Annotated in this window: 41 protein-coding genes, 8 pseudogenes and 1 riboswitch (2 of these 50 running past the window's edge); of the genes and pseudogenes, 38 read left to right on the forward strand and 11 right to left on the reverse strand. The window is 38.0% G+C overall.

Going from position 1 to position 57,671, the window contains the following annotated elements; translation table 11 throughout:
* The 6 genes and pseudogenes from NSU19_RS01165 to NSU19_RS01190 all read left to right on the forward strand — a co-directional run.
* Window positions 1-373 (forward strand): annotated as a pseudogene (locus tag NSU19_RS01165) (transposase) (its annotated part extends 83 nt beyond the left edge of the window); the annotation flags it as partial.
* 64 nt (window positions 374-437) lie between these two features.
* Window positions 438-725 (forward strand): polymorphic toxin type 35 domain-containing protein, encoded by a 288-nt coding sequence (locus NSU19_RS01170; protein WP_144598438.1) that lies wholly within the window; start codon window positions 438-440, stop codon window positions 723-725.
* 2 nt (window positions 726-727) lie between these two features.
* On the forward strand, window positions 728-1,162 hold the full coding sequence (locus tag NSU19_RS01175; RefSeq protein ID WP_339198336.1) for a hypothetical protein: 435 nt from the start codon (window positions 728-730) through the stop codon (window positions 1,160-1,162).
* Window positions 1,163-1,600: 438 nt separating this feature from the next.
* Window positions 1,601-1,762: pseudogene (locus NSU19_RS01180) on the forward strand (IS110 family transposase); the annotation flags it as partial.
* 520 nt (window positions 1,763-2,282) lie between these two features.
* On the forward strand, window positions 2,283-2,657 hold the full coding sequence (locus tag NSU19_RS01185; protein ID WP_063386469.1) for an immunity 22 family protein: 375 nt from the start codon (window positions 2,283-2,285) through the stop codon (window positions 2,655-2,657).
* Window positions 2,658-3,001: 344 nt separating this feature from the next.
* Window positions 3,002-3,145: riboswitch (cyclic di-AMP (ydaO/yuaA leader) on the forward strand.
* A gap of 144 nt (window positions 3,146-3,289) precedes the next feature.
* Window positions 3,290-5,125, forward strand: coding sequence for an APC family permease (locus NSU19_RS01190; protein WP_339198339.1), 1,836 nt, complete (start codon window positions 3,290-3,292; stop codon window positions 5,123-5,125).
* Between the two features lie 554 nt (window positions 5,126-5,679).
* On the opposite strand, the gene NSU19_RS01195 is transcribed toward NSU19_RS01190, so the two are convergent.
* From NSU19_RS01195 to NSU19_RS01205, 3 genes and pseudogenes are all read right to left on the reverse strand, one after another.
* Complete coding sequence (locus tag NSU19_RS01195) at window positions 5,680-5,808, reverse strand: hypothetical protein (RefSeq protein WP_268753447.1); 129 nt, start codon at window positions 5,806-5,808, stop codon at window positions 5,680-5,682.
* Window positions 5,809-6,000: 192 nt separating this feature from the next.
* A complete protein-coding gene (locus tag NSU19_RS01200; protein ID WP_339198343.1) occupies window positions 6,001-6,294 on the reverse strand; it encodes a hypothetical protein in 294 nt (97 codons plus the stop codon).
* Window positions 6,295-6,618: 324 nt separating this feature from the next.
* A pseudogene (locus tag NSU19_RS01205) lies at window positions 6,619-6,774 on the reverse strand (HPr kinase/phosphorylase); the annotation flags it as partial.
* Window positions 6,775-7,050: 276 nt separating this feature from the next.
* On the opposite strand from NSU19_RS01205, the gene NSU19_RS01210 reads away from it, so the two are divergent.
* The 6 genes from NSU19_RS01210 (at window position 7,051) to NSU19_RS01235 (ending at window position 13,221) form a co-directional block, all read left to right on the forward strand.
* Window positions 7,051-8,424, forward strand: a complete 1,374-nt coding sequence (locus tag NSU19_RS01210) for a PTS transporter subunit EIIC (protein ID WP_327847850.1) — start codon at window positions 7,051-7,053, stop codon at window positions 8,422-8,424.
* A 95-nt stretch (window positions 8,425-8,519) separates the two neighbouring features.
* Window positions 8,520-9,587, forward strand: a complete 1,068-nt coding sequence (locus NSU19_RS01215) for a MupG family TIM beta-alpha barrel fold protein (RefSeq protein WP_327847849.1) — start codon at window positions 8,520-8,522, stop codon at window positions 9,585-9,587.
* 2 nt (window positions 9,588-9,589) lie between these two features.
* Window positions 9,590-10,498 carry an N-acetylmuramic acid 6-phosphate etherase gene (gene murQ / locus NSU19_RS01220; RefSeq protein ID WP_339198345.1) on the forward strand — a complete coding sequence of 303 codons (909 nt, stop codon included), beginning with the start codon at window positions 9,590-9,592 and terminating at the stop codon, window positions 10,496-10,498.
* A 49-nt stretch (window positions 10,499-10,547) separates the two neighbouring features.
* Complete coding sequence (gene nagA / locus NSU19_RS01225) at window positions 10,548-11,735, forward strand: N-acetylglucosamine-6-phosphate deacetylase (RefSeq protein WP_339198348.1); 1,188 nt, start codon at window positions 10,548-10,550, stop codon at window positions 11,733-11,735.
* 5 nt (window positions 11,736-11,740) lie between these two features.
* Window positions 11,741-12,466 (forward strand): glucosamine-6-phosphate deaminase, encoded by a 726-nt coding sequence (gene nagB, locus NSU19_RS01230; RefSeq protein WP_311066756.1) that lies wholly within the window; start codon window positions 11,741-11,743, stop codon window positions 12,464-12,466.
* 23 nt (window positions 12,467-12,489) lie between these two features.
* Entirely contained in the window at window positions 12,490-13,221 is a 732-nt protein-coding gene (locus tag NSU19_RS01235) for a GntR family transcriptional regulator (RefSeq protein WP_311066757.1), read from the forward strand.
* 316 nt (window positions 13,222-13,537) lie between these two features.
* Here NSU19_RS01235 and NSU19_RS01240 read toward each other — a convergent pair.
* Window positions 13,538-14,011: pseudogene (locus NSU19_RS01240) on the reverse strand (transposase); the annotation flags it as partial.
* Window positions 14,012-14,783: 772 nt separating this feature from the next.
* On the opposite strand from NSU19_RS01240, the gene ltrA reads away from it, so the two are divergent.
* Window positions 14,784-16,043, forward strand: a complete 1,260-nt coding sequence (ltrA, locus tag NSU19_RS01245) for a group II intron reverse transcriptase/maturase (protein ID WP_339199937.1) — start codon at window positions 14,784-14,786, stop codon at window positions 16,041-16,043.
* Window positions 16,044-16,204: 161 nt separating this feature from the next.
* Here the strand turns inward: ltrA and NSU19_RS01250 are convergent.
* Window positions 16,205-17,042 (reverse strand): annotated as a pseudogene (locus NSU19_RS01250) (IS66 family transposase); the annotation flags it as partial.
* Between the two features lie 638 nt (window positions 17,043-17,680).
* On the opposite strand from NSU19_RS01250, the gene NSU19_RS01255 reads away from it, so the two are divergent.
* The 3 genes from NSU19_RS01255 (at window position 17,681) to NSU19_RS01265 (ending at window position 20,804) form a co-directional block, all read left to right on the forward strand.
* Window positions 17,681-18,106, forward strand: coding sequence for a MerR family transcriptional regulator (locus NSU19_RS01255; RefSeq protein WP_063386472.1), 426 nt, complete (start codon window positions 17,681-17,683; stop codon window positions 18,104-18,106).
* A gap of 106 nt (window positions 18,107-18,212) precedes the next feature.
* Window positions 18,213-19,538: a hemolysin family protein gene (locus tag NSU19_RS01260; RefSeq protein ID WP_063386473.1), complete on the forward strand. Its 1,326-nt coding sequence runs from the start codon at window positions 18,213-18,215 to the stop codon at window positions 19,536-19,538.
* A gap of 303 nt (window positions 19,539-19,841) precedes the next feature.
* Window positions 19,842-20,804 carry a sporulation protein gene (locus NSU19_RS01265; protein ID WP_339198350.1) on the forward strand — a complete coding sequence of 321 codons (963 nt, stop codon included), beginning with the start codon at window positions 19,842-19,844 and terminating at the stop codon, window positions 20,802-20,804.
* A gap of 180 nt (window positions 20,805-20,984) precedes the next feature.
* On the opposite strand, the gene NSU19_RS01270 is transcribed toward NSU19_RS01265, so the two are convergent.
* Complete coding sequence (locus NSU19_RS01270) at window positions 20,985-22,346, reverse strand: transposase (RefSeq protein ID WP_094245809.1); 1,362 nt, start codon at window positions 22,344-22,346, stop codon at window positions 20,985-20,987.
* A gap of 430 nt (window positions 22,347-22,776) precedes the next feature.
* On the opposite strand from NSU19_RS01270, the gene NSU19_RS01275 reads away from it, so the two are divergent.
* From NSU19_RS01275 to NSU19_RS01290, 4 genes and pseudogenes are all read left to right on the forward strand, one after another.
* Window positions 22,777-23,979 carry a transposase gene (locus NSU19_RS01275; protein WP_339192838.1) on the forward strand — a complete coding sequence of 401 codons (1,203 nt, stop codon included), beginning with the start codon at window positions 22,777-22,779 and terminating at the stop codon, window positions 23,977-23,979.
* Between the two features lie 1,445 nt (window positions 23,980-25,424).
* A complete protein-coding gene (locus tag NSU19_RS01280; RefSeq protein ID WP_311066759.1) occupies window positions 25,425-26,066 on the forward strand; it encodes a LysE family transporter in 642 nt (213 codons plus the stop codon).
* Window positions 26,067-26,966: 900 nt separating this feature from the next.
* The gene (gene ssuD / locus NSU19_RS01285) at window positions 26,967-28,091 is read left to right on the forward strand and encodes an FMNH2-dependent alkanesulfonate monooxygenase (protein WP_063386476.1); all 1,125 of its coding nucleotides are present in this window, start codon (window positions 26,967-26,969) and stop codon (window positions 28,089-28,091) included.
* A 402-nt stretch (window positions 28,092-28,493) separates the two neighbouring features.
* Window positions 28,494-28,826, forward strand: a pseudogene (locus tag NSU19_RS01290) (FAD-dependent oxidoreductase); the annotation flags it as partial.
* A 155-nt stretch (window positions 28,827-28,981) separates the two neighbouring features.
* Here NSU19_RS01290 and NSU19_RS01295 read toward each other — a convergent pair.
* The 3 genes and pseudogenes from NSU19_RS01295 to NSU19_RS01305 form a co-directional block, all read right to left on the reverse strand.
* Window positions 28,982-30,026 (reverse strand): annotated as a pseudogene (locus NSU19_RS01295) (IS21 family transposase); the annotation flags it as partial.
* Window positions 30,027-30,171: 145 nt separating this feature from the next.
* Window positions 30,172-30,696, reverse strand: a pseudogene (locus NSU19_RS01300) (IS21 family transposase); the annotation flags it as partial.
* A gap of 493 nt (window positions 30,697-31,189) precedes the next feature.
* Complete coding sequence (locus NSU19_RS01305; RefSeq protein WP_339198354.1) at window positions 31,190-32,137, reverse strand: PfkB family carbohydrate kinase; 948 nt, start codon at window positions 32,135-32,137, stop codon at window positions 31,190-31,192.
* A gap of 132 nt (window positions 32,138-32,269) precedes the next feature.
* On the opposite strand from NSU19_RS01305, the gene NSU19_RS01310 reads away from it, so the two are divergent.
* From NSU19_RS01310 to lacD, 6 genes are read left to right on the forward strand one after another with little or no spacing between them, the layout of a single operon-like run.
* Window positions 32,270-33,118 carry a DeoR/GlpR family DNA-binding transcription regulator gene (locus NSU19_RS01310; RefSeq protein ID WP_339198356.1) on the forward strand — a complete coding sequence of 283 codons (849 nt, stop codon included), beginning with the start codon at window positions 32,270-32,272 and terminating at the stop codon, window positions 33,116-33,118.
* Window positions 33,099-33,557: a PTS sugar transporter subunit IIA gene (locus NSU19_RS01315; protein ID WP_199757324.1), complete on the forward strand. Its 459-nt coding sequence runs from the start codon at window positions 33,099-33,101 to the stop codon at window positions 33,555-33,557. The genes NSU19_RS01310 and NSU19_RS01315 overlap by 20 nt, the downstream gene beginning before the upstream one ends.
* A gap of 23 nt (window positions 33,558-33,580) precedes the next feature.
* A complete protein-coding gene (gatB, locus tag NSU19_RS01320; protein ID WP_066250377.1) occupies window positions 33,581-33,859 on the forward strand; it encodes a PTS galactitol transporter subunit IIB in 279 nt (92 codons plus the stop codon).
* 25 nt (window positions 33,860-33,884) lie between these two features.
* Entirely contained in the window at window positions 33,885-35,231 is a 1,347-nt protein-coding gene (locus NSU19_RS01325; protein ID WP_066250380.1) for a PTS transporter subunit IIC, read from the forward strand.
* 34 nt (window positions 35,232-35,265) lie between these two features.
* Window positions 35,266-36,306, forward strand: coding sequence for a galactitol-1-phosphate 5-dehydrogenase (locus NSU19_RS01330; protein ID WP_066250383.1), 1,041 nt, complete (start codon window positions 35,266-35,268; stop codon window positions 36,304-36,306).
* Window positions 36,307-36,319: 13 nt separating this feature from the next.
* Window positions 36,320-37,315 carry a tagatose-bisphosphate aldolase gene (lacD, locus tag NSU19_RS01335; RefSeq protein WP_066250387.1) on the forward strand — a complete coding sequence of 332 codons (996 nt, stop codon included), beginning with the start codon at window positions 36,320-36,322 and terminating at the stop codon, window positions 37,313-37,315.
* 325 nt (window positions 37,316-37,640) lie between these two features.
* On the opposite strand, the gene NSU19_RS01340 is transcribed toward lacD, so the two are convergent.
* Together NSU19_RS01340 and NSU19_RS01345 are read right to left on the reverse strand one after the other, a co-directional pair.
* Window positions 37,641-39,017, reverse strand: coding sequence for an amino acid permease (locus tag NSU19_RS01340; protein ID WP_339198359.1), 1,377 nt, complete (start codon window positions 39,015-39,017; stop codon window positions 37,641-37,643).
* 1,466 nt (window positions 39,018-40,483) lie between these two features.
* Window positions 40,484-41,326 (reverse strand): LysR family transcriptional regulator, encoded by an 843-nt coding sequence (locus tag NSU19_RS01345; RefSeq protein ID WP_339198360.1) that lies wholly within the window; start codon window positions 41,324-41,326, stop codon window positions 40,484-40,486.
* 399 nt (window positions 41,327-41,725) lie between these two features.
* On the opposite strand from NSU19_RS01345, the gene NSU19_RS01350 reads away from it, so the two are divergent.
* The 12 genes from NSU19_RS01350 to NSU19_RS01405 form a co-directional block, all read left to right on the forward strand.
* A complete protein-coding gene (locus NSU19_RS01350; protein ID WP_063386490.1) occupies window positions 41,726-42,811 on the forward strand; it encodes a nitronate monooxygenase in 1,086 nt (361 codons plus the stop codon).
* Between the two features lie 1,078 nt (window positions 42,812-43,889).
* On the forward strand, window positions 43,890-45,161 hold the full coding sequence (locus tag NSU19_RS01355; RefSeq protein ID WP_339199939.1) for an FAD-binding oxidoreductase: 1,272 nt from the start codon (window positions 43,890-43,892) through the stop codon (window positions 45,159-45,161).
* A gap of 2 nt (window positions 45,162-45,163) precedes the next feature.
* Window positions 45,164-46,531 carry a (Fe-S)-binding protein gene (locus NSU19_RS01360; RefSeq protein WP_339198362.1) on the forward strand — a complete coding sequence of 456 codons (1,368 nt, stop codon included), beginning with the start codon at window positions 45,164-45,166 and terminating at the stop codon, window positions 46,529-46,531.
* Window positions 46,522-47,979, forward strand: coding sequence for an FAD-linked oxidase C-terminal domain-containing protein (locus NSU19_RS01365; protein WP_339198364.1), 1,458 nt, complete (start codon window positions 46,522-46,524; stop codon window positions 47,977-47,979). The genes NSU19_RS01360 and NSU19_RS01365 overlap by 10 nt, the downstream gene beginning before the upstream one ends.
* Window positions 47,980-48,103: 124 nt before the next feature.
* Entirely contained in the window at window positions 48,104-50,287 is a 2,184-nt protein-coding gene (locus NSU19_RS01370) for a malate synthase G (protein ID WP_339198366.1), read from the forward strand.
* Window positions 50,288-50,507: 220 nt separating this feature from the next.
* Window positions 50,508-50,924: an IS200/IS605 family transposase gene (gene tnpA, locus NSU19_RS01375; RefSeq protein ID WP_094246129.1), complete on the forward strand. Its 417-nt coding sequence runs from the start codon at window positions 50,508-50,510 to the stop codon at window positions 50,922-50,924.
* Window positions 50,925-52,205 (forward strand): RNA-guided endonuclease TnpB family protein, encoded by a 1,281-nt coding sequence (locus tag NSU19_RS01380; RefSeq protein WP_094246128.1) that lies wholly within the window; start codon window positions 50,925-50,927, stop codon window positions 52,203-52,205.
* Window positions 52,206-52,387: 182 nt separating this feature from the next.
* Window positions 52,388-53,161, forward strand: coding sequence for an IclR family transcriptional regulator (locus NSU19_RS01385; protein ID WP_339198368.1), 774 nt, complete (start codon window positions 52,388-52,390; stop codon window positions 53,159-53,161).
* Window positions 53,162-53,369: 208 nt separating this feature from the next.
* Window positions 53,370-55,157: an L-lactate permease gene (locus NSU19_RS01390; protein ID WP_339198370.1), complete on the forward strand. Its 1,788-nt coding sequence runs from the start codon at window positions 53,370-53,372 to the stop codon at window positions 55,155-55,157.
* Between the two features lie 417 nt (window positions 55,158-55,574).
* Window positions 55,575-55,868, forward strand: coding sequence for a metal-sensing transcriptional repressor (locus NSU19_RS01395; RefSeq protein ID WP_339198372.1), 294 nt, complete (start codon window positions 55,575-55,577; stop codon window positions 55,866-55,868).
* 17 nt (window positions 55,869-55,885) lie between these two features.
* On the forward strand, window positions 55,886-57,232 hold the full coding sequence (locus tag NSU19_RS01400) for an MATE family efflux transporter (RefSeq protein ID WP_339199940.1): 1,347 nt from the start codon (window positions 55,886-55,888) through the stop codon (window positions 57,230-57,232).
* Window positions 57,233-57,585: 353 nt separating this feature from the next.
* On the forward strand, window positions 57,586-57,671 hold the beginning of the coding sequence (locus tag NSU19_RS01405) for an amino acid ABC transporter substrate-binding protein (RefSeq protein WP_063386498.1). It continues 685 nt past the right edge of the window; 86 of the gene's 771 nt are visible here — the first part of the coding sequence; the start codon lies at window positions 57,586-57,588; the stop codon falls past the right edge of the window.

Consider the following 57,671-nt stretch of genomic DNA (forward strand, 5'->3'; position numbering starts at 1 on the left):
CGCCTTGGTTGCCGAGATTGGAGATATTCAGCGTTTTCCAAATGCCAATAAACTTGCTCGTTATGCGGGAATTGCGCCTGTGCATTTTGGCTCTGGAGGAAAAGGAAAAGACCACAAAAGCAAACAAGGCAATCGAACGTTACATGCGTTATTTTATCAATTAGCGATACAACAAATACAAGTGGCAAAAGAAAGTAAAAAGCCAAGAAATCCTATATTTTATGAATACTACCAACGCAAGCGAAAGGAAGGCAAAACAAAAGGACAAGCGTTGGTTTGTATCATGAGAATGCTGGTAAATATTATTTATGGCATGATGAAGAATAAAACCGCTTATCAATTGCCGAATATAACAGAGCGAAAGGTAATTTAATAGGTGGTCTTTTTTTATAATAGCTTTTAAGATTACTACATAGGGTACGGGTAAAGTTAAGCTATTGCCTTCTTCTAAAGTACATGATGCAATAGGGAAACTTAACAGTAATCAGATAAAGCATATTATAAATGGAAGTAAAAAATCTAATCATCAATGGGAAAAACTTGTGCCTGATAAGAATTGGGGGAAAATAAAAGAAATTATCATCGATGTAATACATAATGGTGCAGATATACCTTATAAATCTGTTTCTTCTAGAGTTAAAATGGTTAATGGACAATTGGTACAGGTGACATACAAAAAACTACCTGATGGAACAATAAGAATATCTGATGCGTGGGTGAAATAACTATGAAGGAAAAGATAAAGCAATTAATAACATCGGGTGATTTTCAAAAAGCAAAAGAATATATTGAGAATGAAGATAGAAATACTTTAGAGCAAGTTGTTCTTGAATTAGGATTTGATGAAGAGAGTATAAGTGCTTATTCATTTGTCTGTTATTTGATAAATAATAATGAGACTGCATATTATCATTACTTAGCTTCAGAGTTATTAAGTACTGCATTGTGCCATTTACCAGACGCTTACGCAAGTGCATTATACCATGCTAAAAGAGCAGTTGAATTAAGCCCTGAAGATGTTAGCTTGAAAGAACATTTGTTGTTATTCCATGACATTCCAGAAAAGTTAATTAGTAAAGAAGAAGCTAAAGCAATTGCTCAAGAAATATTAAAGATAATGCCAAATAGCGAAGCTGCAAAAAAAGTGTTACACAATGCATAAATTTAAAGACCTTGAAAGAGTATTATGACTCTTTCAAGGTCTTTTTTATAGGGTGTGTAGTGCCGAATAACTCCCTTTGTAGTACAACATATACAAATAACCCTTGAAACTCCTGCATGATAATTTTTAGAATTGCCTTGTACGCACAGGATGAGTTTGAAAAAGATGTCCAATTTTATAATTTTCATCAACAATAAACAGCTGAAAAATCATCAGTTACTACCGTTTTTATCTCCCAAAAGCTTACCTTCGCTTTCTCCTTGCCTTTTGAAATTTTTTTTCGCAACTTTTCCTCCCTTTATTCCGATTACTATAGCGAGAGCAGCTATGCCATGACCCAAAAGCATGACAGTTGGGATGCCCAATGTGTAGCGAATGTGTTAATCCGTCAATTCCCATATTTGCCTGATGTCATATATTTGTAAAGGCAGTAAAACTCCTCGAAATCCTGTGTTTTACGAGTATTATCAGAAAAAGCTAGCAGAAGGTAAAACCAAACAACAAGCGCTTATTTGCATTATGAGAGGACTTGTCAATATTATCTATGGTATGATGAAACACAAGACCGCTAATATCATGCCTGAACGGAAAGTCAGTTGATATAATGGGTGGTGGTTAGTGAAACTGCCATCCGTTTATAAAGTACATTTTTATAATTTCCTAAGGGTACTGTTAATCTTAATTCAGTTCCATCTGTAAAGAATGGTGAATTTAATAGATGGTTTAATTCACTAGCTCCTGATAAGTTTGATAAAGTATGGTCTGACCCTAGGTTAAGAAAAGCCATTGAAAGTAGACTTAGACATCCAGGTGGATTTCATGAGTGGCATTTAGTATCTCGAGCTCCTACTTTTAAACGGTGGGGTATAACAGCAGAACAAATTAAGGAATTAAGAACTGCTATAGAAGATGTGAAGTTTGTTAATCCAAAAGGAGTTCATGGCGGGAAGGGTTCTACGAAAGCTCATAATGAATTGTTAGAGATTATTGATTCTTCACCAGATTATGCAACATTTAAGAGACGACTCCAAAATTGGGCTAATTATAGACTAGAAGGTGGAGTGGAATCTTTACCGGAAAGTCTTAGACCGTAAAAAAGCTAAGGAGGAGTATGAAATATATGGAAAAGGAAGGGTTTGTATCATTATTTATTGGCAACTCTAAGTCATATAAGGATCTTCAAAACTATATTTTGAATAGTTATACAGAAGATGGAGATTTACTACCTTCCGAATTTGAAAAAGACTTTAACATTGATTACTATAATGAAGATTTTAGAGAAGTAGAATTCTATGATGAACCATCGAATGATTTACGTGTTCTACTTGAAGGTTTTTCTTATGATGAGGAGATAATTCCAAAATTTATAGAGCTTTGCGGTGAGCGTTTAAATCAAGAAGCGAACTCAGTTATTTTACTTTATAACTTTCAATATAATGGAAATGTCAATGAAAAAAATCAGTTTAGATTTTTAGGAACCGTACAATATAAGTAATTATAAACACCTTGAATGAGTGTGCGACACTCTTTCAAGGTTTCTTTTTTTATTTTATAAGAGGGGTGAGTGCCAAATAAACCACTATTGATACAGCCTATACTCATAACCTACGGAACTTGGAAAGAAGCATTGATGTTTTATTCAGTAAATTTAATCGAAATTTTTTACAAAACTAGATAATTTTGTACACGAATAATAAAACTGTTTAAAAATATATAATAATTGTTTAAAAATCAGGGCGATATAAAAGTTTTAACGCCTTACCCATTTACATGGCAACGATTATTTGTCTCTTTACAATTTTTCATAAACTGAGTAAGATAATTTCTGTAAAATTGAATATGATTAAATCGCTGAATCCTTTTAAGGAGCGGGGGAACCATTTTGTAACGTTTTGTTACTTGGGGTGAATCCTTGAAAAAGGAGGGGCTACTCTCATAGTCCTAATCCGACAGCTAACCTCGTAAGCGTTTTGGGAGGGATGTAAGTTGAATGATGTCTTTTTGGCCACTGAGTACATCCTCAGTGGTTTTTTATGTTTATGAAGATGCACATAAAAGTCCATACAGTTCATCAAGCTATAAGAGAGGAAAAAGCCTAATACTTTTAAGAAAGAAGGATTCTTGAAAATGGCTTATTTGAAACGGTTATTCATCGGTTCGCCAATGGAAACGAAACGATTGAAACATGAAAAATTACCAAAATGGAAAGAATTGGCAGTATTTTCTTCGGATGCATTGTCTTCCGTAGCGTATGCAACAGAAGAAATATTATTAGTATTGATGATATTAGGAACCAGCGTGTTTTTTTATTCCTTACCCATAGCTTTGGCGATTGTAGGGCTTTTAGTCATTGTGACTTTATCCTATAGACAAATCATTTATGCCTTCCCATCAGGAGGCGGAGCTTATGTAGTGGCAAGAGACCACATCAATACCACCACAAGCCTAGTAGCAGGCGCAGCATTAATGATTGATTATGTTCTTACGGTTGCGGTTAGTATTAGCTCAGCCGTTGCGGCTCTTACTTCTGCTTTTCCAGCCTTGCTTACTTGGAAGGTGGAAATAGCCATCGCTCTTGTATTATTGCTCATGATTTTAAATTTGCGGGGAATTACCGAATCAGCCACTGTATTTGCCTATCCAACCTATTTATTTATTATTTCAGTACTAGTTCTCATTATTGCAGGAGGATGGAAATTATATAATGAAGGATGGCATGGTTTTAATTATGCAAATCACGCTACACCTGAACATTTCTTCGCTAGTGGATACGGAGTGTTTATTTTATTAAGGGCTTTTTCATCCGGTTGTTCAGCAATGACAGGAGTGGAAGCCATTAGCAACGGTGTGCCATCGTTTAGACCTAACAGTTCCAAAAATGCTGCAATTACAATGGGATGGATGTCTTTACTGTTAGGCTTCATGTTTCTAGGTATTACAATTTTAAGTGCCGGCTTCGGAGTGACCCCAGCCGAACATAAGACTGTCATTTCTCAAATTGGAAGTCACGTCTTTGGCAATAGCATATTATTTTATATTTTTCAGATGATCACCATGTTAATTTTAGTATTAGCTGCGAATACAAGTTTTGCCGGATTTCCGCAGCTTGTTTCGATTATAGCTACTGACCGTTATTTGCCGAGAAGTTTAGCAGCGCGCGGAGATCGTTTGGTGTTTTCCAATGGAATTATTCTCTTGAGTATTTTAGCGATCATTTTAATTATCATATTCCATGGTAAAACACATTCTCTGATCCCGCTGTATGCAGTCGGAGTATTTCTTTCCTTTACGATCGGTCAATACGGTATGATTAAAAAAATATGGAAAGAAAAATCGAAAAGCAATATGGCCACATTGTCGATCATTATCACTGGAACAATTGCTACAGGATTAGTAACGATCATTACCGTTATAGCGAAATTTACACACGGTGCATGGTTAGTGATTGTAGCCATTCCATTGATCGTTGTCTTGTTTAACAAAATTCATGCTCATTATGAAACATTAGCTCAGCAATTAAAATTGGATAAAAGTGATCGGACTGAAACAAAAGAAATTGTGACTCCGAAGGTGATCATCCCGATTTCAGGCATTAGTAAAGTCGTTGATCAATCTGTACAATATGCAAAAAGTATTTCAGACGATATTACAGCCATTACAATTGTTTTTGCCGAAGAAGAAGAACAGAAAATACGCGACAAATGGTATAAGTTGTATCCAGATATCGAGCTGAAAATTATTTATTCACCTTATCGGACAATCCTTTCTCCATTATTGGATTACATTAATAAAGTAGAAAAAGAAACAAAAGGAGCAACCATAACTATTTTAATGCCGCAATTTATTGTGAAAAAATGGTGGCATACTTTACTTCATAACCAAACAGCGATCTTTTTAAGATTCTTTTTGATCCTGAAAAAAGACATCGTCATTGCAACGCTTCCGTACCATTTAAAAGAATAACATCTGGCTTTTGGCACTTGCTTAGGCGTTGTAAGTGTATATGAATCCGAGGATATATGTTCGAATTTCAAGAGCATATATCCTCTTTTTTTCATACGTACATCTATCCGAATCGATTCTGTATGCGGATATTAATAATGCGGCTCTTAATAACAGTTTTGATCATTAATTAAATGAAAACCATACGCACAGCGGTGTATGGTTTTCGGAAAGCTTTAAGCGAGGTATAAAAAAGCCCCTCCTAGTATTTTGGCTCGCCAACCAAATTTTATCTAGCTAGAAGGGAACTTTTTATGTCTTCTGACTTAAATAGTTAGTCACATACAAAATGTAATTGTAAGTAATCATATCATCTTTGCTGATGAGTTATAATAAATTGAAGAAGATAGAACAGCCAAAGCCGAAATCACAACTGAAACATGATGGAAAGCCCTTTTAAAAAGTTTAAGTTGGTGTATTTTTCGGATCCCAAAAATGCTGAACGATTAGCCCAAGAACCTTATCTTTCCATGACATGATCGTTAACCATATTTTCTTTTTCGATACAATAAAGTCTATTGATTCTCTTCGTTTCCGTAAAAGATAGGACTCTTTATTTCTTCTGCTTTTATCAAAGTCTGTAATTGTTCATCTGTAATTTTATTTTCGTCATTATTTTTTTCAATAAACCCCAATATATCCAAGTATCGGGTTCTCCAATTTACAAAGGTAATGAAGTGATGAAGCCAAAGAACATTGAAATAACCCATTAAAATTGGTTTTTAGTCCTGGGAAAGATATTTACATTTTGAAATATCAGCTCTATCAATCCCATATGTTTCTAATACCTCTCGAATATAATCGTCTGGATTCATGTTAAATAAAAAATCTAAGTTTCAACTACAATATGCTTGTGCTACATGACCTAATAAATTTTCGGTTAACGCTGCTATTTCACTATGTTCTATGTTTAATTCCTCTATATTTTTATTTGAAATAAATTGAACCTTTATATAGTTTTCTCTCGGCTCAAAAAATTGCTTATCTGTTTCACTAAGCCAAGAATAGTCCTTCAATGTACTTGGCCTCTTTTTATCTTCAATAATCAAAAAATTTGTACTTTCTATGTCGGGTATTTCAATTTTCCAAATTTCAAGTGAATTAGATTTTAGTTCTCTACTAATTATCATTTTTTTGATTCCACTCCTTTATATTATTTCATAGTAATTGTCAATCTAGTAAATTTTAAAAATATATATCCCGAAGATAAGTATAATTCATCACCACTTTTTGTGATTTTGGCAAAAAAGAAGAAAACACTTACGAAAACCTGGCAATAATGTTAGCTACCACACAAACATAAGGAGGTTTCGTAAGTGCTTTCTATATCACTAGAATTTCCAGAATTTGAAGTGATTAAACAACTTTCTTTCTCCAATCAATATTTTGTTCATGTTCAAAAAAAGTCATGAGGAATTGACAAGGGAAATTCGCTTATGGCTGCGAACTGCACCGACTCTCTCTGCTGGATAATAATCAAAATACCCGGCCATTTCAATTCCGGGGCGAGAAATATTACTCGTCGTGATCGGGCGGTTAATCACCTCTTCTCCGCTGATGAGCTCTAATTGAAACTTTTCAATTATGTCTCTCGTTCGTACCTTTGGCAACCTTTTAACCTCCTTTATCACAGCAATCCAATATATCATTTTTTATTTTAGCATTTTTCACTCTGAACCAAATTTTCATCAAAACACAGTGCCTTTTCGTTTTTACTGCTCATTGCGTTATATACAGTATCCAATTGTTAGAATGCTTTTTGCTCTAGTTTGATAGATAAATATTTTTGGAATGGTCTAGACAACTATACTAATAGCTGATAACATGAAATTGTAAACGGATTCATATTGTTTAAATGATTATCCTTACAATAAGGGGGAAAAGCTGTGCATAAAGAAGAGCGTTTGGCCAAAGAAATTATAGAACAGTTAGGTGGAACGGAAAATATTGCTGATCTTGCTTCCTGCATGACTCGTCTCCGAGTTAAACCTATTGATTACGAAAAGGTAAACCTCAATGGGTTAAAAAATGTTGATGGTGTCATGGGCGTAGTTGAAGCAGAAACATTACAAATTATTCTTGGACCCGGAATTGTCACTAAGGTTGCGAATGAGGTTTCAGACTTAACAGGTCAAAATATAAGGAACATTGACGATGAAAACAATAATCCCTTTGAAGGATTGGCAGCCAAAACAAAAGCTGAATTGAAAGAGAAAAACGCAACTCCTTTCAAGTTATTTTTACGAAGAATTGCCAGTATTTTTATTCCATTAATTCCTGCAATTGTTGCTTCTGGTCTTATTGCTGGAATAACAAATGTAATTGTCCGTTCAGGTGCAGATCCTGAATCAATCCTTATTCAGATACTAAACTTTATCGGATGGGGATTATTTAATTACCTCGGTGTCTTTGTGGGAATTAATACTGCAAAAGAATTTGGAGGATCTCCTGCTCTTGGCGGTGCGGCAGGTATTTTAATCATTAACCCTGGACTTGCCAACATTACATTATTCGGAGAAGAACTGGTGCCGGGAAGAGGCGGTTTAATTGGAGTCATGCTTGCAGCTGCATTTATCGCGTTTCTCGAAAAGCGGATCCGCAAATTTGTCCCTTCAGCGGTAGATATCATTGTCACGCCGACTCTAGCTTTACTCATTACCGGTATCGTAACACTGATCGTCCTGCAGCCTATCGGCGGCTTTATATCTGACTTGATTACAAAAGGGCTTTTAGGGCTTATTGATATGGGAGGAATAATTGCAGGGCTTATTCTCGCCGGAACATTCCTTCCTCTTGTTGTAACAGGTTTGCATCAGGGTCTAACTCCAGTTCATATGGAATTGATCAATACAATCGGAGATGACCCTCTACTCCCGATACTTGCCATGGGCGGAGCCGGCCAAGTTGGTGCCGCATTTGCAATTTACTTTAAAACGAAAAATGAACGTTTGAAAAAAGTAATTAAAGGGGGTCTTCCAGTTGGAATTCTTGGAATCGGCGAACCTTTAATTTTCGGTGTAACCCTGCCTCTCGGACGCCCATTCTTAACAGCTTGTCTCGGGGCAGCCGTCGGCGGGGCATTTCAGGCATTCTTTAAAATTGCCACCATCGCAATTGGAGTCTCGGGAATTCCGTTAGCTTTCCTTGTACACACGGATCAAATTATTCTTTATCTGTTAGGATTACTCGTTGCTTATTTCTTCGGATTTATTTTTACCTGGATATTTGGATTTAAAGAAGAAATGGCGAAAAATATCTAGCTGATAAACTTATTTTTTGAAGGAGGATACATAATTCCTCCTTCTTTCCGTATTGATTCATTTTCGTAAAATTCTGACTATAATGAGGTGATCATATGATCGGAATCTCCATTTATTTAAGTGAAGAACGGACAATACAGAACGTTCAATGGATTGAAAAAGCAGCATCTCTGGGATTGCGTTCTATTTTTACATCCCTTCATATTCCTGAGGATGATCCAAACACTTACCTATATCTTCTCAAAGATTTAGGAAGCTTGGCGAAAAAGTTTAACATGGAGCTTTTCGCAGACGTTTCCCCGAAATCTCTAGGCTATCTCGGCCTGGATTTTCAGTCGTTGGATGAATTGGTTCAATGGGGACTGACGGGAATCCGTGTTGATTATGGATTTACATCCGAGGAGATTGTTGAGCTTTCGAAAAAAATGAAAGTCGGTATTAATGCAAGCACCGTATCAGAGACGGAAATTGACATCTTGATAAACAAAGGGCTTATCGTTAAGAATGTCGAAGCGTGGCACAATTTTTACCCCCGTCCAGAAACTGGATTAGACACTAACTTTCTCATGAACAGAAACCGGTTTTTAAAATCGAAAGGTTTCACAACAGTAGCCTTTATCCCGGGAGATAAAGAGATGCGGGGACCTGTCTATGCCGGATTGCCGACATTGGAAAAGCACAGGACCGCATCACCTGTTACTGCTGCAGCTGAATTATTCCATTCATACGATACAGACAAGGTTCTAATTGGCGATCTTTCTGTTACAAATGATACTCTAAATCGCTTATCAATTATCGGAAACGGTATGATTCCATTAAGAATGAAGCCTATTAATGACCGAATCGAGAAGCAATTATTTAACCAGATCCATACAAATCGAATGGATCCAGCCAGGGATGTAATTCGTTCAGTTGAATCCCGTTCCTATGCTCAAAAAGGTACTGTACTTATTGCACCATCAAATCAGATGGAGCGGAAGAGAGGAACGATTACCATTGATAATCAATTATATGGACGCTATGCAGGAGAACTGCAAATTACCATTCATGATTTGCCAAAAGATGATCGTGTAAATGTAATTGGACATGTTATCGAAGAGGATCTCCCCCTTCTATCATTCATAAAAGCCGGAGGAAAATTTCAATTTATGGTGAGGGATTGAATATGAATATTTCAAAATTAAACACGGAACAACGTAATCCGAAAACAATGGATATTGACTTGATGTCTACCGAAGAAATCATTTCTGTAATTAACCAGGAAGACACACTTGTTCCAAATGCCATCGCAAGAGAAATTCCAGTCATTGCGAAAGTCGTTGATCTGATTATTGATTCCTTTAAAAAAGGAGGACGGTTAATTTATGTTGGGGCCGGAACCTCAGGTAGAATTGGAATCCTTGATGCATCTGAGTGCCCTCCTACTTATGGAACGGATCCGAATATGGTCATCGCAATGATTGCCGGAGGGAAAAAAGCAATAACCGAAGCCATCGAAGGAGCGGAAGATGATTTGGAGCAAGGTAGTAATGACTTAAGGAATTTACATTTAACTCAAAAAGATGTAGTTGTTGGAATTGCTGCAAGCGGCCGCACCCCATATACAATAGGAGCATTGCAATATGCAAATGAAGTAGGAGCCTTAACTGTTTCTGTTGTTTGTACAAGGGACTCAAAAATGGAAAAAATCTCAAAATTTACGATTGCCCCGATTGTTGGTCCTGAAGTCATAACAGGCTCTACAAGAATGAAAGCCGGAACAGCACAAAAACTTGTTCTTAATATGCTTTCAACAGCTTCTATGATTAAGATGGGAAAAGTATACAGTAATTTAATGGTTGATGTCCAAATGAAGAATGAAAAGTTGTTTAAAAGGGCTGAAAATATTGTTAAAATGGCTACCGGTGCGGATTCAGAGGAAGTTAAACAGGCTCTAGCTGAACAAAACTACAATACAAAAGCGGCTATTTTACAAATTGTAACTGGCTTAAAAGGAAACGATGTCATAAACCTATTAGAAAAGCATTCCGGTTATTTGCGGAATGCAATTGAGGGATTTTATTCTTTAAAATAAATTCATTACTAACCATCTATAGATCTGCAAAAGAATGGAGATGAAGTCTATGAACCGACTTCTTTTAAAAAACGGAAAAGTGGCACTAGAAAAAGAGATCATAAATAAAGGCTTTATCTATATAGAAGGTAACAAAATTATTGATATTGGTAATTTAGACAGCCTTCCCAGTCTGAGCAAAGATATACAGGTTATTGAATTGCCAGAAGAATACATTTCAGTTCCCGGTTTTATCGATCTTCATATTCACGGAGCGGGTGGAGCAGATACGATGGACGCAACGACAGAAGCATTATCAACGATGTCGGGCATTCTTCCGGCTGAAGGAACGACAAGCTTTTTAGCAACAACCATTACACAGGAAATAAAGAGCATTGAAGATGCCTTAAAAAACGTTGCAAATTACCGGAAACATCATAATGAAGCCGGAGAAGCTGAAATTCTCGGCATTCATCTTGAAGGGCCGTTTATCAATGAAAAACGGGCCGGAGCTCAGCCTGTCGAGCATATACTCGCGCCGGATATTGACCTTTTTAAACGATGGCAAGAGTTGGCTGAAAACGGGATAAAACTTGTAACGATGGCACCTGAACAAGAAAACGGCTTGGAGTTTGTCCGTTATCTGGATCAATCCGGAGTCGTTGCCTCAATCGGCCATTCGGATGCGACATACGAAGAAACAGTAAAGGCTGTGGATGCCGGCGCGAAACATGTCACCCATTTATTTAACGGAATGAGAGGACTGCATCATCGCGAGCCCGGAATCGCAGGAGCAGCTCTTCTACTGAAACAATTGATGGTCGAAATCATTGCAGACGGAATTCATGTCTGTCCTGAAATGATTCAACTTTCTTTGCAGACAAAAGGAACAGACCGAATGATTTTAATTACAGATTCTATGAGGGCGAAGTGTTTAAAAAATGGAACATATGACCTCGGAGGCAAGGATGTGACCGTAAAAGATGGGAAAGCACTGTTAGAAAACGGAACCCTCGCCGGAAGCATTTTAAAAATGAAAGATTCGATTCAAAATATGATACAATTCACAGGGATTTCACTTTTAGAAGCTATTCAGCTGGCAAGCGTAAACCCGGCGAAACAAATGGGTGTCTATGACCGTAAAGGAAGCTTGGCACCCGGAAAAGACGCTGATATCGTCATTCTTGATGAAAACAATGAAGTGTTTACGACTTTCTGCCGCGGAAAATTAGCATATAAAAAGGGAGGAGAGAACTGAGTAAAATGAATATTATAAAAGCTGAAAATTATGATGAAATGAGCCATATGGCTGCAAGAAAAATCATTGAAAAGGTAAGGATCAATCCAAAAATAACACTTGGACTTGCGACCGGGAGCACTCCTATAGGCGTTTATAAAAAATTAATTGAAGACCACAAAACGAACGGAACAACTTATAAACAAGTCACAACCGTCAATCTTGATGAATACAGCGGAATCGACCGAAACGATCCAAACAGCTATCATTATTTCATGTGTGAACAATTGTTCAACCATATTGATATCCCGCATGAACAGACTTACATTCCGGACGGGATGGCGAAAGATCTTCAACTCGAATGTTCACGATTTGAGAGCGTCGTTCAAAAACTTGGCGGTGTGGACGTTCAGCTTTTGGGAATCGGCCATAACGGTCACATCGGCTTCAATGAACCGGGAACTTCGTTTAAAAGCCGCACTCATGTCGTAGCACTAACTGAAAGTACACGAAAAGCAAATGCTCGATTTTTTCCTTCTATAGAAGACGTGCCTGCTCATGCGATCACAATGGGAATTGCAACGATCATGGAAAGCAAGGAAATTATTTTACTAGCATCAGGCACATCAAAAGCAGAAGCAATTGCAAGACTAGTAAATGGCGAAGTAAATGAAGATTTCCCGGCATCCTTACTAAAGCTTCATAACAATGTGACAATCATTGCGGACAAAGATGCATTGCAATTGGTTTAGCTTCACAACAAGGAGAGTTTTCAATGATTGATAAATCATCACCAATTCCGATATATTATCAGCTGGAAGAATTTATAAAAAAACAGATTGAAAATGGTGAACTGCAGCCGGATCAAGCAATTCCTTCAGAACGGGAATACGCGGAGCGCTATCAAATCAGCCGGATGACAGTCCGCCAGGCCATCAACAATCTTGTAAACGAAGGGTATTTGTACAGACAAAAAGGCCGTGGAACATTCGTTAGCAAACAAAAGGTGGAACAGCGGCTCCATGGTCTGACCAGTTTTACAGAAGATATGCTCGAACGTGGAATGAAACCAAGCAGCAAGTTATTATCCTTTGAAGTGATTCCGGCCGGCTTGGAAACAGCCAGCCATTTAAAGCTAAAGAAAAACGCTCCCGTATATGAAATCAAACGGGTCCGTCTTGCGGATGACGTTCCGATGGCCTTAGAAACTACTTATGTTCCGGCCAATCTAGTAAAAGGGCTTACGGAAGAAATTATCCATCAATCCCTTTACAGTTATATCGAAGAAAAATTAAACCTGGTGATCAGCGAGGCATTCCAGCAAATTGAAGCATCAATTGCCAAGGAGTCAGAGATAAAGCATTTGCAAATCGAAAAAGGATCGCCGATATTGTTAATATTACGAACCTCTTATCTTCATGACGGGACGCCATTCGAATTTGTAAAATCAGCATACCGGGCGGATCGGTATAAATTTGTGCATACTTTAAAAAGGCAAAGGTTTTAATATCAAAATCAAAATTTTCTCAATGATTAAGGGGCTGTCCAGAATGTCAAAATCCACTGAAAGAAACATCATAAGTATTGATATATCAGCGTTTCTAAAACATTAAAGGGGCGTCTATAAGCCGGAAAATCGACTTATTAGACACCCCCTTCTTACGATTAGTCAAGAGGTTTATCAATAGTTATTTGAGATAATGAATCTTTTTTTGGTGGAAGGGGTACCCCCTCCGCCAAAAAAAGATTTTCGCATACCAAATAGACCTAGCGATTTTTGCTTTTTTTCGCTAGGCCCATTATGTTATACTTTTCCTACACAATTACGAAGATACTGAAGCGATTTCGTAATTGTACGTTAAATTGTGTGTAATAAGGTGGAAGAGGCACTTCAATAACTTATTCACACATGCGATGGACGCAACTTTATGACATTTGTTATAGGGTTGCGTTTTTAATTTGTCGTAGTATTCTACAAAATGATTGTGTCCAAAGCGTCGCTTTTGGATCATATTTTGAATCGTAAAATAAAGGATTTTGCGCAGATGACTGTTGCCACGCTTATTGATTTTATCTTTGTAAAACAATGTGCCTGATTGAAAACGCCTTATATCAATTCCTGCATGGGCATTGAGTTGCTTATGATTTTCGAAGCTTGTCATGTCGCCTATTTCTTAAATCAAACGAACGGCTGTATTTTTCCCTATACCAGGAATACTGATTAATATTTGATATTCATTTCGTTCTTCTGAAAGAACAACCATCTGCTAAATCAGTTCCTCACGTTTTCTCAAAATAGCTAAAGTATGTAGAAGTCTTCACTTCACCTTATCGATTCCCTTTTCTTATACACGATCTCAAGGATCCAACATACTGAAACCGATTCTTATAAGGGCAGTGAAGTAGGCCAGTTTTTCACTACGAACTCAAGGTTCTGGGGCTGTCACGAACTATTCTCCACTTCTACTAAAAAAAAATAGTAGCACAGACCATGGTCGTGGTCTGTGCTACTAATCGTGCGCCCGGCATGTACATGAACTATAGGGTGTAAGTCCCGAACCCCGAAGACAGAAGTAGAGGTTAGCCAAGAGCAAGGGTGTCCGTGGTGACGCGGAATCTGAAGGAAGCTGGAGGCAAAACACCGGTCCGAGGAACACGAACCTCATATAAGGCTAGGTATGATTGAGTGAGTTTGCGAAACAAAACAAAGCTCTTTCTGTCGAAGGTCATATCGAGTAAATGAGGCGGATAGATGGTGTGAAAGTGCATGTACTTACCCGGGGAGATCTGGCTGGCACGCCAAGTAACCTTGGTAACCTATCTAGTGATAGATAACTGAACAGTCAGAAGTCAGCAGAAGTCATAGTACTCTTTTCGAGCTCGAGACGAAAGAGGAAGGACTGAACAATTAAGGAGAACGAATCGCTAGGCGTTCATCTTCTGTGTGGAAGCAGACAATCCGATAGGACTTACTTGAAGGAGGAAGTGGTGAATCCCACGGGGGACTTCAAGAGGGTGGAGCAGAAGATGGCACAAATAGAAGAATTCGTTCACGTGGAGAGGATATCAATGTTGATGGAAATGATTTTGTCACGGGAAAATCTCCTGGCGGCACTGAAACGAGTCGAACAGAATAAAGGAGGTCACGGAGTAGATGGCATGTCCGTAAAAGACCTACGAAGACACCTCTACGAAAATTGGGACTCCATTCGACAGTCGTTGAGAGAAGGAACCTACAAGCCCTTACCCGTCCGTCGAGTCGAAATCCCGAAACCGAACGGTGGAGTAAGACTTCTAGGGATCCCTACCGTGACGGATCGTTTCATCCAACAAGCGATTGCCCAAGTGTTGACGAAAATCTTTGATCCGACCTTCTCGAACCATAGCTATGGTTTCCGCCCAGGTAGAAGGGGACATGATGCGGTTAGGGAAGCAAAGGGTTATATCAAAGAAGGATATCGTTGGGTAGTCGATATAGACCTAGAGAAATTCTTTGACAAGGTGAATCACGACAAACTGATGGGGATCTTGGCGAAAACGATCAAAGATCGAATTCTACTGAAGGTAATCCGCCGGTATCTTCAATCAGGCGTGATGATCAATGGAGTGGTAATGGAAACGAACATGGGAACGCCTCAAGGCGGCCCGCTTAGTCCACTTTTATCAAACATCATGCTTCATGAATTGGATAAGGAGCTTGAGAAACGTGGACATAAGTTTGTTCGGTATGCGGATGACTGTAACATCTATGTGAAAACAAAGAAAGCAGGAATTCGTGTTATGAACTCCATTACGAACTTTATCGAGAAGGAGTTAAAGCTCAAGGTAAATAAAGAGAAATCGGCGGTAGACCGTCCTTGGAAACGGAAGTTTCTCGGTTTCAGCTTCACACTCAATAAGACTCCAAAGGTACGGATTGCGAACGAAAGTGTGAAACGTTTGAAGAACAAGATCCGTGAAATTACATCAAGGTCGAAACCGTATCCAATGGAGAAAAGGATTGAGAAACTGAATAAGTATTTAATGGGATGGTGCGGATATTTTGCCTTGGCAGAAACACCAAGTAAGTTCAAAGAATTTGATGAATGGATTAGACGAAGGCTTCGGATGTGTTTGTGGAAAGAATGGAAAACCCCGAAAACAAGAATTCGGAAACTCAGAGGATTAGGAGTTCCAAGCCATAAAGCATTCGAATGGGGCAATACACGCAAGAAATATTGGCGGATTGCCTGCAGTCCCATTCTACACAAAACCCTCGACAACTCCTATTGGAAGCGTCGAGGGTTAAGAAGTCTATTCGAAAGATATCAAGCACTACGTCATACTTAATTGAACCGCCGTATACCGAACGGTACGTACGGTGGTGTGAGAGGTCGGGGGTTAGTCACCCCCTCCTACTCGATTTAGTATGTTTCGTTTTAATTTCCCGCTTACCAATTCATGCGTAAAGTAATCCCCACCTGTATTCAGATGGGGATTTCATGTATGCTTTATTTAGATTTTTTAGGAACACGGCATTCCTGCGGAAGCGTCGGTGACCATGGCAGGAATTTAGCTAATTTTGTTTTATCTGTCGTATCTATATTGGTAAGCTCTTGAAACAGGTAGCAAGGTAGTTGAATGAATCCAACTCGCTCCAATTTTCCTTGGCTGTCTCCACAACACTATATAGATGATCGTACTGGACCTTGCTCCTTTTGACGTATTACTGAAGAGCCAGTTTTTGCGACCGATCACAAAAGGTTTAATTGACCGTTCCCCGCGATTATTATCGATCTCCAAACGGCCGTCCTCTAAAAATGCCTCCAACCGCTCCCATTGGTTACGACAATACTTGATCGCTTTGCCAAGTGCGCTTTTTGGCAGTACGCGCGGCATTTGCTCTTTAAGCCATGACAAAAAAGCCTCAAGCACGGGTTTGCTGTGCTCCAGCCGTGCTTGATAGCGCTCCTCTGGACTTGCATCTTTAAGCTTGCGCTCAATTTCAAAAAGTTTATTGCAATAGGCCAGACCTTCCTTTGCTTTGACGGTGGAAGTGCTCGCCGATTCAGGCAGTGCCTGCAGGGCTTCTGTGAATTTGCGGCGGGCATGGGCCCAGCACCCGACCAATTTCACATCGGGGAGGACGTTATAACCCGCATACCCGTCCACATGCAAATATCCCCGGAAGCCGTCAAAAAAAATGCGTGGGTGCTTGCCTGAACGGGTTTGCTGGTAATCGTATAAGACGATAGGTGTATCCCCGCGACCGGTACGATAAAGCTATATGTAGGAAGTCGACGTTGCTGGCCGATCCGGTTCAGACAGGACCTGCAAGGTTGTCTCATCCTCTGGAAAGGTGGGATATTTGATTGGAGAGAGATCATTATTAGAAAAAAGTTGGACAAAATGCCAAAAACAAAGGCATTTATTGAGGAAGTCGTTGAGTCTGCCCAAGATTTCCGCTTACGTAGGGTTAAGCAAATGCTAAATGAAATAAATGAGGTGGGAGAAGTAATCAAAGAGTGGAAAGTATTAAGGGAGTCTGGGGATTAAAAAACAATTTTATGGTGAGGTAAAGGATATAATCCAAAAATATAGGATCAATTAAATTTTTAATCTTGTTTTTCGCATCTTGTTCTATTTCATTTATGGAAGATCTTATTGCTAAGTCAGCATTTTCTTTTACTTCTGTTTTGGTTTGACCAAAAATCCAGTACAGGACTATTTAATTCTTCTAAGCAATAAAAGAGAAAACTAAAGATTAGATATTTCTTTCACTATTGAGAACAATGGATCAAGAATAAAAACAACAGAAAAGAGAATAGACGCTTTCCAGGGTACCTTCAAGAATTTTGTGTAATGTAAGTCTGATCAGAAGAATAATTGTGTAAAAATTTACAATTTTGTGAAGATAAAAGTATAACGTTTGACTGTACAGTTTGATTATAATATGATCTTATTAAAAGGGTTAAAAGGGGGTATAGATGGATGGGGTCGTCTATAAAATTGGTGAACTAGCAAGTATAGCAAATGTTTCTAAAAGAACAATCGATTATTATACAAAACTAGGCTTGCTTAAAGCAGAACGGTCCAAATCGAATTATCGATATTATGATTCATCTGCTCTTGAGGATTTAAAATTAATTGACCATTACAAAAAACTGAATTATTCATTAGACATGATAAAAGAGAGGCTAGAGTTGCATAGAAAAAAAACAGCAGCAGAGGAAGAACTTATTCTTAAACAAGCCAAAACAATTGCTGAACATATGAAATTATTGGAGGATGAAATTAAAGAAATTCATGATCTTTTAGGCAAATTGGATGATGAATGTAAGAAAAAGATTTCGAATCAATTGTCTCCACAGACGATGGCATTATTACAATCATTAATCATGTTTTTAGGATGATAAAGAGAGATCTATACAAGGGAATAGTGAAAAAAGCATAATTACTGTTGACATTTCGTTATTAGGAGGTGTAAGTCGTTCCTTTTTCTAGGGGAACGGCCGTAGTTTGGAAATATTTAATTTATTTATGGTTGCTGTATTAATTGGTTTCACAGCATTTTTCGTCGCTTCTGAATTCGCCATTGTAAAAGTCCGATCTTCAAGAATTGATCAGCTTATCTCGGAAGGAAATAAAAATGCTGTTGTAGCTAAAAAAATCATTTCCAATTTGGACGAATATTTATCAGCGTGCCAGCTTGGAATCACCATAACAGCATTAGGTTTAGGCTGGCTAGGAGAACCGACTGTTGAGCATCTTCTTCACCCCGTTTTTGAAAAAATGGATTTTTCCCCATATGTGTCTAATATACTGTCATTTGGAATTGCTTTCGCTGCGATTACATTTTTACATGTCGTTATTGGAGAATTGGCTCCGAAAACGGTAGCCATTCAAAAGGCAGAAGCTATTACATTATTAACAGCAAGACCCTTAGTTTTGTTTTATAAAATCATGTATCCATTTATTTGGGCATTAAACGGTTCTGCAAGGGGCATTATCCGTTTATTTGGCTTAAAACCAGCTTCCGAACATGAGCTTGCACACTCAGAGGAAGAGCTGCGGCTTATTTTATCTGAAAGCTACAAAAGCGGCGAGATTAACCAAACGGAATACAAATATGTGAATAACATCTTCACGTTTGATGACCGGATCGCAAAAGAAATCATGGTTCCCCGAACAGAAATTGTTGCACTTGATAAAAATAAAACCATTAAAGAAAACTTGGAAATCGTCAAAAAAGAAAAATTTACAAGATATCCGGTAATTGACGGAGATAAAGATCATGTTATTGGCCTTATCAACATCAAAGAGGTATTTACAGAAATCTCCTCTTACGATAGCTTAAATACCGAAAAATCCATAGATGATTTTGTCCGTCCAATTATTCAAGTCATTGAATCCATTCCAATCCATGATCTGTTGCTGAAAATGCAAAAAGAACGAATACACATGGCGATTTTATATGATGAATATGGCGGTACATCCGGTTTGGTCACAGTTGAAGATATTCTTGAAGAAATTGTCGGTGAGATTCAAGATGAATTTGATGAAGATAAAAAACCCATCATCCAACAAATAAATCATGATCGAGCTTTAGTTGATGGCCGCATCTTAATTAGCGAGATAAATGATTGGTTAGGGTTGAAAATTGAAGAAACGGATGTAGATACACTTGGCGGATGGATGTTAACCGAGCGTTATGATATTAAACAAGGGGAAAGTATTGAATTTGGACCGTACACCTTTCACGTAGTGGAAATGGCCGGGAACCATATTAAAACGATTGAGATTACTAAAATTGATAAAGGCTCGCCGGTTCTAGTAGAAGATTAATCATAATAAGACTTGGCGACAAGATCCCCCAGCTAGCAGAATACAAAAAAGTCTGCCAAAAAGTTTCGATATTTCAACCCACAGGGGATTACTGTAATCCCCAAAACGTCTTATAATTGCGGCGAAAATAAAAATCTGTCATCCGCCAAACTCTTTTAAACGAAGCTCTCTAAATTGAGTTCACTCCTTCTAATGGTCGCATATCTCAAGCGAATCAGTATCATTAAAATTTAAAATAAGTGGAATGGGATGTCGTATCTTAGAAAGAAAAATTTTCAAATAAATGGAGGGAGAATTTCAAAAATGCTTAAAAAATTTTTAGCGAAATTCGGTAAGGGAGCAGCGACAGTAGATTTACAATTCGAAAATCGTCCTTATCAGATTGGTGAAGTAGTGCAAGGAGAAGTTGTCATTAAGGGAGGCGAAGTAGATCAACAGATCAACCAGTTGGCAGTTCAATTCATGATGACTGTTAGAGCAAAGAATGGCCAGTCTGTTTCACGGGAGGTTGAGAGGATTCCTTTAAACGGATCATTTGTAATTTCAAAAAAAGAAGAAAAACGCATCCCATTTAATTATCGAATTCCGCAAGCCTTGCCTTTATCTAGAGGCCCTGTATCTTATTATTTTGATACCCATCTTGATATTGAGGGAGGCGTAGATCGGACAGATATTGATTATATCACCATTGGAGCATCGAAAGAGATCCAATCCATTTTTCATGCTCTTTCCCGTTTAGGCTTCCGAGAAAAATCTACTTCAGGAAAGCTTGATTCTTATGGCCAAGAATTTGAGTTTTTTCCGACACAGTTATTTGCAGACAAAGTTCATGAATTAGAAATTCGTTTTGCTTATGTAGAAGAAGGAGTCAAAGTTTGGATGGAAGTGGAATGCCGATCTGGCTATGGAAAAATCGAAGCGAAACGAGAATTTGTTTTGACTAAAGAAATAGTAGAGAACGAAGACAAGCTGGTGTCCTCGTTCGAAAAATATATTGCAGAAGCAGTCCAGCAACCGGAATTGTATAAACAACCTTTTACCTATCCTACCTATCAGCCTCATCATAAAGGCAGTATGGCAAGCGGCATTGGAAGCATGGTTGGAGGATTGGCGATGGGTGTTTTAGGTGGTATGGTATTAAATGAACTGATGGATAACCTCGGTGTAGATGAAATGTTAGAAGATGCGGCAGAGGCCATAGGTTTGGACGAAGAGAATTTTGATTTAGCTGGCATGGATTTTGGTGATTTTTTTGATGAAAACTAATAAAAAAGCGTATTAACGGTCAGAATAATGATTATTCTTTTAAAAAAAACAATTTTATGTTTGATGGAAGAATCCATTTGATCAAGCTTTTTTCCAAATGGATTCTTTTTTATTTACGGTTCAATATTTGTTTGATATTTATAAACAAACTTAATTTTCATTAAGAACATAAATAACAACTCAACTTTCGCAGCTCAATTTTGGTAAATAAGCCTTGATATAATTAGGCAAAACTACAATCCATTTACGTAATTGACTTTCGATGAATTTTTTAATCTTTTGATTTACATTTTGAAGTGCATCTTCAAGAATTTCAATGAGTAGTTGAAGTGCAAAGGCCCAATCTAGTTCATCGATTTCATCACAAAGTTCATAAAAAATGCCGCCTAATGTTCGATAATCTGTACTTACTCGGTTTTGCCAAGACAAAACAATGTACCTTGTAAACACAATAGTGGTATGGCTGATCATGGAATCATAAGATCTTCCTTGGAACTCTTTTTGGAGTTTCAATAAGGATTTGACTGTTTTGAAGAATACTTCAATATCCCAACGTATCCCATAAATACGAATGATTTCTTGATCCGATAAAGTACAGTCTGTACTCAAAATAGCTAGCCACTGTCTCTTTTTATTACGATTACGGACAAATACCACTTTAACAGGTACGCCATTTGCCATCGTTGTGTGAATAGAGCGCAAAATACCCTTTTGATGTTGTGATGGTTTAGCTGTTTGGTATAGTTTTTTTAGGCTCACCCATTCACCGTTCACTTGATATCTTTGTTTTGTATCCTTCACCATTCCAATAACATCCAACCCTTGATCCACAATGGACTTGATCAAAGGCTGTTGGGTAAACCATGTATCCATTAAAACGTATGAGGCATCGATTCCTTGAGAAAGTGCCCGTTTAATCATATTGGGAATAACTTCCGGCGCTTTTTGTAAAGCTTCGACACGCCGCTTATAACCGGATGTACGCTTATCGATTCGGTTATCAATCCCATTGATTTGGGAATTCGTAGAGCTTAATAAAGCAAAATCAATAGGCAAAAATGTAGCACCATCTGACCAGCCGAGTGTAAGCATACGAAATCCTTTGTAATAACGCATTTTTTGAGAAGAATGATCGAAACAGCGAGCAAGCAGTTCAACCTTTTTACTGCGATTTCGTTCATAAGATGAGTCGTCCACGATCAGCACTTTCGGACGGTCGTGTCTCGTTAAACTACTTACCTTCATAATGGTGAAAGTACTCAAAACAAGTAAAAACCTGCGCCAATTGTATTGAGGGTTATTTAAGAAGCGATAAATAGCGTTTTTTTCCGGCAAATCTTTAGCTTTTTTACTTTGAAGAAGTCGAAACAAATTTTTGCCTTCAAAAACTAAACTAAAAACTAGCTGGAATAAATAGGCGCAGGAATAACCGAAACCCTTGTTAATTCCCACTTTCCTTAAATATTTTAAGATTTCAAGTTCATCAAATATAGCTTTTACTTCTTTTGGTAGTTGATTGTTCAGTCTGTTATTCGTTATCATAATAAGAGACACCTCACCTGCTTTTGGTAATGTTTTTTCTGGACAATTAAACTATACCAAAAGTTGAGGTGTTTTTTTTTGCAAATTTTTATGTCAAGAAGTATTCGAAACAACCAACAAACCCATTAACCGTAAGGCTTAGAAATCCAATTTACTGTGAGAAAGTTGAGTAACAACATTAACATGAATTTTATTAGTATCTAAACTTTTGTTTAAAAAACATATGTCATGGAGTAAAATGGAAATAACTCTAAAAGACTGTGTTTTATTTTAATGAGATAATCATAGCAAAGCATGAAATGCGAGCATTTTGCATATTTTTTGACCCAAGAGCCATAAGGATTTCAAAGACATAAAAAAGGACTTCACCCCTAAAATGTAGAATTTTTGAAGTGACGAAACCACAAAAATTCAAAAGGAGGAAGTCACTTTGTATATTCTACAAGAAAGCCTATTTTCCTTTGAAGAACTGCAAAAATTAGAGTCAAAAGAGAAATTACCTATCTTTTTTAGCTCGCTTGATTTACGCCCTTATGCTAAACAGTTGAGAAGTTCTTCACCCCGAGGGGCTGACGGTCATTCCAGAGAAGGGATTCTAAGGGCTCTCATCGCTGCCCCACTCGAAGGCATCGACACCTTTACCGCCCTTCATCATCGATTGGATAAAGACCTTCGTTTCCGTTATCAATGCGGTTTATCGATTGATCGCCCCGCACCGTCTATCTCCACTCTCAGCCGGGTTTTTGCGGCACTTACCAAAAAAAAGCTGGCTGAAAAGATCTTCCTTGACTTGGTACAGTTAGCTCAGGAGGAAGGAATAATTGACGGCAGCCACCAGGCCATCGACAGTGCCGCCATTGATGCCTATGAAAAGAAACAGCCCAAAAAGCGTAGTGAACAAACGGGTAATGCCAATTGGGGCGCAAAATATGATTCCTTCGGCAATAAAATTACCTGGTTTGGCTATAAGATGCATCTTTCAGTCGATACCGCAAGCGAACTGCCAATAGCCATAAAAGTAACCCCTGCCCATGTGAACGATGGAGAAGTCGCACCAGAATTAATAGAGCAAGTGGCAGAGCGTACCAAATCCAAAATTGAATTTCTGATCATGGATGGCGGATATGACCAACTAAAAAACTATGAATCAGCCAAAAACATTGGAGCGCAAGCCATTATCCCGCTCAATTTGCGCAACGAAAAAGAGCCTCCTGAAGGGATTTCTTCCAATGGAACTCCGCGTTGTTCCATGGGTTATGAAATGACTTATTGGGGAGCTGATAAGGACCAGCTCAAGTTCAGATGTCCTCACGCAACCGGCAAAGTGGATTGCCCATTAGGAATGGCAGCCTGTTCATCTTCCAACTATGGAATGGTGGTAAAAGTCGACATCAAAAAGGATGTGCGCCGATATTCCAATCCGCACCGTGATACAAAACGTTGGAAAGAGCTTTACAACGAGAGGACAAGTGTAGAACGCTGTAATTCAAGAATGAAAAGCTACCTTACGGCGAACTCCCTACATGTATGGGGAATTGAAAAAGTAAAGACCCATATTTACCTGAACGCTATTGTATTACTTGTTTCAGCGCTAGCGATGGCAAAGGAAAATAAAGGGAAGAAAGCCGCTTAAAAAAATTCAATGTGAAAAATTCTGTAGGTATGCCCGAAAACAAGATTATTGTAATATTTTGTAAAATAACATGCTGGTAGCTATTTGTCGAGTGCTTTATTTTTTATACTTTTATCCAAAAAATCTAATTTTGCAAAATGCTCAATGCAAATAAAAATGATAAAAATTTAGGAAAGTTTTGAATAAACGTTATCAGTAAAACATCGAATGTTATACTCCCTTATAAAAATTACGAAACGATATGCTTCTTCTTCGAGGATACAATGGATTTTTACTAAGACATAGGTGCTGACGACAATTTATAGTTGAGCTCTATTGTTCAACTAGAACAAGGGGCATTAAACATTTTGTTTTTTAATTTTTAGGGGTTGATGCATTTAAGTATGTAATGGCTGCACTCTGTGGTTTAGGTCTTCTAATAGGGATGGCTGTTATATTTACTACTATTTTATTTATATTTACTTCTACAACTAGTATGATTTTATATGCTTTATTATGTCTTTCTGTTTTATATATTATGTCAAATATAATTTGGATTTTTATTACCTTTTCAACTAGTAATAAAAGCAAAAACACAATTCTTCAATAGGCCTTATTATGCAAATGAGAAGTACAGGAACGGTCCGATAAATTCTAAAATGAAGCCAGTAGAGAAAAATAGTTGTTTTTCTCCGCTGGCTTTTGTAATTTTTCGATTCTTGTCTGAGTTGAAAATGCGGACCCATATTTTCAGGATGCTGTGAACTATTGCCACAATTCCAAACTCGCCCTCCTGCAAGGATCATCTGCAGATCACCCTTGATGTGTCTGAACATTTTTTTACTTCGACTTTGAGTCGAATGTAAAAAAATCACATCTTTCTTCCTGCGTTTTAGGAACTGCTATTTCTTTCATTTTTCTTTGAACCAACTGGTCAAGTAAGTTCCAGAGAAAGGTGCAATCGTGGAACGACTTGAATATTATGGACTTTTCAAGCAGGGGTCGGAATGTGCATTATACGACCAATGCGATCGAAAGAAATTCGGAAATAGTTGAAATCGATGGGCATTTGAGCAGTTTAGAAATCGTGGGGAAAAGTTGTATATTTGATGATATAATACTTTCATGAAAAATGGGCAGAGCAAAAGTAGAGAGGAGTACCGAAGCAAAGGAAGTCTTTCAGCAAATGTTTGGTAAATGTTGCAATGAACCATTATTGCAAAAAGGCCATACAGGAGACTTAAAATTTAGCCGCATTGTGTGAAGAAAACAGCCCTCTATTCTAAATTTCCATCAGAGGTACTTTATTTATCTTGCATTATACAAAATTATTGACGTTACCGAGTCAGTATCATTACAATAAAAAGGTTAACTTTTCCATTTGTCCTGCCTGACATATTTATTTTTTAAAAACTGTTCCTTATAAACAAAAAATTATTTTCAAAATAAGTTAGGAGGCTATATAAATGGAAATATATTTGAAATACTTTTTAATGGGGTTAACGATTGCTTTACCGATAGGAACCATCACAATTGAAATGACTAAACAAGGGATTAAACATGGTTTTTTACATGGTTGGGCGGTGGGGTTAGGCGGGATGACAGTTGATTTTCTTTTAATTATTGCCATTTATTTAGGATTGGCTCCCCTATTATCGGCCCCTTTAATACAAATTCCATTATGGCTGCTAGGCGCTGTTTTTTTATTTTATTTAGCTTATGATTCGATAAAAAATGCAAATCACGATATGACAATGATTGGCGAACCAACTTATAAATCGATTGGAAAAACATATCGAAATGGTATATTTGTTGCAATCTCGCCAAGTAATTTAATTTTTTGGATATCAATTTTTGGTGTAGTGTTGACAGATTCATTTTCTCAAGCGAATACAGCTGATTTTTTTATTACTGCATTAGGAATCTTATCAGGAATATTGGTACATGACATTATACTTCTTACTATCATTTCGGTTACACGAAAAGCAATGAATAAAAAAGCAATAATGACTGTTTCGATTATTGCCGGAATTTTGTTGTTTGGTTTCGGTTGTACTTTTCTCTATAAATTTTTCATAACATTACAAGCGAACTATCCGTTTTGGTAGGTGCAAATAAATAATGACATTAGTGTAACAGGTTCGAATTGGATCGAAATTGAAAAAACTGCATCTTCAATTTTAGTCCTTCCTTCTATCACGGAACGATATTTTTATTTGAAAAATACGCTTTCCTCGTGGTAATGAAACGGTGAATCATAAAGGAATTTCAGTTTCATTCGATAAAACATCATTAACACTTGAATCTAAAAAATCGGTGATACGGCAATAGCTCTATTTCCCATTAGCTCAAGGAAGAGCAATAGAAACACAGGAGAATCTCCTGAAGCGATGAAAGGATCAAGTTGAACAATTGAGAAAGAGTCATAAGTGTTTAACTCTTTGAGTCTCATACATTGCTTCCGGCAAAACAAACTTTAATACGATTCGCCAAGTATTTTTGGAGAAGTGCATTTTCTCCCTTAAAAAACACGTATTGATTATTCGGCTTGTTGCGTTTTTGCTTGTGCAACATTAAAAAAACAAATATTGGTTATTGACAAAACAAAAATCCAAGCTATATAATATCTAGTAATCAACTAGGAATACTATGTTTCGGTTGCGTAATTTTCGGAAATACATTCAGACGTTCCGTTCCCTTTGAAATGGAATATCTCATTCATGTCGAACAGCGAATTTGCAAAGCTATCTGGATTTATTTGTTTATCAATTGGGCGATTCTTTAACCTTAGAGCATACCAGCAAAAGAAGCAAAATAATCACTGATTGGAAATCTGAGCATATCTTGCATGGATACATGATAAAGTCCAATAGCAAGCTGATGAAGTGATGACAATCATTAGTCCACCAGACCACTGGAGACTTCCTTTCATTTTTAAGGGAGTCTCCTTTTTTATTTTAAGCACCTCAAGACATATTTAATCGTCCATATTCAAGGAGGAATTATAAATGGAAATCTTTTGGTTTATTCCCACAAATGGCGACTTTCGTCAATTAAATCATCAAGAAGGTTCACGTCCTGCAACCTATAACTATTGCAGACAAATTGCACAGGCTGTCGATGATTTAGGCTATAGCGGCGTGTTAATTCCAACAGGAAAAACATGTGAAGAAGGCTTTATTGTCGCTTCAACGCTTGCACCCGTAACAAAAAATTTAAAGTATCTTGTAGCGGTGCGGCCAGGATTAATGTCACCGAGCTTTGCAGCACGCATGTCGGCGACATTGGATCGATTTTCTGACGGTCGGTTATTAATTAATGTGGTGGCTGGCGGAGATCCGGTCGAGCTTGCAGGAGAAGGTGTGTTTTTAGATCACGATGAACGATATGAGTTAACAGATGAATTTTTAACCATTTGGCGTCAATTATTTACAGAAGAAGAAGTTGATTTAGAAGGAGACTATTTACGAATTCGAGGTGGGCAATTGCCATACCCGACAGTTCAAAAACCATATCCGCCGCTATATTTTGGAGGATCTTCACCTGCTGCGATGAAGGTGGCGGCAAAGCATATCGATGTCTATTTAACATGGGGAGAACCACCGGCACAAGTGGAGAAAAAAATCAATAAAATGCGGGCGTACGCTGCTGCCCAAGGAAGAACAGTAAAATTCGGCATCCGGCTGCACGTCATTGTCCGTCCAACAGAAGAGGAAGCATGGGAAGCTGCCAATAAGCTCATTGAACATGTGGATGAGGAAACTATTGCGCAGGCGTTGAAAGTATTTAAGCGGATGGATTCGGAAGGCCAGCGCTTAATGACGAGTTTGCATGAAGGTGATCGTACAAGATTAGAAGTGAGTCCAAATCTTTGGGCCGGTGTTGGATTGGTACGGACCGGTGCAGGCACGGCGCTAGTAGGAGATCCTGATACGGTTGCTGCCCGTATGAAAGAATACGCTGATTTAGGCATTGAGACCTTTATTCTTTCAGGCTATCCGCATTTAGAAGAAGCCTATAGAACAGCGGAATTATTATTCCCGAAACTTCCAATTGATAAAAAGGATACTTCTCATCAGAAGACATTCCTTAGCCCATTCGGAGGAGATATCAAATCGGCTGTTGCGAAATAACAGGTTCATTAAACAATTTGAGGTGACAACAAGAGGATTGTGAAAATGCTTGATTTTAATTGGTGATAACCATCATGTCTCTTTATAGGATGATGCAGAAAGATTTTCATCTGTCACATAGAGGACAGCGGCTCTTTTTGGTTAAAACCAAAGTAAATAAATATGTTTAATTTGAAATAAGACGGTATGAAAGCGGGCAGCTCATCAGCAAGGAAAGGTTTGGCTTTACAGAAAACAGCAGCTCCAAAGTGGATCAATTAGTGAAAATTACGGGATTTAGTATGAGTTGACCAGACGACTGGAGACTTCCTTCATTTTATGGAAGTCTCTTTTCATTTTTTATGGGAATTTGAGTTTAAAAAAGTAAAAACGATTTTAAATGATGAAAAGGGGATGGATAAAATGGCATTCAATCATTCTGAAAAATTAATCAATCAAATATATGATGTAAGTTTTAAAGCAGATGTTCTTGTTATAGGTGGAGGGCCTGCCGGCGCTTGGGCTGCATTATCAGCCAAAAAAAACGGGGCAACGGTTATCTTGGTGGATAAAGGTTATTGCGGCACTAGCGGGGCGACGGCTCCTTCAGGCAATGGAGTATGGTATATACCGCCTGATAAAGAGAAAAGAGAAGAAGCGATGAGAAGCCGTGAAGCCTTAGGAGGGTTTCTTTCTGAACGGAAATGGATGAAAAGGGTACTACAACAAACATATGAAAGTGTCAATCAGCTTGCTGAGTTGTTTTTGCAAGCAAAAAATACAGATAATTGCAGTAAAATTTACAGAGGCTTGCAAGCTCATTTTCTATTATTTGGAATCTGATTTCTTCACAGAAGAAAGGGCGTTTCTTAAACGATAACTTTCTCCTGTGAAGGCGATAATATGGGCGTCATATACGGACGGAATTCTTGGAAAATTATTTCCCCATCGTTGGTAAAACAGATAAATCGGTCCCATTCTTTCTTCATCACTAAGGACTGCTTGATCCGGACTTTATGAATCACAAACTTTTCCCCATCGACCTTAATCTCACCGTATTTATTTACTTTGACTGTATCGATTGAAAAGATTGGAAGATCTTTTAATGGCAACACTTTTAGCTTCTTTTGATCGTCTTGCCATAATTCTTCGATGCTGACACCTTTTTCATAATGCAGGCGTTTCCGATCTTCGATCATCTTCTTTTTCAGCCACTCAGCTAGTTGTTTGAAGTCCTCCATGATAGGAGCCGTGACAAAAAAGTGATTCCGTACATAACTGACTTTTCTTTCTACGTTTCCTTTTTCATGTTCACTGGCCGGATTACACGGTTGAACTTTAAACCCATAATGCGCTTGGAACCGTAGAAAGGCATCCGTATACTCCCATTGGTCTCCTTTTCCTACCGTCACAATGGCGGCAGCTAGATTATCCATTCTCAAATACGTTGGAATTCCTCCTGCTTGGTGAAACAGTTGTTTTAGTCCTTCTAAAAAACACTCTGTATTTTCAAAGGAAGAGGATAAGCAAACGCTGCATTGCTGTATGAAAAGCTTAAAATCAACGTTTTCACGTCTTTATAAGCCCCGTCTTTCACAGTGGTCATGTTCCCAAAATCACCCTGTGTCTCACCCGGAGGGTACTCTAGACAGTTCGATACGAACCTTCGAACCCATATTCCTCTTTCAATTGCTCAAAAATCGCTAGATTTGTTCTCCGATCTTTTCGATTTAGTTTCATGTCCTCCTCTAACCAACAATCCACTATTTCTCCATACCCTTTTTCATACATTATTCCACGTTTTTTCTTCACAACTTCTTGTTCAGATAAATCACCATCCGCATATTTTTTCACGGTTCTCCAATTATGTCCTGTTTTTCTTGCAATTTCATTTATGGACAAGTCTTCGTTTTCTCTTAAATGTTTGATATAATTAACTGCAGGCATTGCTAGCATCCTTTCTTTCCCTCCACCTGTTTAAGTCTGTACACAACCTAAACATGTAGAGGGGATATTGGGAACTGGCAAACCTTTTTTTTATGCAATCAAGTTCTGCATTTTTTTGTTGCAGAACTCTGTATTTTTATTTTGCAATAAACAAATGGGAAAGAATTAATACGACTACATTGATTTCAACCAATTGACCATCCTTTGTTTCAAAAGGAATACTCTCTTTCCAATCTAATTGTGCTTGTTTTCCTATCGGTGTTTCAAATCGTGCAGTACCTTTTGGAGAAGGAAATCGTTTGTCCTCCTCAAAGAGCTTTAAACTCTGGCTTTTCCGCATATATGCCCGGAAAGTGGATGCTGTGCAATCCAATCCATGATTATCTTTTAAGTACTGCCATAGTACACGGCGATAATAAAATTACTGCTTGGAATCCTCCGAAAGGAGGGCTGCGATCGTTTCATAATACTCATCAATTTTCGAAGTCTTCTTTCGTGTCCGTTTAGGAACGAACCCTTTTAAATACTTATCTATGGTTCTCCGATCTACACCCAGATCTCTTGCTAATTGACTTTTATTTATTTTCATCTTCAAATGCTCCATTAGTTGTTTGAATTTTGGTAAATCTTCAAGACTCTTAATCTCTAAATCTGTTTCGCCATTTGTTGACATATACATACGAGCCCTATGGTGGGTTCAGGCCATCGCCGCAGATCAATCAACAACCTCGCCACTACTTGCCTGTTATACGGCGCTCAATGGAAAAAAGATATGATTGACGAAGATATCGTGCGTATGGCAGCCGAAGAAATGGGGTACTAACACAGCAGGGGCCGATCGGCCTCTGCTGTGTTCCATCCCACTCTATCCTCATTCTAGTTGATCATCCAAAATAATATGCAAACGTTCGGATATAATCTGCAAAATCTGGAATAATTCGCATTATTTCCGAATCCGTCCGAAATAATTGGAAAAAGGGATTCTGAAATAATGTGCTAATTTACACTCGGGGCTCAAAAAGTCAGTTAATCCTAACTTTTTGGACAGTCTCCTGAAAAATTGCTGTTTTATATTCAACATGATTCTGTTTGTCTGGATTGCCAGCCATCTTACATCTTTCATCTGTTCGCTACGTGATAGAGAACTTTGCAGTAATAAATTTATCTCTTTATTAAGACAAAGGGTTTTTTGGCAATTTTTCCACCTTCACTGTTGAATAAATTGCTTTAACATCCTCTTTTCTTACTTCTGGATACCAGTTTAAACAATTGGCTGCTGAATAAGAAATTGCTAATTTCAGTGATTCCTCATACGGAATATTTTGATCAATGCAATTAGTCAAGACACCTAAAAAAAAGTCACCAGATGCAACTGGATTTTTCGCTCCTATTTCTTTTGTTTTTAAATAAAAAAATTCATTTTCCATTTTGGCAATAACACCTTTTTTTCCTAAAGTAATAATAAAAAACGGTATGTTAGTTTGACCTGATAATAATTGATGGTAGTCTTGGATAGTGTTGAGTTTTTTTTTCGGAAATAGATCCATAATTTCTTCGTCATTGATTTTTATCATATATGGTTTTTCTTTATATGCTTCTACTAAAGGTTTTCCGCTTGTATCAACAAAAATTTTGACATTTCTCTTTTTTAACTTTTTTGAAATCTCTGCAATATAATTGTCAGGCATACCTTTCATCAATGAACCGGAAAATACAATAATGTCATTATCCTTAACGTTTGCTGCAATATTTTGGCTAAATGTCTTCAAAATGTCATTTGTTAAGCTTAAACCTTTTTCATAAATGGGATAGATTACTTTTTTCTCCGTATCTACAACAATATTACAGACTCTTGTATTTTGCATAACTTCTGTAATGACAAGATTTACTTTGCGTTTTTTGGCTAAATCAGATAGATATTTACCATTATGTCCGCCGATTATCGTATGAATGCAAACCTCGGCCATTGGATTTTCCTGTTTTATAGCATATGCCACATTGAAGCTCTTTCCACCAGGGAATTCCTTCACCTCAAATGGTCTGTTTGGGGTGGAAGGAGAAAAGTTTTTGACTAATAGTGTTCGGTCTATAGCCGGATTGGGACAAATTAAATGGATCATGGAATACACTCTCCTTATATCAGTATATTAGCAATTGCAAAGAAAAATAGCAATATATTAAGGCTAAATGCAAATAAAATATTGGTTTTTTAATCAAAAAAGCAAAAAAATGCAAAGAAAAGTATTGCGATTATGACTAAATTGGCTTATAATATAGAAAACGGTTACAGGAAAGCAGGTGATAAATTGCTAAATGCAGCAGAAAGAAAAGAAAAAATAATTGAAATTCTTAAAGAAAAGAAAGCAGTAAAGATTTTGAGCTTAAGCAAAATGTTGAAAGTAACTAGGGAAACAATTCGAAAAGATCTATACGAATTGGAAAAAGAAGGATTAATCAAAAAAATTCATGGCGGAGCTGTTTTGGATTTGCCTAATCAAGAATCAGATTATGAAAGAAGGAAAACAAAAAATTTAGAAGCCAAGAGAGCCATTGCAAAAGAGGCAGCTAAACATGTTGAAGACGGCGATATTATCTATCTCGATTATGGTACAACAACGTACCTCTTGGCGGAGGAATTATTAAAATTAAAAAATATCACCGTTGTCACGAATACAATTCCAATCGTTAATTTATTGTTGCGGAGTGATTCAGTTAATTTAGTGATTTTGGGGGGGATGGTAAGAAAAAATGAAGATTCCCTTTATGGACCATTTGCCTCAAACAATATAAAAAACATATATGTTGATATTGGTTTTTTTGGCTGCGGAGGTATTGACAGCTTTAGCGGTATTACGAATCACCATATTGGAGAAACTGAAATTTCCAAAGAAATGATGTCACACTGCCAAAATAAAATTATTCTTGCAGACCATAGTAAATTCGGAACAACCGCTTTTAACCAGACTGCTACATTTTCCGATGTAGATATTATTATCACTGATAAAGATATTGATGAAGAAATTAAATCGGAAATATTAAAGCATAATGTTGAGGTAGTGATTGCAAAAGGAGCATCCGGGGGTGAGGAAAACGATGATTGATTCCAAGTATATTATAAAAGATTTAGATGTTAGCAACCAAAAAGAACTATTTGAAACGATAGGACAGGCTCTTATGGAGGATAAAATTGTAAAGGATGGTTTTATTGAAGCACTCTTAAAGAGAGAAAAAGAATATCCCACTGGTTTACCAGTGAACCCTGGAGTAGCCATACCTCATACAGATGGAACTCTAGTTAATGAAGATCGATTAGTTTTTGCAACTTTAAAAAATCCGGTAACATTTGCTGAAATGGGGGGAAGCGATGAGAATATCATTGACATCCACATCGTCATTTTGATGGCTATTAAAGACGGAAAAAAACATTTGGAAACCTTGCGGCAGCTTATCGATTCGATCAAAAAAGAAGAATTTATCAAAGGGTTGTTTAATAGCAAAAATTCCGATGAGATGGAAACGATCATTAAAAAATTTTTATAAATAAATGGATGGAGGTAATTTATATGAAAAAGAAAATAATTGTTGCTTGCGGTGGAGCTGTAGCAACTTCTACTGTGGCTGCCGAAAAAATTAGAGAATTATTAAAAAAGGAAAATATAGATGCAGAAATTATACAATGCAGAATGAATGAGCTTGAATCTAAAAAAGATGGAGCCGATTTAATCGTTACTACTGCAAGAGTAACGAAAGATTTCGGCGTCCCAGTTGTTCATGGAGTGGCGTTTATTTCAGGAGTAAACGTTCAAAAAACAGAACAGCAAATTTTAGATATTCTTAAATAAATGCTTGCCAAATGGGGGATTTGACATGGCTGTTATCCAATATATTGTTGATTTAGGTGCTAGCGTCATGCTGCCGATCATTATTTTTATAATTGGTTTGCTGTTAAAGCAAGGTGTCGGTAAATCATTACGCTCTGGTTTAACAATTGGAATCGGATTTGTCGGAATTGGGCTAGTCGTTGATTTGCTTAATAAAAACTTGGGACCTGCAGCTCAAGCAATGGCAGACAATTTCAATTTGGGGCTGTCAGTTGTTGATTTAGGATGGCCGGGCACATCGCCTATGGCATGGGCTTCTGCTATGGGATTAATTGCGATCCCGATTGCCATAGCTGTTAACATCGTGATGCTTCTTTTACGGATGACAAAAGTTGTTAACGTAGATATTTGGAATATTTGGCATATGGCTTTTACAGGGGCGATTGTATATGTGGCAACCGACAATTTCACTTTCGGCATTATTGGTATTATTGTCCATGCTATTATTGCCTATAAATTGGGGGATATGTTTGGTCAAGTCACAGATAATTATTTCGGCTTGGAAGGAATTGCAATACCGCACGGAACGTCAGCATATATGGGAGTTATTGCATCGCCAATTGATGATTTAATCGAGAAGATACCGGGAATAAACAAAATTAAAATTGACGGTGAAAAAATAGAACAAAAATTAGGTGTTTTTGGTGAACCAACCATCATTGGTGCCATACTTGGATTTGTTATTGGATTATTAGCAAAGTATCCTGTCGGCCAAGCGCTGCAATTAGCTGTACAAATGGCCAGTGTCATGGTGCTTATGCCAATGGTTGTAAAATTAATTATGCAAGGCTTATTACCTATCTCAGATGCTGCCAAACAAATGCTTGACAAAAAATTTAGCGGCGGCAACTACAAAATCGGCTTGGATCCTGCTTTGCTGCTGGGAGATTCCCAAGTCATATCAGCTAGTTTGCTATTTGTTCCGTTGACGGTTTTAATTGCTGCTATTGTTCCCGGAAACCAAGTGTTACCTTTCGGTGATCTCGCAACGATCGGTTTCTTTGTGGCGATGGCGGTAGCAATTCACAAAGGAAACCTCTTTAGAACACTTATTTCCGGCTCCATTATTATGTTTATTACGATTTGGATTGCAAACCAAATGATATCGTTGCAAACCGCTTTAGGGCAAAGTGTAAATTTGGTGGATGTCGGAGAACGTGTTTCATCTCTAGACCAATCAGGAAGTCCCATTACCTATTTGCTAGCCAAAGGGTTTAGCCTGGAAATGGGAATAGGATTCTTTATCATCTTTCTCATTTATGCGTTCTGTTTCGGGTACACATTTATGAAATATAAGAAGAAAACCATCTATTCAGATGAGAATAATAATTAAATAAGCACCCAAGATACTTTTAGGAGTGGTCAAATTGAAAGCGCTAAGTGTAGTAGATGTCAAAACTTTTAGTCTGGAAGAAATGGAGAAACCACGTGCTGGATTAGGAAACGTCGTTATTAAAGTGGCTTATTGCGGTATTTGCGGATCAGATCTTCCGAGATATTTTAATGGCGCAGTTCATTCATTTCCACAAATATTGGGGCATGAATTTTCCGGTATTGTGGAGGAAGTGGGTGAAAACGTAACATCTGTAAGTCGTGGAGACCGCGTAGCGGTTGCTCCTCTTGTACCTTGCGGAAAATGTGAATTTTGTCAAAAAGGGGAGCCTGCGATGTGTACCCATTACAGTTTTATTGGCTCAAGACAGAGCGGTGCAATGGCAGAATATGTTGAGGTGCCGGCTAGGAATTGTATAAAAATCCCAAACCATCTTTCATTAAAAGAGGCTGCGCTGGTTGAGCCATTGACAGTTGCTATCCATGGAGTAGATCGAGTCAATCTTCATTCAGGAGCCAAAGTTTTAATTTTAGGGGCCGGTACAATCGGATTGCTTACATTGCTTACGCTCCGTGCCAAAGGTGCAGGAGAGATTATTGTAGTGGATTTAAATCCGCATAAGATCAGCATAGCAAAGCAAATCGGGGCAGATGTAGTGATTAATCCGAAGGAACAAACTTTAAAAGATTATTTTTCTACTCATGACCTGCCTGAAATCGTTTATGAAACAGCAGGTAGTGCGTTGACTCAAGTTCAAGCTGTTGAATTTGTTAAAAAAAGAGGGAAAGTCGTCTATATTGGCACATGTACCAAAGACATCCTCTTTCCGCCAAAAGTGTTTGAGAAAATTCTCCGCGGTGAATTAGAAATAACAGGTTCATGGATGTCTTACAGCAGCCCGTTTCCTGGTTATGAGTGGGAAAGTGGGATAAGATATATGGCTGAAAAAGAAATAAATGTACAGCCATTAATCACCGGAGAATTCAAATTAGAAGATAAAGAACAGCCTTTCCAAAAAATGATAGAAAAGGATTCAAAACATATAAAACTTCTCTATAACATGAATGAGAATTAAACAGGAGGTACTCATGCTTACATTAAGTCGCTCTAAAATTGAGGCACTCGAACGTTTATCCAATGGAAATCATATTATTGGCGCATTAGCCATAGATCAACGGGGTTCTTTGAAAAAAATGATTGCTTCACATGGAAACACATCAGCTGGCGATGAAGATATAATTAAGTTTAAAGAAATCGTTTCTGCGGAGTTAACCCCTTTCTCTACATCGATATTACTCGATCCTGAATACGGGTTGCCAGCATCCCGAAAAAGGAATGAACATGCAGGTTTAATTCTTGCCTATGAAAAAACTGGATATGATGCCTCTCAACCTGGTCGCCTGCCAGATTTACTTGATAAGTGGTCCGTCAAACGCTTAAAGGAACAGGGAGCCGATGCCGTAAAATTTTTGCTTTATTATGACGTAGATGAAGATGCGGAAATTAATGAGTACAAACATGTCTACATTGAACGGATTGGTTCTGAATGCATGGCGGAAGATATTCCTTTTTTTCTTGAAATCGTAACTTATGATGCTGCTATCCAAGATGAAAAAGGAATAGAGTATGCCAAGGTGAAACCTTACAAAGTCATTGAAGCAATGAAGGAATTTTCAAAATCACAATATCATGTGGATGTCCTTAAAGTAGAAGTTCCGGTAAATATGAATTTCGTAGAAGGATTTTCCGAAGGAGAAACTGTGTATTCACGTGAAGAAGCGCTGCGTTTCTTCAAAGAACAAAGCGAAGTAACCCCATTACCTTTTATTTTCTTAAGCGCAGGCGTTTCTGCGAAGTTGTTTCAGGAAACGTTAAAATTTGCTAAAGAAGCTGGCTCTACATTTAACGGTGTGTTATGCGGACGGGCAACTTGGAAAAGTGGTGTAAAAGTATTTGCAAATGAAGGAGAAAAAAAAGGAAGAGAATGGATGAGAACAGAAGGTAGAAGAAACATTGAGGAGCTCAATCAAGTCCTTCAAACGACAGCGAGTTCTTGGAAAGAAAAAGTTGCAGCCAAATTGTGAATCTTTCTGGACAGCCTCTCTGTTGAAAAAATTCGATTCTATCTTTAATCATTTTATTTTGTTATAAATAGTGTATCATTTTCGAAAAAGAGCGGACCGAAAAGTGGTATTTACGTCCCAAAATCTAAAAAAGTAGGCTCCAAGAATGTTGTTGCTACAGCATTCTTAGAGCTTTAATTTTGGTGTATTTTACCTTAAAATGGTCTTTTTAGATAGCCCCTACTAATCTTAATATGTTTAACTATTGATAAGGGGTTGGCGATAGCGAACAACTTATAAGCATTTGAAAATACTATATTCGATAGCGAACCGCTGTCCAAAACGATCAAGTCTCTTTCACTTCAGCTTCGTTTTGTCTTTTATTCAAGTTGGCAGCGTAATATGCAATGACTAAAATGGCAACCCAAAGCGGACCGACTATTAAGGCGATTCTTGTGTCTGGATAGTAGCCGAGCAGAATTGCGACAAATATGAGAAACGCCCCTGCAATGAAAGTGGATAACGGGTATAGCGGGGTTTTAAATTTGATATTTTTTTGTTGTTCAGGTGTAATCGATTTTCGGAATCGCCATTGTGCTAATAAAATAATAAACCAAGTCAATAAAGCACCAAATGTTGAGATAGATGCAATCCAAGTAAATACTTTAGCCGGTACTAAATAGTTGAGCAGAACTCCGAATAATAAAACGGCTGATGTAACCATAACCCCTCTAAAAGGAACGCCTTTTTTGTTTAATGTGCCAAATGCCTTCGGAGCTTGTCCATTATGGGAAAGGTTGTATAACATACGTCCCGAACTGAAAATTCCTGTATTACAGGAGGAAAGGGCAGCGGTTAAAACGACAAAGTTGATAATGCCTGCTGCGGCCGGGATACCGATTTTGTCAAAGGTTAAAACGAAGGGGCTTCCACTTGTCCCGATTTCATTCCACGGATAAATGGACAAAATGACAAACAGCGCACCCACATAAAAAATTAATATACGAAGTAAAGTAGAATTAATGGCTCTAGGCAGCGTTTTTTCCGGATCTTTTGCTTCACCGGCTGTTACGCCGATCATTTCGATTCCTAGAAAGGCAAACATAACCATTTGAAATGACATTAAGACACCTTCAAGACCGTTAGGAAGAAAGCCGCCGTGCTCCCACAAATTGCTGATTCCTGTAGGAACTCCGTTATTGCCGAATCCGAAAAAAATCATGCCAAGGCCAATAATGATCATAAAGATAATCGCAATAATTTTGATTAGGGCAAACCAGAATTCCAACTCACCGTAAGCACTGACTTGAAGAAAGTTAAAGCTCATCATGATGATTAATGCTGCCAGAATCCAAATCCATCGCGGAACCTCCGGAAACCAAAATTCCATATAGATTCCAACGGCTGTCAGCTCGGTCATACAAGTAATGACCCATACAAACCAATAATTCCACCCTGTAATATATCCTGCCAGATTACCAAGATAATCATTGGCGTATTGGCTGAATGAACCGGCAACGGGATGATGGACAGCCATTTCTCCTAACGCTCTTAAAATGAAAAATAAAATGATTCCGCAGAAAAGGTAGGATAACATTATACCGGGACCTGCCAGCTTGATTGAGCTTGAAGATCCTAAAAACAGCCCGACTCCGATTGCAGAACCTAATGCAATCAGTGTAATATGTCTTTCTTTTAAACCTCTTTGCAGCTGATTTTCCATGATCGTTCCTCCTTAAGTTTATAAATGAAATCCCTTGCAATGTTCTGTTACGAAGGTCATCATATGTCAGATTTCATAATCGAAAAATTTAAGTTATTATTCCCCGCAACTCCTCTTGATAATCAAATTGTGACGCTTACATTTAGATTTGAATAAATTTTATCATACTATATTTCAATTTCTTTTTGTATAAAACGACAAATTTAGACGTTCAATTTGTTGAATGATACAAAGGAAAAATGTTCAAATCATTTTCCTTACTTCCGTTATTATGATCAAATAAACCTATAGATAAAGTATTTAATTCAAGTTTTCCTGCACTACTGTTACAAACATGTAAGGCAAAATCGCGAATAAATACTCCGAGAAATCAGCCAATTTCTATTACAACCGATTGGGAAATTGACAGATGTAATGAAGGCACGGTTTGTTTAAGAACAGAAAAAATAACAAAGTTCAAGTATTACAAGCAAGGCACTGTTGAAAAAGTGTAAAAAATATGAGTGAAACCTTGCTTCAAAAATTAATGTAACAAGTCAAACTGAATTTATTTGTGAAAATGTGCACAAAAAAAACGAGACAAGCACCTCAATTTTTGATAATACAAAAATAGCGGCAAGTCTAGACTTCAACCGCTTGCCATCCATCGAGAAAAATGCCAAAGATTCATTGACAAGGTGTTATATAGAGTACAAGCCATGTTTTTAAAATGTTTCGCTATTGGATGAGCATCACGATTTTGCTGTGACTATGAGAAAAGTGAAACAAACCTTTTATTGTCTATTTATTGCTTCTTGATTTTCGTTTACTCTAATTAGAGTGGCAGTATCCTGCCTCTTATTGCGATAAATAGTGCAGTAGCTAAAATGTAAAATAAACATGCTGCAATATTCAATATATTACCATTAATTTTGTTCAGAGTGGTGATTATATTTGGGAAATAGGAAATTTGTGAGAATTTCCTTTCGAGATTAGAAAATGAAGCTGCATTTCACAAATACTGATTTAGGTAAAAATTGGTACAAAAGGAGAGGCAAAATTAAAGTCGTGTTGATCACACTGTAAAATATGAACAGCTGATCCAATTAATTAAAAATTCGAATTAAAAGATGTTAATACAATCTCTAAAAGGTTTTGCAAGGTTTGTAAATTTCATCCATCTAAAATTTTTTGCTTACTTCAATAGGCTGATAAGCTATAGATATTTAAGAGATGTTCCCTCTCCCGCATGATGTGGCCTTTTTACCGCTGTGAAGAAAAACAGAAACCCCATTGATTCTGAAACACGGTCCTCGACAGTTTTTCAAATAACAATTAGCACGTAAAAATTATTGGATCTGACAAAAAGAAAAAATACCGAAAAATTTGAAATGAAAGAGGAAAGGAGTCACTTATCAAAAGAAAAGAAAGCTATTTTATGAATTCAATCATTCATGATTTTCTTGAAAAAACTTGTTGCTTCATTTTTATAGAGTTAAAAGTTCAACAAATTTGTTAAAAGCTAATGTTTTGGCAAGTGACTTACGAGTGATAAACACAGTATCTACGTTTACGTAGTCCTTATCAATGGGATATGTGTATAGACTTTTTGTTAATTTTGACATAGACGCGGGAATCAAAGAAATTCCAACTCCTGCACGAACACAATTTAAAATAGCTTGTGCGGCGTCTACCTCTATGACATTTTGAATCGTTATATGATAGTCGTTCATGATTCTGGTAAACACTTCTCGATAGTAACACCCTTCTTTAAATACAACTAAAGTGCATTCCTTGTTTTTAAGAGGATTGTCAGGAGTATTGGTGATAAGTACCAGTCTTTCTTTAAAAATAACGTTTTCGATAAGATCCGGATGATTAACAGGTCCAGCAACAAATGCACCCTCTATATCATGATGTAAGACCTTATCTATTAATTCTTTTGTGGTACCGGTTTGCAATTTAATTTTTACGTTAGGATAATTAGCTGAATATTGTTTTAATATGTGGGGAAGACGTACATAGGAGGTTGTTTCCATGGAGCCTATGTTTAATTCTCCATCGGGGATTGCCAGTTTATTCATTGCTTTTTCAGCTTCGCGACACAAATTTAAAATCAAATTAGCATAGTTAAGAAAGACTTTGCCGTTCGGTGTGAGAATAACCTCTTTTTTGGTTCTTATAAATAATGGAAAACCTAAACAGCTTTCTAATTTATTTAGTCTAGCCGTAACATTGGGCTGTACATATCCAAGCTCTTTTGCAGCCTTCGTAATCCCCTTATTTTTTGCTATTGCTGCAATGATTCTTAAATCTTGTAGCTCAAACATTATTTCTCCCCCATCACTCAAATTGATTCATAACAACAATTATCATTTTTTTCTATTTTACACCATCAAAATGGGGTCATAAACTATTTATAGAAGACAATTTGCGAAATATTAAAAAAATAAATTTTCATCTTTATACAAGTCAATTTCAGATGAATGTAGAAGCAGCTTGAATGAACAACATGATTTCAGTCCAATAATGTGAATTTTAGGATGGAAGGATGGGAACAAGAGAAATAAAAAAGCCGGACAACTGATGTTTCACTAAGTTTTGGGTGATCGTTTTTTCTGCTGCTGACCAAATCGTATGAATGGCATTATTAATTGAATGCCAACAGCTATGATTATTGTATTGTTAACCTATAGATTTGACGTATATAAGGCAAGGAGGAACATGGCATGTGGAATCATACAAAAATAACAGACAAACTATCAATTAAAATTCCGATTATACAAGCGGGAATGGCGGGAGGGATCACGACTCCCGAGCTTGTTGCTGCTGTATCCAATGCAGGTGGTCTAGGGATGATAGGGGCGGGTTATATGACGCCGGAAAAATTGGAGTCGGATATTCAAAAAATAAAGGAATTGACTTCAAAACCATTTGGTGTCAATCTGTTTGTTCCTGAACATCCGGCAGTCATTCAAGAAGAAATTGAAAGAGCGAATCAACTGCTGGAACCTATCCGCCAAATGTTAGGGATCGAAAAAAAGAATGATGTTCCGCAAATCAACACTTCTGTTTTTGATGAACAAATTCAAATCGTTTTAAAATATGAAGTACCCGTTTGCAGCTTCACATTTGGCATTCCTCAGAGAGAAATTATTCATCAATTAAAGAATAATGGTATTGTCACAATTGGAACAGCCACAACAGTAAAAGAAGCCATATTGAATGAAGAGGCTGGGATGGATATGATTGTCGTTCAAGGCAGTGACGCTGGGGGGCATAGGGGCAGTTTTGCAGGATCCTTTGATGATTCAATGATCGGAACAATGGCCCTTATTCCGCAAGTAGCGGATCATGTTTCAATTCCTATTATTGCAGCTGGCGGTATCATGGACGGCAGAGGAGTTTTAGCTTCTCTTGTATTGGGAGCGCAAGCGGTTCAAATGGGAACAGCCTTTCTTACCTGTATAGAAAGCGGAGCAAATGAACTCCATAAAGAAGCAATATTAAACGGTACCGAAGAACAGGCAGTAATCACTTCAGCATTCAGCGGCAAGCCAGCAAGGGGATTAAAAAATGAATTTATCATCAAAATGAAAGAGCATGAAGATGCTTTGCCAGCTTATCCGATTCAAAATATGCTCACCCAAGATATCCGGTCAGAAGCTGCAAAACAGAAAAATAAAGAGTGGATGTCGCTTTGGTGCGGGCAAAATCCTCGACTAAGCAAAAATTTGCATGCCGCCGAACTGATCGAAACAATCATCAATCAAATAGAAGAAATTATAAGTAACTTCCCATTAATAAAAGGATGACTATGAAACCGCGGCTTACTTTATGCGGCGGTATTATTGCATTGATTATTGTAATGGGGATCAGAAGATTTGCTTATACCCCTATCCTCCCCTACATGAATATAACTAAATCGATGGCTGGATATTTGGCTGGAACTTTATTTGTTAGCTTTTTTAATTTGAGAAGATATGAATCAATTTATTTAAAGATATTTTTAGCTTTGAACATTTTTACGACTCTGCTCATGGGAATGGTCAGTAATCATATATTTTGGTACCTTTTCAGGCCTTAGCAGCGGTGTAGTCTTTGTCTTAGTTTCTAGTATAGTGCTTCAAGTATTGAAAAAGCAAAATATGCAAATATTTAACGGTTTGTTTTATAGTGGTGTAGGGATTAGGATTTTCTTGTGTAGTATTCTAGTTCCTTTCTTCATTAGTATAAACGGGTGGAAACCATAAACAGCTGTTAAATATCCAATTAATTTGCAGCTGTTGTTCGTTGACATATATTGTACTTTTGAAACAGCTAACGTTTGAACTTCCAGGCATGCGTGTTTAAGTGTTGTTTTAAGCGCTATTCTACCCAAGAACTGGATTTCTTTTCCGAGGGCTATCATTTCGGACTATTCTGAATAATAAGATTTTCCGCTACCGCTTGTACCATATTTCTTCCAGATACAAAATAATTTTTGTTCAAAAGAGGCTGTTTGGAAAGGACCATAAAAAAATTCTTTTTCAATTCAGTCTCTTTTTTTCGTTGATAGGATATTGGCAGGGAGAAAAAAGATAGGGGGCTATACACCAGATCATCTTGACGTACGGCAAGTTTAATAGAATTTCATTTTTCTTATTTTTTTGTAAATTCGAAAAATTCGTTGAAAAATCTTCATAAGAGTGCTTTAATAATTGTAAACATATAACATATCAAATATGTGTAATACGAGAAGTGTTGCAGTCGATTGAAAGAAAATGATTTAAAACGCTTGTTCTTTTGCGCATTTATAGAAACGGTGTTTCTTATTACAAAACATAGGAGGTGCTTGATTTGCTCCAAGGAGAGTTGTACACAGAATTAAAAGATGTTTTCCCCGAAAGTCAAATGGAAGTAAAGGAAAATGAAGGTCATCCACTTGGAAATGGCGGAAAAGTCGCAGTCTATCCAAAAACTGAAAACGAAATTTCACACATCTTGCAATATGCAAACAAAAATGGGAAAACCGTTTCCATTGTGGGCGGAGGAACAAAGCGGGGGTTTGGCGGTCTAATTGATTCGGCTGATATTTTGCTTTCCTTAGCAAATCTAAAAGGAATCGTCGAGCATACAGTCGGAGATATGACATTAACAGTGAAAGCAGGTACACCATTTCAAGAATTGCAGCAGTACTTAGAAGAACATAACCAAAAAATATCTCTAGATCCTGCTTGGCCGGATTATGCGACCATCGGCGGTATTATCGCCGCGAATGAAAGCGGTCCCAAACGTTTGGCATATGGATCCGCCAGAGATGCAGTCATCGGGCTTCGAGTTGTTTATCCAAATGGCAAGGTCATCCGAACAGGCGGAAAGGTCGTGAAAAATGTCGCCGGATATGATATGAACAAACTTTTTGTCGGTTCCATGGGCACTTTGGGGGTTTTGACGGAAATCACTTTAAAACTCCGTCCTTTGCCAAAATATGAAAGCAATGTTCTTTTATCATTTACAGAAGGAGATTTTACTGAAATGCGATCATTTGCCGCGGCGTTTTTAGATTCGCAGATGGAACCTGTCTCACTGGAACTGATAAGTCCGTCTTTGGCTGAAAAGCTAACGGGTGAAAAATTTTATACATTGGCCATTAGTTTTGAAGATAATGAAAGTTCGGTTCATTACCAAGAATCTTTTCTAAAAAGCATTCAGCCTCCTAAAACGAAAATGACCATTCTTGCTCAAGAGAAAGCGCGCAAGTTTTGGCAATCTTTTTATACAATCAGCCCGAATGGCAGGGTGTCTAATCAGACAGGGGAGACTGAAGCAGTATTGAAAATCGGAGTTGTCAATTTAGATGTCCTAAAAGTTATTAGGGAAAGCCATTTATTACAGGATACGCACAATTTGCTTATCGAAGCCCACGGTGGATTAGGCCACGGATTGTGTCAAATCATTTTAAGAGGCGGCAGCGAAAACGTCATTTCAGCAATTCAGCATTTAAGGAATTTTGTCAAAGAGCTCAATGGGTATGCAGTCATTAAACATTTGCCGTTTATTTTACGCCAGAAAATAGAGGTTTGGTGGGAAAATCCGCCATATTTCTTTCTTTTCAAAGGAATCAAAACAAAGATTGATCCGAACAACATTCTCAATCCGAAGCGATTTGTGGGAGGGATTTAAATATGGGATTAAATGAAAGTGATCTTATCAAAGAACCAGCCTGTCAAACCAACAGCTTCAGCAATTACCTTTGGAGTGATCCGCCTGATGAAAACAAATGGGCGGATTGTGTCCATTGCGGTATGTGTTTAGAATCGTGCCCAACTTATGAGATCACGGGTCAGGAACAGCATTCTCCCCGCGGACGCGTCCATTTGATTAAATCAGTCGCAGAAGGAAAACTTGAAGTGAACGAACATTTTATGGATCCTGTCTTTGCTTGTCTTGATTGCCGCGCTTGTACTACCGCTTGTCCTGCGGACGTCGATGTAGGGGGATTGATAGAAGAAGCGCGCGGTCAAATTCGCCAAGCCATGCCGTTAAAAGGCTGGAAAAAGGCGGTCAGCCATCTGTTTTTGCATAGTTTGTTTCCGCATCACAATCGCTTGTACACGTTAGGAAATGTGTTGAAATTGTATCAAAAAAGCGGCATGCAAACGTTTGTCCGTAAAACAGGGCTGATCAATATCATACCGCAGCATTTAGCCGAAATGGAAGCGATCATGCCGGAAGTGAAAAAGCCTGTGCGGAAAAAGTACAAACATGAAAAAGTCATTAAAGCAAAAGGAGAAACGAAGAGTACGGTTGCGTTTTTAACTGGCTGCGTAATGGATGTCATGTTCAGCGAAATTAATGAAGCAACAATTAACGTGTTAACTCGAAATGGAAATGACGTTATGATTCCGCAAAATCAAACTTGCTGCGGGGCTCTTCATGTTCATGCAGGCGACCGGGAAATGGGGAGAAAATTAGCGAAACAAAATATTGAAGCATTCCAACATGCTGAAAAAGTAATTGTAAATTCTGCCGGTTGCGGATGTATGTTAAAAGAATATCCGGAGCTGTTCCGTGAAGACCCCGTTTGGCGCCAAAAAGCTGAAACATTTTCAAAAAAGGTGGAAGACATTTCAAAATACCTTTATGACACTGGTTATAAAAGACCCATCGCCGAAATCAAGACTCGTGTTGTCTATCATGATGCATGCCATTTAGCTCATGGGCAGGGCATTCGTGACGAACCTCGCAGCCTTCTTCTTGATATACCTGGGGTCGAAATGGTTGAAATGGCGAATGCTGACCGATGCTGCGGCAGTGCTGGCATTTACAATATAACAAATCCGGAGATGGCTAAAGAAGTGCTTGATAGCAAAATGAAGAATGTCCCTAAAGAAGCAGAAATGATTGTAATGGGAAACCCCGGCTGTATGCTGCAGATGGCGATGGGTGTTCAAAAAAACGGAAGAAATCAAAAAATTGTTCATACCGTACAGCTGCTGGATTGGGCGTACCAAAAAGAAGATCGGCTAAAGGAGGGAGAGGAATGTCTCTAAAAGGGATAAGAACAAATGACAAACATATAAAAAACCTTGCAAACATTGTTGAAGGAAACCGTTCCATCTTGTATAAAAAAGAAGATTTATTAGCTTATGATTGCGATGGCTTTACCATTCATCGTCGTTTGCCGAGGGCAGTCGTTTTCCCGAATAATACAGAAGAAGTCGCAAAAATTGTGAAATATTGCCACGAACATGATTTGCCGTTCCTCGCCCGCGGCGCCGGAACTGGTCTCAGCGGCGGGGCGATCCCGTTGAATGGGGAAGTAATCATTAGTCTTGTAAAAATGAAACGCCTTATAAGCGTTGATTTTGAAAACAGGCGTGCAGTAGTGGAACCTGGATTTGTCAACTTAAAACTGACGAACTCCATTTCGGACAAAGGATATTATTATGCGCCTGATCCATCAAGCCAATATTGCTGCACCATCGGTGGAAATGTCGGTGAAAATGCGGGCGGTGCACACTGTCTAAAATATGGTGTGACGACAAATCACATTTTAGGGCTTGAAGTGGTATTGCCAAATGGCGAAGTCATTGAAATAGGCAAGGATGGAATACCTGATGCACCGGGCTATGATTTATTAGGGCTTTTAACAGGATCAGAAGGAACTTTAGGAATTGTGACGAAAATAACGGTTCGTATTTTAAAAAACCCGGAAGCAAAGCAAACGGTGCTCGCTTATTTTGACAACGTTGCGGATGGCAGTCAAGCCGTATCGGACATTATTTCTGCCGGAATTGTACCAGCAGCCCTTGAAATGATGGATCAAATAGCAATAGAAGCGGTTGAAGCGGCAGCGTTTCCTGTCGGCCATCCAAAAGACATTGAAGCGCTTTTGCTCATTGAAGTGGATGGAATATCCGCAGGTATAGACGAGCAAATCCATCAAATTTTAGAAGTTTGCAAGAGAAATCATGTTCGAGAAGTAAAAGTGGCACAAAGTGAAGAGGAAAGAGCTAGATGGTGGGCAAACCGCAAAACTGGATTTGGCGCAATGGGGGCGATCTCTCCTGATTATTTAGTTCAGGATGGTGTGATTCCCCGCAGCAAATTACCCGAAGTGTTAAACAGAATTCACGAAATTAGTCGAGAGTATGGTCTGCGCATCGCAAATATCTTTCATGCTGGCGATGGCAATCTGCACCCGCTTGTACTTTTTGATGCCAGAAAACCGGGCGAAACAGAAAAGGCTTTAAAAGCTGGCAGCGCCTGTTTGCAAGCATGTGCAGATGCCGGCGGATCGATTACAGGTGAACATGGAGTAGGGATCGAGAAAAGAGAAGAGATGCGCTTCATTTTTAGCGACGAAGAAATAGCGGCGCAAACGGATATTCGGGAAGTATTTAATCCGAAAAATTTATTAAATGCCGGGAAGCTCTTCCCAACTCCGGGACGTTGTTTGGAAGTGACAAAAGAGGGGAAATCTGTTACAGCATCATAAAAAAGAATTTTAAGAAAATTATTGAAATGATTCCATCATCATGTTATCCTTTTTTAAACAATTACGAAACAGTGTTTCGTAATAACAAACAACAATTATAACATTTAAAGGAGGAATTGTGCCCATGAAAACAAACTATGTAAAAGTCGGCAATTTGCAAGTAGCTGAAAATTTGTATGATTTTATCAACAATGAAGCATTGCCGGGAAGCGGTGTGGAAAAAGATGAATTCTGGCTTCAGTTTGAAAACCTTGTTTATGAACTGACACCTATTAATAAAAATTTGCTTAAGCGTCGTGATGAAATCCAGCAAAAAATCAACGAATGGCACAAAAAACATCGCAACAAATTCAACTTTGAAGCCTATAAATCATTTTTGCAGGAAATCGGCTATTTAGAACAAGAAGTGGAAGACTTTAAGATTACAACAGAAAATGTCGATGAGGAAATTGCTCTACAAGCCGGGCCGCAGTTAGTAGTGCCGATTAATAACGCACGGTACGCTCTCAACGCCGCCAATGCCCGATGGGGAAGCCTTTATGACGCTCTTTATGGAACGGATGTCATCAGCGAAGAAGATGGGGCTGAACGAAAAGGAGAGTATAATCCGATTCGCGGGGAAAAAGTCATTGCCTTTTCGAAAAACTTCCTTGATGAAGTAGTGCCGTTGCAAGAACATTTCCACCGAGACGCTGTTCAATACGCAGTTGAAGACGGGAATTTGGTTGTCACTTTAATGAATGGCAAGACAACCGCTCTTAAAGAAAGAGAAAAGTTCGTAGGTTACAGAGGAGAGGCGGATAAACCATCTGCCATTTTATTGAAGAACAACGGTCTTCATATTGAAATCCAGATCGATCGAAGCCATCCAATTGGAAAACATGACGATGCGGGAATTAAAGATATTCTATTGGAAGCGGCTGTTACAACGATTATGGATTGCGAAGATTCTGTGGCGGCAGTGGATGCGGAAGACAAAGTGCTTGTTTATCGCAATTGGCTTGGCCTCATAAAAGGAGATTTGACAGCTACTTTTACAAAAAACGATAAAACGATTACACGTACGCTTAATGCTGACAGAACATACACATCCAAAACAGGAGAAAAGTTCACCCTCCCAGGTCGTTCACTTATGCTCATTCGTAACGTTGGGCATTTGATGACAAATAGTGCAGTGCTCATTGGAGAGGGAGAAGAGATCCCAGAAGGAATATTGGATACGGTTGTAACAAGTTTGATTGCTAAACATTCCCTTTTAGGAAATGGCAAATTTGAAAACTCCAGGAAAGGTTCGATCTACATTGTAAAACCTAAAATGCACGGGTCTGAGGAAGTGGCGTTTGCCAACTTGCTATTTAACTGCGTCGAAGATTTGCTAGGATTAAAACGGAATACGCTGAAAATTGGTGTGATGGATGAGGAACGGCGCACAACTTTGAATTTGAAAGCTTGTATTCGGGAAGTAAAAGATCGTGTTGTATTTATTAACACAGGGTTTTTGGACCGAACTGGCGATGAAATCCATACATCAATGGAAGCAGGTCCGATGATTCGGAAAAATGATATGAAAACATCTCAATGGCTGCAAGCCTATGAACGCTCAAACGTCTATATCGGTTTACAAAGCGGCTTCCAAGGCCGTGCGCAAATTGGAAAAGGCATGTGGGCAATGCCGGACATGATGGCGGAAATGCTCAAGCAAAAGATTGGCCATCTAAAAGCAGGAGGCAATACTGCGTGGGTGCCATCACCAACAGCGGCTACATTGCATGCTCTCCATTATCACCAAGTAAATGTAACAGATGTCCAAAACAAATTGGCTGAAACGATTGAAGATCTCCGTGATGAAATTTTACAAATTCCGGTTGCAGAAAACCCGAATTGGACCCCTGAAGAAATACAAGAAGAGTTAGATAATAATGCACAAGGAATTTTAGGATATGTTGTTCGTTGGGTGGAGTTAGGAATCGGCTGTTCAAAAGTTCCGGATATTAATAATATTGCTTTGATGGAAGACCGGGCAACGTTGCGGATTTCAAGCCAGCATATCGCAAACTGGCTGCATCACGGCATTGTTACGAAAGAACAAGTTCTTGAAACACTTAAGCGGATGGCGAAAATAGTCGACAAGCAAAATGAAAATGAACCTGGCTACCGCCCGATGTCAAAAGATTATGACCGTTCCGTCGCATTTCAAGCTGCGTGTGACCTCGTATTTAAAGGTTATGATCAACCTAACGGCTACACAGAACCGATTTTGCATCGCCGCCGTCTTGAAGCAAAAGCAAAATATGCTGTAAAACAATAACTTCTCATCATGAAGGCATCCTACCAAAGGGTGCCTTCTATTTAAAAGCTACATCTTCCATGCACAAAAACCGATCAAAATCTTTAGGATAGACAAGCGAGAATCCTCCCCTTTTTAAAGGGGAGATGAATCGCTTTTTTTATATTTTATAAAGACTATATGTGGTTTATTAAAGATTGAAATAATTGGTTTTTTTGTATATTTTTGATATACTATATGTATGAAGAAAACAAATTTAATTCACGCAAGAACTTGTGTTTATAATGTCAATTATCATATTGTATGGTCTGTGAAATATCGAAAGAAGGTTTTGACACAAGAGGTTGAGTTATATCTCAAGAAAATTTTTAAAGAGATTGCAGAAGAAAAAGGTTTTCTGTTGCAGATGGTAGAGGTGGGTGAACAAGATCATATTCATGTATTTGTATCAGCTCATCCAAAAATAGCACCTTCTTATATTGTCAAAATGTTAAAAGGGATTTCAGGGAGAAAAATTTTTCTGCAATTTCCTGAAATCAAACAAAAATTATGGAAAGGAGTATTATGGAACTCTAGTTATTATATTGAAACCGTTGGCTCTATTAGTGAGGATGTCATAAAACGCTATATTGCTAACCAAAAGAAAGGTGGTGACTAAATGAAAAAGGTATCGTATTTCACCTATAAAGCGAATCGAACCAATCAAATCATCTTATATCACTTGTGTTATGCCAGTCGTAAGTTATGGAATGTGGGGAACTATGAAAAACGGAATTGGTCGAAAGAACAAGGTGTACCGTTCCCGAATTGGTATGAACAGAAAAAACGATTAAAAACACATTTTTGGTATAAACAATTACCTGCTCAATCAGCACAAGAGGTCTTAAAAGTCTTGCAAGAAGCGTGGGTGTCTTTTTTCAAACTAAAGGAAAGCAATGGAATAGATAATCCACAACCACCACGATTCAAACATCAAAACTTTAATGTCCGTTTTCTAAATAACAGTTTCAAATTGGTGGAGAACAATACCAAAATTCGTTTACCCATTCCAAAGGCTCAAAAAGCCTTTTTAAAAGAAACGTATGGATTGGAAGAAAGTTATCTTTATATCCCGATTCCGAAACATATCGAAATCGAAAAGATAAAACTGATTGAAGTGAAACCCATCAGTCGAAAAGAATATACGATTTATCTGATTCAAGAATACAAAGATGTACCATTGAAACAAAAGAATAGCACGAAATTTTTATCGATTGACTTAGGGATTGCCAATGCGATGACTTGTTATGATTATCAAGGAAAAGCACACATCATTTCAGGAAGGCAATGGCTATCCGTTGAACGCTACTTTCATAAACAAATCGCCCATTTTCAAGCGATTGGTTTCGCTCAACAATGTGCTAAAGGAATACAATACCCGAAACCTTCCAGACGTGTGTTACAACTTTATCAAAAGAAAAGAAAACAAGTGCATCACATGTTGCATTGTATGACAAGAAAAGTGATTGATATTGCTCTGCAACAAGGAGTCGAAACGATTGTGATTGGTGACATTACAGGTATACGAGAACAAGCGAAATTCAACAAGAAAACGAATCAAAAATTGCATGGTTTTCCGTATGCGAAAATCATTCAAATGATACGGTATAAAGCGCAGGAGCAAGGAATAGATGTTCGTTTATTAACCGAAGAATACACCTCTCAAGCATGTTCAGTATGCCAAATGTTCCCTTGTGAAGAAAACGCAAAGCCGAGTAATCGGATTCATCGAGGGTTATATGTATGTAACGACTGTCATACAACCATCAATGCGGATGTGAATGGTGCTATCAATATCAGCAAAAAGTATCTGAAAGAGATTAAGGCTTTATCTCAATCAGTAGTGGTGTTGGACACGCCGACTGTGTATACGTTTAACGGACAACAGTTCGTTGCGTAGAACAGGAAGCTCGTCATTTCAATGACGAGTAGTTCACTATTCAAATGATAAAGTGAATAATGGAACAGAAAGAACTTGGCAGTTTTTGTTCTTCCTGTCATAATATAAGGGAATCAAGAAAATTTATATGGCGGAATTTGCACTCTAGCAAATTCCGCCAAGATTTTAGAAGGTGAACGGCTGTGGAAAGAGACAATATGGTCAAGTCTGTAAGCAGGGCGTTGGACATTATTCAACTTGTCAGCTTAAAAAAAGAAGGTTTAGGCGTCACAGAGATTGCCAATCAGATTGATATCAACAAAAGCTCCGTGTATCGAATCTTATCTACACTTGCCCGGTACGGCTATATTGAACAAGATTCCGAAACAGGACGATATAAACTGGGGTATAAATTTTTGGAAATCAGTTCGAAGCTATTAGAATCGATTGATCTTCGCAAAGAAGCAAAACCTTTCCTGCAAAAATTAGAAAATGAGACGAACGAAGTCATCCATCTGGTTGTTTATGACCAAGGGGAAGTCGTTTATATTGAAAAATTGGAAGGAAATGAAACGCTGCGCATGCATTCAAAAGTCGGAAAGCGTGCCCCAATGCATTGCACCTCTGTAGGAAAGGTCATTCTCGCCAATTTGCCGTCAAGTGTCGTTTTAGACATCCTTGACAGAAAAGGGTTGCCGATGCATACGAAAAATACGATTACGAATAAGGATGCATTTTTGAAAGAGCTCATTCGAGTAAAACAACAAGGATATGCACTAGATTTAGAAGAAAACGAATATGGGATTCGTTGTATTGCTGCCCCAATTTTTGATCATTTGGGGAAGGTCATTGCTGCCGTGAGCGTATCAGGACCAACCATTCGAATGACAGATGAGAGGCTCAAACAACTTCAGCCGCGGATGATTGAAATAGGAAAGCAAATTTCTGCTCGGCTTGGTTTTGTTGACTATGCTTGAGTAATACCTTCGCCTTATTTGAATTGGATTTCGCTCCAACTTTTCAAATAGGGCAAGGGTTTGATTATTACATAACAAAGGAATTAGTTAATGATAAAAAATTCAGAAAATATTGATAATTAAAAAAATAAAAGATATAATGAGTGTACAATAATTTTCCATTCATGTGGGTGAATTACATTTTGAATAAGAGAGGGGAAAATCTCTTGTGAGTACTGGATTGTTGGCTTTTTTATCGCTTCTTCCAATTTTAATCGTCGGAATTTTCTTGGTTGGGTTTCGATGGTCAGCTAGCAAAGCGATGCCGATTTCATATGTTGTGGCCGTCATACTTGCGCTCTTTGTTTGGAAAGTATCAGCAGCCAATGTAATAGCTGCCTCCATAAATGGTTTGGTTGTAGCTGCTACACTATTGTACATCATTTTTGGCGCCATTTTGCTTTTAAATACTTTGCAAGAAAGTGGGGGAATTAAAACAATCCGGCAAGGGTTCACCGATATTTCTCCAGACCGGCGCATTCAAGTAATTATTGTCGCATGGTTATTTGGTTCGTTTATTGAAGGATCCGCAGGCTTTGGTACACCAGCTGCAGTTGCTGTTCCATTATTAGTAGGATTGGGATTCCCAGCGATGGCAGCCGTTGTGGCGGGCATGGTCATACAAAGCACACCCGTTTCATTCGGTGCTGTCGGCACACCGATTCTTGTCGGCGTACAATCAGGATTATCCGCTGATGCAACGATTACTGATAACTTGCTGTCGTTGGTCACTTCGATTGGAGCGAAAGTTGCTATTCTTCATATGATAACGGGCACTCTTGTTCCATTATTTGTTGTAGCCCTAATGACCAAATTTTTTGGAAAAAACAAGTCGTTTTCTGAAGGAATTAAAGTTTGGAAATTTGCCTTGTTTGCGGCTTTTACAATGACGATACCATATCTCATCGTTGCCAATGTCCTTGGCCCTGAATTTCCTTCCATGGTTGGCGGCTTGGTCGGATTAGCAATCGTTATTGCCGCTGCGAAAAAAGGTTTTTTAATGCCATCTCAAGAAGAAGTATGGGACTTTGAAGAAAAGTCTAAATGGGATCCGGATTGGATAGGAAAAATTGAGATTAAAGATATCGCACACAAGAACGGCAAGATGAGCATGATTCGCGCTTGGACTCCGTATATTTTAGTTGGCTTGTTTTTAGTGGCGACCAGGTTGAAATCGCTTCCAATCGGCGGGTGGCTGCAAGCGTGGACGATTGAGATTCGGAATATGTTTGGAACAAATATTACGGCTAGCTTTCAACCGCTTTATTCACCAGGAACAATTTTTATTGTTGTGTCACTGATTACCTTTTTTATTCACGGAATGAATGGAAGCGCATACAAACGTGCTTGGATGCATTCAGGGAAAACGATGATCTCAGCTTCAACCGCGCTAATTTTTACCGTTCCAATGGTTCAAGTGTTTTTAAATTCAGGCGGCGGTGCTGCAGGTTATGATCAAATGCCAATTGAATTGGCGAACGGAGTAGCAGCGCTGGCGGGCAATTATTGGCCCTTTTTCTCCACATTTATTGGTGGACTGGGCGCTTTTATAGCTGGCAGCAACACGGTCAGTAATATGATGTTTTCTTTATTTCAATATAATGTAGGTTCCCAAATTGGTGTTGATCCCACTTGGATTGTTGCCCTTCAGGCGGTAGGTGGTGCGGCTGGGAATATGATTTGTGTACACAATGTCGTCGCTGCTTCGGCAGTAGTCGGGTTGGTAGGAAAAGAAGGAGCAGTTATTAGAAAAACATTGCTCCCATTTACGTATTATGCTTTAATGGCCGGTTCGATTGGATACTCGATTGCATGGTACTCCGAAAAGGGAATATTTAATCTCGGTTCCTTGATTGCAGTCTTGATCGCAGTTGCCGCCGTTTACATCATTGCAACAAATAAAAAACGGGCAACATGGCCCGCTCATAATAAGTCATCATTTGGCGCAAAACAATAATCCTAACAAAAAGAATGGATATAATAATTTTTTAAGAAAAAGTAAAGGCTGTCTTAAAATATTTGCTCCCCTTCACTAGGGGAGTTTTTCTATGTCAAAAAAAACATACTAATCTTATTAATCTTAGTATGTTTTGTGAAGAGTGATCATAGGACTTGTATACTTTACAAAGTTGCTCTCACAATATCGCCCTATATTAAAATCCAGCTTTTTTTATGCAGATATAAGATGTGCTTGGTTGCACGTAAATATCAACGAAGTTTACATCAATAAGAAACCCCTTGGAGCCTAAAGGGGTTTTTGTGACTATTATGTTAACTATGATTGAACAACATATTTATATTTTGAAAAGGTGAAAAAATTTAAAGTGACATATCCCCCCTAGGGGGATATTATTATAATAAGGAGGAATGAAATATGTGTCAAAACCACCATCATCAAAATCATGAACATAAATATCGCAAGCAGGTCATTAATCGATTAGCGCGAATTGAGGGACATGTTCGTTCCATTAAAGAAATGGCGATAGAAGGAAGAGACTGTCCTCAAATTCTTCTGCAAATTGCGGCTGTAAGGAAAGCGTTAGATAATGCAGCAAAAGTAATTTTTGTTGATCATATGGAGAATTGTCTAGTAAATGCTGTTCATCAAGGAAATGAGGAACAAGTATTAAACGATTTAAAAAAAGCATTAGAGAATTTCATTCGATAAGGGGATTAAATTTTTTGATGATTCCAGAGGGTATCAGTCAGGAGCGATCAACAAAACAAAAAATAAAGATCATCCTAGCATTAGCTGTTCCTGCCATGATCGAAAATATTTTGCAAACAGTGGTAGGATTTGTAGACACACTTTTTGTATCAAAATTAGGATTAAACGAAGTCACAGCAGTAGGCGTGGCAAATGCTGTTCTAGCCGTATATATCGCCATTTTCATGGCAGTTGGAGTAGGGGCTTCTTCTTTGATCGCACGTCATGTCGGTGCTGGTAATATTGGCCAAGCAAAAGCCGTTGCTAAGCAGTCAACCATTCTTTCTTTTTTTATAGGTTTATTTTTTGGTTTTATCACCTTATTTTTCACAGAACCTTTACTTCGTCTTATGGGAGCAGAACCAAGCGTTTTAGTAGACGCCTCTGTTTATTTTCGGATTGTAGCTGTCCCGTCTGTCTTTATTTCTTTAATGTTTATCTTTGGAAGTATTTTACGAGCTGCTGGCGATACAAAAACACCGATGAAAGTAAGCTGGTGGATTAATATCATCCATATCGGTTTGGACTACTTTTTCATTTTTGGTTTATTGGGATTTCACGGGTTGGGCTTAGCAGGAGCAGCCTGGGCGACAGTCATTGTAAGAGTGCTGGGAGCCATCGCTCTTTATTATTACATTCAAAAATCGTCTATATCATTTTCTTTATTTCAGAAATCTTCTTTGGATATAAAGAAATTCACATTGCCTATTTTGAGGCTGTCTGCTCCTGCAGCAATTGAACGCTTAATTATGCGTTTAGGGCAAGTGCTTTACTTTGGATTAATTGTTCGAATTGGAACGGAAACGTATGCAGCTCATACAATTGCCGGGAATATCGAAACATTTTCCTATATGCTAGGATATGGCTTAGCTGCGGCAGCATCAACACTTGTAGGGCAGCATATTGGGGCAAAGCTTGAAAAAGAGGCTTATACATATGGAATGCTGACGACTTATATCGCCATGTTATTTATGTCTATTATAGGTGTTCTGTTGTTTTTTCTTTCTCCTTGGCTTGCTACTTGGTTTACAACAGATAAACAGGCTATTGAGATGGTTACTACGGCATTAAGAATTGATGCTTTTGCCCAACCAGCATTAGCTATGGGATTGGTGTTGACTGGAGCTTTACAAGGAGCAGGAGATACAAAAAGCCCCATGTACAGTACAGCGGTCGGCATGTGGGTCATTCGTATTGTAGGTGTATATGTATTGGGCATCCAATTAAATTTAGGAATAGCAGGAGTATGGCTATCCATTGTAATCGATCAAGTCATTCGAGCCCTGTTTTTATGGTGGAGATTTAAAAAGCAAATCAAACATTGAACATACAATTATATGTATAGAAAACTATGATTCTCAAATACTTTAGTATGCTAATGAACTAAAAATATCCATTGACATTCATTTTTATGTTGTGTTATTTTTATTTTATGTTAATTTATTACTCTAATATATTATCGAATTAAAGTACACTCGCAGATATCTTCATAGATGCGTTTTTATAGCAATTATCGTTATGCTTTTTTGAGCTTATTTGATGCAAATGTTGTCCGAACTATTGCAGATGCATTTACGGATGGTTTAATTGTGATTAGTAGCGGGGGACATTTAAATTTTTTGGACATGCAATAGGTTAAAAACAAAATGAAAATAAATTAAAGGTGGTTATCTACAGTATGAAACGATTAGCAATGTTTATTCTAACTATGGCAGCGTTATTCTCGCTCCTGATAGGATGCTCCAAATCGGAGGAAAAAGACAA

This window comes from Aeribacillus sp. FSL k6-2211 (assembly GCF_037966125.1).
In the GTDB taxonomy this organism is placed as follows: Bacteria; Bacillota; Bacilli; order Bacillales; family Aeribacillaceae; genus Aeribacillus; species Aeribacillus composti.

Excerpts from the sequence above, each read along its gene's own strand:
- NSU19_RS01365 (WP_339198364.1), top strand. The coding sequence starts at position 46,522 with ATGTCTCTAAAAGGGATAAGAACAAATGACAAACATATAAAAAACCTT.
- NSU19_RS01400 (WP_339199940.1), top strand. The coding sequence starts at position 55,886 with ATGATTCCAGAGGGTATCAGTCAGGAGCGATCAACAAAACAAAAAATA.
- NSU19_RS01325 (WP_066250380.1), top strand. The coding sequence starts at position 33,885 with ATGGCTGTTATCCAATATATTGTTGATTTAGGTGCTAGCGTCATGCTG.
- nagA (WP_339198348.1), top strand. The coding sequence starts at position 10,548 with ATGAACCGACTTCTTTTAAAAAACGGAAAAGTGGCACTAGAAAAAGAG.
- NSU19_RS01270 (WP_094245809.1), bottom strand. The coding sequence starts at position 22,346 with ATGATAACGAATAACAGACTGAACAATCAACTACCAAAAGAAGTAAAA.
- NSU19_RS01265 (WP_339198350.1), top strand. The coding sequence starts at position 19,842 with ATGCTTAAAAAATTTTTAGCGAAATTCGGTAAGGGAGCAGCGACAGTA.
- NSU19_RS01255 (WP_063386472.1), top strand. The coding sequence starts at position 17,681 with ATGGATGGGGTCGTCTATAAAATTGGTGAACTAGCAAGTATAGCAAAT.
- NSU19_RS01305 (WP_339198354.1), bottom strand. The coding sequence starts at position 32,137 with ATGATCCATTTAATTTGTCCCAATCCGGCTATAGACCGAACACTATTA.
- lacD (WP_066250387.1), top strand. The coding sequence starts at position 36,320 with ATGCTTACATTAAGTCGCTCTAAAATTGAGGCACTCGAACGTTTATCC.
- ltrA (WP_339199937.1), top strand. The coding sequence starts at position 14,784 with ATGTTGATGGAAATGATTTTGTCACGGGAAAATCTCCTGGCGGCACTG.
- NSU19_RS01340 (WP_339198359.1), bottom strand. The coding sequence starts at position 39,017 with ATGGAAAATCAGCTGCAAAGAGGTTTAAAAGAAAGACATATTACACTG.
- NSU19_RS01235 (WP_311066757.1), top strand. The coding sequence starts at position 12,490 with ATGATTGATAAATCATCACCAATTCCGATATATTATCAGCTGGAAGAA.
- NSU19_RS01190 (WP_339198339.1), top strand. The coding sequence starts at position 3,290 with ATGGCTTATTTGAAACGGTTATTCATCGGTTCGCCAATGGAAACGAAA.
- NSU19_RS01345 (WP_339198360.1), bottom strand. The coding sequence starts at position 41,326 with ATGTTTGAGCTACAAGATTTAAGAATCATTGCAGCAATAGCAAAAAAT.
- tnpA (WP_094246129.1), top strand. The coding sequence starts at position 50,508 with ATGAAGAAAACAAATTTAATTCACGCAAGAACTTGTGTTTATAATGTC.
- NSU19_RS01380 (WP_094246128.1), top strand. The coding sequence starts at position 50,925 with ATGAAAAAGGTATCGTATTTCACCTATAAAGCGAATCGAACCAATCAA.
- NSU19_RS01350 (WP_063386490.1), top strand. The coding sequence starts at position 41,726 with ATGTGGAATCATACAAAAATAACAGACAAACTATCAATTAAAATTCCG.
- ssuD (WP_063386476.1), top strand. The coding sequence starts at position 26,967 with ATGGAAATCTTTTGGTTTATTCCCACAAATGGCGACTTTCGTCAATTA.
- NSU19_RS01355 (WP_339199939.1), top strand. The coding sequence starts at position 43,890 with ATGGAAGTAAAGGAAAATGAAGGTCATCCACTTGGAAATGGCGGAAAA.
- murQ (WP_339198345.1), top strand. The coding sequence starts at position 9,590 with ATGAATATTTCAAAATTAAACACGGAACAACGTAATCCGAAAACAATG.
- nagB (WP_311066756.1), top strand. The coding sequence starts at position 11,741 with ATGAATATTATAAAAGCTGAAAATTATGATGAAATGAGCCATATGGCT.
- NSU19_RS01200 (WP_339198343.1), bottom strand. The coding sequence starts at position 6,294 with ATGATAATTAGTAGAGAACTAAAATCTAATTCACTTGAAATTTGGAAA.
- NSU19_RS01370 (WP_339198366.1), top strand. The coding sequence starts at position 48,104 with ATGAAAACAAACTATGTAAAAGTCGGCAATTTGCAAGTAGCTGAAAAT.
- NSU19_RS01395 (WP_339198372.1), top strand. The coding sequence starts at position 55,575 with ATGTGTCAAAACCACCATCATCAAAATCATGAACATAAATATCGCAAG.
- NSU19_RS01280 (WP_311066759.1), top strand. The coding sequence starts at position 25,425 with ATGGAAATATATTTGAAATACTTTTTAATGGGGTTAACGATTGCTTTA.
- NSU19_RS01360 (WP_339198362.1), top strand. The coding sequence starts at position 45,164 with ATGGGATTAAATGAAAGTGATCTTATCAAAGAACCAGCCTGTCAAACC.
- NSU19_RS01185 (WP_063386469.1), top strand. The coding sequence starts at position 2,283 with ATGGAAAAGGAAGGGTTTGTATCATTATTTATTGGCAACTCTAAGTCA.
- NSU19_RS01215 (WP_327847849.1), top strand. The coding sequence starts at position 8,520 with ATGATCGGAATCTCCATTTATTTAAGTGAAGAACGGACAATACAGAAC.
- NSU19_RS01175 (WP_339198336.1), top strand. The coding sequence starts at position 728 with ATGAAGGAAAAGATAAAGCAATTAATAACATCGGGTGATTTTCAAAAA.
- NSU19_RS01310 (WP_339198356.1), top strand. The coding sequence starts at position 32,270 with ATGACTAAATTGGCTTATAATATAGAAAACGGTTACAGGAAAGCAGGT.
- gatB (WP_066250377.1), top strand. The coding sequence starts at position 33,581 with ATGAAAAAGAAAATAATTGTTGCTTGCGGTGGAGCTGTAGCAACTTCT.